Here is a 57,671-nt window from a genome sequence, read left to right as displayed (position 1 = left end):
ATACTTAATGGTGTTATAGATTAACAATCAATAATAGCAAGATTAAAGGAACCTATATGTCGATACTCAGTATGGCAGATTTGACCCTCGCAGATAAACGAGTGTTAATACGCGAAGATCTCAACGTGCCAGTCAAAGATGGCAAAGTGACATCAGATGCGAGAATTAAAGCAGCCTTACCAACGATTAAACTAGCGCTTGAAAAAGGTGCCAAGGTAATGGTGATGTCGCACCTAGGCAGACCCACCGAAGGCGAGTTTGACGCTCAGTACTCCATGCAACCTGTCGTCAACTATTTGAATGATCACCTCGATTGTCCGGTTAGTTTAGCCTCTGATTATCTTGATGGTGTGGAAGTGGCAACAGGTGAAGTTGTCGTTTTAGAAAACGTACGTTTCAATGTAGGTGAGAAAAAAGACGACGAAGGGCTTGCAAAGCAGTATGCTGGCTTATGTGATGTGTATGTAATGGATGCTTTTGGCACCGCGCACAGAGCGCAGGCTTCCACCCATGGTGTGGGTAAGTTTGCTCCAATAGCTTGTGCGGGACCTTTGTTAGTCAATGAATTAGATGCACTTGGTAAAGCTTTAGACAATCCAGCCCGACCTTTGTTGGCTATTGTGGGTGGTTCTAAAGTTTCTACTAAATTAACCGTTTTAGAGTCACTTTCTAGTAAAGTTGATCAATTAATCGTTGGTGGCGGGATTGCCAATACATTTATTGCTGCACAAGGGCATAATGTGGGCAAATCTTTATATGAAGCAGATTTGATTCCTGAAGCAAAACGATTAATGCAGACGGCAAGTGACAACGGTGGCAATATTCCAGTACCCGTGGATGTGGTGACTGGCACTGAGTTTTCAGAAACCGCATCAGCCAGTTTGAAGGCTGTTACACAAGTCGCAGACGAAGATATGATTTTTGATGTTGGACCACAAACATCAAATCAACTTGCCGCGTTAATTCGACAGGCGGGAACTATCGTATGGAACGGGCCAGTAGGGGTTTTTGAATTCGATCAATTTGGTGAAGGAACCAAAGCAATTTCGTTGGCAATTGCACAAAGCAGTGCTTTTTCAATTGCTGGTGGTGGTGATACTTTGGCAGCAGTAGACAAATATGGTATATCTGACAAAGTTTCGTATATATCAACAGGTGGTGGTGCTTTCTTGGAGTTCTTAGAAGGCAAAACGTTACCTGCTGTAGCAATGTTGGAAGCAAGGGCAAAAGAGTGACAGTCGTCAGATTGATTACTCCAAGAAGAAGAAGTGTAGTGAAACACTCAAGTTAAGTTTTGTATTCTACTCAAATAAAAAGGAGTGTTGCGGATGGCATCACAAGCACAACTAGACATGCTTAAAAAAATAGAGTCCGATAATGGATTTATCGCGGCCTTGGATCAAAGTGGTGGTAGTACCCCAAAAGCATTAAAACTGTATGGCGTGACCGAAGATGAATATAACGGTGACGAAGAGATGTTCGGTAAAGTGCACGAAATGCGCACTCGAATCATCACCAACAAAGCGTTTAATGGTAAGCGAGTACTAGGCGCTATTTTGTTTGAAAATACCTTAGATAGGGATATTGAAGGTAAAGCCAGTTCTCACTATTTGTGGCAAGAAAAGCAAGTTGTCCCATTTCTTAAAGTGGATAAAGGGTTAGAAGCAGAAGAGAATGGCGTTCAGCTAATGAAAGCAATGCCTGGCTTAGATGACGTTCTTGATAAAGCCAATGCGAAAGATGTATTTGGTACCAAGATGCGCTCAGTGGTGAAATCTGCCAATCCGGCTGGCATTAAAGCCGTAATTGAACAGCAGTTTTTAGTAGGGCAGCAAATATTGGCTAAGGGACTAGTTCCTATTATAGAACCAGAAGTTGATATTCATGCGCCTGATAAAGAAGCCGCTGAAGCAATTCTTAAAGCTGAAATTTTAGCTCAATTGGATGCATTACCAGACACCCAGCAAGTGATGTTAAAACTGACTTTGCCTGAAGTGAATGGTTTTTATTCTGAGCTAATTGAGCACCCTCGTGTACTCAAAGTGGTTGCTTTGTCTGGTGGTTATTCAAGAGAAGAAGCCAACAACCGTTTAAAGGCAAATAAAGGTATTATTGCAAGTTTCTCGCGAGCTCTATCAGAAGGGTTATTTGCGCAACTTTCTGATAAAGAATTTGAAGAAACCCTAGATGCTTCTATTGAAAGTATCTATCAAGCTTCAATTACCTAGTAATAGTGTAAACGACTAAACAGCCGGACTTTTGTCCGGCTTTTTTGTTTTCTGCTGTTAGGTTTAACATTTTTTGATTATCACGACTAAAATATAACGGCTGACTGAGCACTGAAAAATTCCGGTTACCGATATTAGGATAATTATGAAATTCGAATTGCCATTGCCGTTGTATAAAAAGCTTACGGTAACATTCCGAGTTGAGCCCGGATGTCTAGGGCCAGAGGGCGCAGCCCACATAAAGGGGTTTTGTAAACACGCAAAAAAAATGGTGGTGGGTTTAGATTCCGATTTTATTCGTTGGGTGATTATCCCAAGGTATGATAAATCTTTGCCAGAAACCGAATATAAAACGAATGGGAAGCGTTTAAATCAGCAGCAAGCTGCATTGTATCTTAGTGCCTTTAATAAAAACCTAGACGATTTTGAAGCTCATCTTGATGAGCAATTAACCCATTTAATTGATAGTTATCTAGGCCGTTAAGTCAACTCGCAGTGGATCTCAATGAATGCTCTATTTGCTGTTTAACAACGGTTAAGCGTAAGACAGTTTATAATCTAAAACACCTAAGTATTCGGCTTCTCTAGCCAAATCTGCACTGATAATCGGCTTGTGCATTAACCACTGTTCAGGGAAGGTGATTTGTAATGATTTATCTTCTATTACAATCTTAAACTCAGGCAAAAAGTCATCTTGCCGTTTGATATTAAGTAGTACACCTAAGCGTAAAATTATAATCAGTTTTTTTACCGCCTCTGAATCAAATTGCCAAAATTCCGGAAGTTCGTCAGGACGTATTTTTTTGCGGTGAAATCGAGCTAAAATCGAAAGTAATATTTGTTGTTCTTGGTTAAAACCGTGCAAGTCCACATTATGCAAAATGTATCCTGAGTGGCGCTGCACGCCACGGGAGTTTATTTGCAGTCCAACCTCATGTAACAGCGCCGCCCAACTCAATAAGTTACGATATTCTTGACCGCCGATTTTCCACACTTTCTTACACTGGTTATATACCTCTAGAGTCGTCACATGAACGCGTTTTGCTTGGTCTACATCGACATCATAGCGGGTCGCCAGACTTTGTGCTGTGCGTTCACGAATATCGTGATGCGCCAGGTGTTCTTCCATTTCGTATATCACACCTTCCCGTAAAGCTGCGGCAGAATATTCTACTGAATCTATTTTGAGGCTTTTAAAGATTCCAATTAAGATTGAAATACCAGCAGCTAAGACTGGAATTCGGTCTTCTGTGACGGCTAACTTTAAGTCTTTGATATGGCCTGCGGATATACACTTGTCGCGCAACGTTTTTAGGTTGTCCAGTGATACGAAACCCTCTGGATTAGCATCATCTAATGATTGGGCTAACAGCACTATTGCCTTGATGGTGCCAGAGGTGCCGATACAGTGTCGCCAACCTAGTTTTAGGTATTTAGCGTCTATCAATTCAAGTTCTTGTTGGGCTGCGGTAATCGCCTTTTTAAAGGCGCCAGCCGTGAGAGCCCCCTCCGCAAAAAAACGCTTTGTATAACTCACACAGCCCATTTGTAAGCTGCGCATTATTTTACTATCAAAACCTTCGCCAATGATAAATTCAGTTGAACCTCCACCAATATCGACTACTAGCCTTTGGCCATTATTTTGAACTGTGTGGGCGACCCCTGAGTAGATTAAACGAGCTTCTTCAATACCGGATATTACTTCGATAGGGTAAGGTAAAATTTGCTTAGCCGCTTGAATAAAATCTTTTGCGTTTTTGGCTTTACGCAGCGTGTAAGTAGCCACAATTCTTACCGTGTCAGGTTCAAAGCCTTTGAGACTCTCAGCAATTATTTGTAGGGTATCTAAGCCTCTTTGCATGGCTTCGTCGGATAAGCGATGATGTTTATCTAAACCATCAGCTAAACGAACCTTCTGCTTAACACGGTGCAGGATTTGCACACTACCGGCAACAATTCGCGCGATCACTAGATGAAAGCTATTCGAGCCGATATCAAGCGCCGCAACTTGAGTTGTGGGTCTAGCTTCAATATTACTGAAGGCTTCACTGAATTGTGACATTTATGACATCATTCCTTAAGGCGGCTTACATCTCGATATAGTGTATTATTCTAGTGATTTTAGATAGTGATAAATTTCCACTTGAGAACGTAGTTTTTTACGATTTCCACGCTTCACATATTTATTGGTTTGTTCCGCATCAATGATTCGTGCTTTGATGGTGTCTTTCAATTGCAGTTCCAGAATATGAATAATGCGTTTTTTTAAGTCTTCATCATAAATAGGACAACCCACTTCAATGCGATTATCCATATTTCTTCCCATCCAATCGGCCGAAGAAATAAACACTTTAGGATTTCCCGCATTTGTAAAAGACATCACTCTTGGGTGTTCTAAAAAGCGATCTACAATACTAATAATAGTGATGTTTTCACTTACTCCGGGAATATTCGGTATAAGTGAACACATGCCACGGACTATGGCTCTTACTTTGACACCAGCCTGACCGGCTCGATATAAATCGTCAATTAATTGTTGGTCAACTAGGTTATTCACTTTTAAAGTGATGCCTGATGGTAAGCCTTCATTGGCATTTTGGATTTCTTGGCGCACTAAAATCTGAATTTTGGTGCGCGCATTTAGTGGCGATACTTGCAGATGTTGAAATTTATTGCGACGGTAAGGCAATTGAATCAAATCAAATACCCAAATTGCTTCTTGAGCTAATTCTTGGTTACGGGTAAACAGGCTAAAGTCAGTATAAATTTTAGCTGTTTTTTCATTGAAGTTACCCGTACCGAAATGAGAATAATGTACTAGCTCCCCTTTTTCTTCACGACTGACCACGCATAATTTACTATGGATTTTGAATGAAGGAGAACCTAACACAACTCGGATCCCGGCATCGGTCATGGTTTTTGACCATTCAATGTTGGCTTCTTCATCAAAACGCGCACGCAGTTCGACCACTACGGTTACTGTTTTACCATTGTCTACGGCGTCGATAAGTGAATTGACGATTCGCGATTTATTCGCTACGCGATAAATATTCAGACGGATATGTTTGACGCTGGGGTCAAATGCCGCTTGGCGCACAAACTCGGTAAAATGTAAAAATCGATGATAGGGATAATAAAGTAAAATATCTTTATGTTTAATAGCATCAAATACCGTGTCGAAATCAGTAAATAAGTGCGTATTTATTGCTGGTAGAGGTGGATTTTCTAAATAACTTCTGCCGACATTTGGGAAACCAATAAAGTCTTTGAAGTTTCGATAGGCACCGCCCGCTATCAAACTATCAAAAGAACTGATTTTTAAACGTTTCTTGAGATTTTTTAACATTTCTTCTGGCATATCAGCATCATAGATAACCCTTACAGGCTCAGCTATCAAACGTTGCTTCATGCTTTCAGACATTTTTTCTACGAAACTTTCATCAATCTCATCATTGATAGAATATTCTGAATCTCTGGTCACTTTAAATGAGTAAGCTTCCATTTCATCAAATTCAATAAAGCCTTTAAACACAATGCTTAAGCAAAGTTGAATAACGTCATCAATTAATATGATGTGTTTCTTTTTACGGCTTTTTTCAGGCGGAATTTGAATAAAACGCGACATGGCTTCGGTGGGCAACTCAATCGTTGCGTATTTAGTCGCTCGGTCTTTTTTATAAATAGCCACATATAAATAGGTGCCAAAGTCATTCAGGCGATCGACAAGGTTGACTTTTTTATGCAGTAATATAGGTGCAATATGGCGTAATATTTTGTTTTTAAAATAGTTTGTTAACCATTCTTGTTGATACGGGGATAGTTGGTTTTTGTCTACTATGTAGATGTTGTAGCGCTTCAGTCCGGCGATAACATCATCGTAAACTTTTTCAAAGTTATCCGTTAGAACCACCACTTTGTGTTGAATTTTTTCCATCAACAACTTGGTGTTTTCTGCTGCTTGCTCGTTACCTTCTTCTAAGTGAATATAAATTAAGCGTTTTACTTCCGCCACTCTGACTCGGTAAAACTCATCCATATTGCTGGAAAAAATGCCTAAAAATCGAATTCTTTCAACGATTGGATTGTGTTTATCCGCTGCTTCTTGCAATACACGTTCATTAAAAGAAAGCCAGCTTAGTTCTTTTGGATAATAGATTTGTTCTGGATACATTAGTTACCTGATTTTTCCCGAGCTTTTTCAATAGGATGGAATGTTCCATTGTTTGTATGACAGTTTTGTTAAATTCGATGATTTCAACCTAAATAACTACCTTAAATCTACATCGACAATCAAATCGTTGGCAATATCTTCTAGTGCGTCGGAAAGTTCATCAAGTTGGAAACCTTCGGGGATAGCAACAACCGCATGGGCTTTAAACAATAAACTGCCCCAATTCGGCGCGCTTTGGCAACTAGATTCAAATTTAATAATGTTTATATTAAAACGACTCAAGGTAGTTGTGAGTTCTTGCACAATACCTGGTTTGTCGTTGCCCGTAATATCAATTTCTACGATATCGGATTTGTTATTTGAGTCGTTATCAGCGCTCACCGAGTGGATAGTTAAGTTGGGATGCTTTTGCAAAAATTCGATTAGGGTGTCATGGTTTTCGACAGGAATATCAACTTCGACAAACCCAGCGAAATGACCCGCCATGTAGGAAAAGTTACTTGCTAACCAGTTGCCTCCTAAGGAATAAACTTTTTGCGCAAGTGACTCTACGAGTCCAGGTTTATCTTTTCCGATTAAAGTTAATATTATTGGTTTCATTGAAACACCCCTCAACTTAACTATTTTAAAGTTATACCTATCGAGTCGTGCTGGATAGATAAGATTGATTGACTAATTAGTATCATAGCCTAATCATATGATAATTCGTAAATTAATCATTGTTTTGATTTGCGTCATTATATATGCCGATTCATCAATATGAGATGAGGTGACCGAAAAGATTGTCACTTGCCAGTTTGTCTATATCCATTACACTAGGCACAATTTCAAAATCAGGGTTAGTTTTGTGGGTCAGTCATCAATTGATGAATCATCGTCTAGCAATACCCAAACGGTGAAAGTCGCGCGTTTAAGGAAAGTAAAAAACCGTCTAGTTGCAGCAGCCATTGCAACATCAGGATGGTTAGTTTTGCTGACCCTGGGATTATTACTCTGGCAATTGGTCATCCAAGTTTTGCCCTTGGCTCGTGATGTGAGTATTTCACCAAAATATCAGTTTGCTATCACCCCAAATGAATCAATTTTATATCTTGGCGATGTTATCAATTCGGTGCCACTTGTTACTATGGATAAAGATTGTCGGGTGAATTTTTACTCTCAATCGGCAAGTAAGTCCAATTCAAGTTTAGTAAAAAGTAAAATTATCCCTGCGCTTTGCACCGACCAAGTAAAAGTTAAAGCCTATGATGGTCAACTGTACTTGGCGATATTGAGTCATTCAGGGATATTACGCATTGAAAAACTAAATCAAGTTGATAAACATTTATTTCCTGAGCTAGAAATGACACTGGCGGTAACCGACGTCGAACCTGTGATAAAAACGGATAAGTTTGACTTCCAACTGTCTGCAAACACGATCATGCTATCGGTGCAACAAGGTCAAATGTGGAAAGTATATAGCATTGACCGGCGCAGTAAAAATGAAATCGATGTTGTTGAGGTGAACAACCCTGAACATCTATTACTACTGCCGAGAATTGGACAATTTGTGTATGTTGCTGATAGCAAACTTACTACACATGACATCACCTTTGGCAGGTTAAACCACATTGCTTTTGATCAAGCCATCAGCACATTGAATGTCTTTCCAAGTCAACGCTCCCTGTTCATAGGTTTGCAGGATAAAACGCTGCAAAAATGGAGTATCGTGAATGCCCAAGGGCAATTAGTCTTTCAACCCATGTATTCAATGGTTACAGAGTATCAACCGAAAAATATTCTTATTCACCAATCTGAAAATGCAGCATTTATAACTGACCAAAAAAATCAGCTTAAGATCATTAATTATGTGACCGGAGAGCAAGTAAGCGACAGTTTCACTGAGCATATAAGTAATCAAATATTATTGAGCCAGAACCTTTTATACACAGTCACGAATAACACTTTGAATGTTTTCGATGTGAACTCGATCTCCGCTGTGAATTCGATTCAATCTTTGTGGGGAAAAAATAGTTATGAAGGTTACCCGCAAGCAGATTACGTTTGGCAAACTACGTCAGCTGCTGATTATCACGAAACCAAATTTAGTTTAGTTCCTCTGGTTATAGGTAGTTTAAAAGCATCCTTTTTAGCGCTTTTAATTGCGGTTCCGCTAGCTGTGTGCGCTGCAATTTATACTGGATTTTTCGCGCCAGAGCGATTGCGCAATTGGATTAAACCAAGCATCGAAGTGCTCGAAGCAATACCCTCTGTGGTGTTAGGTTTCATTGCGGCTATTTGGTTAGCTCCGTTAGCCGAGCAATTTATCTTGTCATTATTATTATTTGTCTTGCTGCTGCCTCTGGTTTTATTTTTGTTTGCGCTTTTACATCATCCTTTGGTGCAACGCTTACCCCAACGTTTTAAACAGGGATGGGAATTACCCCTTGCAAGCATTTTACTGATTGGCTTGGGCATTTTTGTGTATTCCATTACCGATGTTATGTCGTTGGCAAGCGCCAATCTTCAAGGGCACTGGTTGTTGCCCATAGATACACTGGAAAACATTAATAAAAATACCCTTGTAGTAGCCTTGGCGCTAGGAATAGCTATTGTACCGAGTATTTATTCTCTGGCTGAAGATGCAATTTATGAAGTGCCAAATACCCTAAAACAAGCTTCTTCGGCACTGGGCGCAACTCGTTTGCAAACGCTGCGAAAAGTGGTGTTGATTTTAGCCTATCCAGGTATTTTAAGTGCCATTGCCTTAGGGCTAGGCAGAGCTTTTGGGGAAACAATGATTGTGTTAATGGTGACCGGCAATACACCAGTGGCGGATTGGAATTTATTGTCAGGCTTACGCACGCTAACTGCTAACTTAGCCATAGAAATGCCGGAAGCAGAAGTTGGTAGTAGCCATTATCAAATCCTGTTCTTAACGGGGCTTGTGCTATTTTTGTTTACGTTTGTGCTAAATACTTTTGCTGAGTTACTACGTCAGTGGCTAAGGAAAAACTATCAACATGGCTAATTGGAAGTTTAATCTCGAACAAAAGCAATCCATGGCGACCAGTTTGACCGCGGCAGTGGCGGGTTTTTTAGTGTTGGTATTGATTGCTCTTTCGTTATTTATTTTCGTTCGTGGTGGCACCTTTTTTTGGCCGCAAAGCATCCAGGCTATTGTGTATCAGGAACAAGACGGCACTTATCAGAGCCACTTTGTGAAGCTAGACGCAAAAACTATGCGTGTCGGTGAAGAAATCTTACATTACCGCTTTTCATCGGCAGAACAACTCTTTAGTGGTCAGATAACGCTCAGAAAATCCAGTTTAATCAGCTCTGAAACGATTCCTGATCTAGCTGTTATTGAGTTGAAAAATGGCGGGATGGTAATCGCTAAAGTCGAGTCAATACGCGACTCCGATGGCAATACATTAGGTATGCAAGAGTTTGAATTAATTCAAGGCCGAATTAACCAGCTAGTAGCCTCCACTGAGTTTATTCGTAAAGGAGAGCTTGCTGAAATTCACCGTGCACTTGCTAGTTTGGATCGCAGAGGGGTTAAAGCAGATGCACCAGCTCGGGTTAAACTGTCAAAACGTTTTTATGAGTTACAGGATGCGCTGGCGGATGTCGAACAAACTCTGCAAGGCTTTGTATTGACGGTTGCATTTGCAAATGGCACAACCTATCCCATAAATATGCAAGAAATTAGTAATGTTAGCTTTCCAAATTCAATGAATCTGGGTGACAAACTCATCTCTGCAATATCTTCTTTTGCGTCATTTATTAGCGACTCACCGAAATTAAACAATACCTCGGGAGGGGTTTTTCCTGCGTTGTTTGGGACTATTGTGATGGTGTTATTAATGACCATTTTAGTCACCCCATTTGGCGTATTGGCAGCGGTTTATTTGTATGAATATGCTCCGCAAAACAAGATGACTGCATTAATTCGAATTTCGGTGAATAACTTGGCTGGTGTTCCCTCGGTTGTATACGGTGTTTTTGGACTTGGCTTTTTTGTGTATGTAGTAGGAGCAAGTATTGATGAAGTTCTATTCTCCGATGATCTTCCTGCTGCCACATTTGGCGCGCCCGGTATTTTTTGGGCTTCATTAACCATGGCAATTTTGACCCTGCCGGTTGTCATTGTCGCGACAGAAGAAGGCTTGCGACGAGTACCCCAATCTCTCCGAGATGGTAGTTACGCGCTAGGAGCTACACAAGCCGAAACTATCTTTAAAATGATTTTACCCATTGCTAGCCCAGGTATTATGACAGGTGTAATATTAGCTATTGCTAGGGGAGCAGGGGAAGTTGCGCCTTTAATGTTAGTGGGGGCAGTGAAATTTGCGCCAGCGTTGCCTGTAGACGGTGAATTCCCATTCGTTCATTTACAGCGTCAGTTTATGCATCTTGGTGTACTAATTTATGATGGTGCATTCCATAGTCAAAATATTGGTAATGGCTCTTCATTTATCTTTGCTTGTTGTCTGTTGCTGCTGTTGATTGTGTTGAGCTTAAACTTAATCGCTATTTTTATCCGTAATCGACTTCGCAAACAATATGCACAAAATTAGGGTATGAGAATTCATGTTAAAACTGTTTGAACATGACAAATTAGATGTCAATAATTTAAAACCAGAGCAAATTGCGGTTGAAGTGAAACAGCTTAATTTGCGCTTCGGTGAGAAAAAAGTACTTGAAGACATCAATATGCAGATCCCTAAAAATCAGGTTACGGCATTGATCGGTCAAAGTGGTTGCGGTAAATCCAGTTTAATTAGCTGCTTTAATCGCATGAATGATTTAATTCATGGATGTGAAGTTACAGGGCAGGTGATTATTTCTGGTAGTGATATCTATCATCGTAAACAAAACGTAGCGACTTTGCGCACTCGTGTGGGGATGGTTTTTCAAAAACCTAATCCATTCCCCATGTCAGTTTTCGAGAACGTGTCTTATGGATTGAAATTACAAGGTGTCCATGAGAGACGAAAGCTTGATGATGCGGTAGAGCAGGCGTTACGTGAAACCGGACTTTGGAAAGAAGTCAGAGACCGTTTATTCGATTCAGCGTTAACCCTATCAGGGGGCCAGCAACAACGGATGGTAATTGCTCGCGCTTTGGCGCTAAAACCAGAGATACTATTGCTTGACGAACCTACATCAGCATTAGACCCTTTGGCTACGTTGCATATCGAAGAACTGCTGAATCAACTGAAAAAGCAGCACACTGTCATCATAGTTACTCATAATATGCAGCAAGCTGCTCGTGTATCAGATTACACTGCCTTTATTCATCAAGGTAAGCTTATAGAATATTCTGATAGTGATAGTGTGTTTACAATGCCTAAACAAAAGCAGACCGAAGCGTATATAACTGGACGGTACGGGTAGGAACAGAAAATCTATGGCTTACATTGAAATCAACACCCACATCTCCGTCGGTTTTAACAAAGAATTAGAAGATCTCAAAAATTCAGTGTTGACCATGGGAGGCTTGTTAGAGCAGCAGCTCAACGATACCTTGCAGGCATTGAAAACCAATAATGCGGGTTTAGCTGAAAAAGTGGTAATTAATGATAAAGAAATTAATTCCATGGAGATTCAGATTGATGAAGAGTGCATGCGGATCATTGCTCGACGTCATCCAACAGCTAGTGATCTTCGTTTAATCATGACAATCGCCAAAGCGACAGCCGATATCGAGCGCATGGGAGATGAAATAGAACGAGTAGCAAAACTCATTTCTCATTCCAATGTTCCAGATTCCGATTCCCTTAAGTCTAGTATGTTGGTAATAGGTGAACATGTTTTGGAGATGCTCAAAGATACTTTAGATGCATTTGCTAGACTTGATTTAGAGGCGGCTGAGAAAACCTATCAAAATGATGAATCAATCGATGCTCATTATAAGGATTTGTTGAGTATTACTATTTTAGAGATGCAGCAGCATTCTGATGAGTTAGAAAATTGGTTAGAAGTACTCTGGGCATTACGCTCATTCGAACGTATTGGTGACCGATGTAAGAATGTTTGTGAGTACGTCATATTTTTAGTTAACGGTTCTGACAACCGTGAAATTTAACCCAGCATTTGTTAGGCTGATTTTTTATTCTAATTTGTGCTTTTTTAAAGCACTTTGGGTTTTATGATTTTTCGCTAGACCCCTTTTGTTTAAAGGGTTTCAGGTGTGTCATAAAAATGTCATATAAACAGGCTAGTCTTTCGCGTATGATTCAGGCTTCTGGATTGGCTAATCGATTATTTTAGAGATATATAATGTCAACAAATTCATTTCTTGGTGTATTTGCAAAATCACCGCTGAAGCCGATTGAAGATCATATTGATCTGGTCGATCAGTGTACTCAATTACTTGCTGTATTTTTCCAACATGTTTACCAATGTGATTGGATTAGTGCAGAGGCTGTACAACAACAAATATCTCAACTGGAAAAACAGGCAGATAAGGTTAAACGTGAATTAAGGACTAACTTACCAACAGGTTTGTTTATGCCTATTCAACGTCAAGACATACTTGCCCTGATTACACAGCAAGATAAGTTGGCCAACAAAGCGAAAGATATTTCTGGTCGTATTATTGGTCGTCAGTTACAGATTCCCGAATCATTGCAGGAGTCATTCAATACCTATTTGCTTAGGTGTCTTGATGCCTCAACCCAAGCTAAAAACGTCATCAATGAATTGGATGAATTGTTAGAAGCTGGTTTTAAAGGCAGAGAAGTTGATCTAGTTGAAAGAATGATAGCTCAACTTGATGAAATAGAAGATGAAACAGATAGCCTGCAAATAATTATGCGCAGCTCCTTAATGAAAATGGAATCTGGAATGAATCCTGTAGATGTTATGTTTTTATACAACATCATTGAATTAGTCGGCGGTTTAGCCGACACGGCAGAGCGAATAGGTGCTCGACTTGAATTGATGTTAGCGGGATAAAAGGCGTACCTCTATGGAAATTATTAATGACTACGGGTTTATCCTGATTGTTGTTGCAGCTGTTGTTGGGTTTTTAATGGCTTGGGGGGTTGGCGCTAATGATGTGGCTAATGCGATGGGTACATCCGTTGGGTCTAAAGCGTTAACCATTAAACAAGCTGTATTTATTGCAATGGTGTTTGAATTTGCCGGTGCTTATCTGGCTGGTGGCGAGGTTACCTCAACAATAAGAAAAGGCATTATAGATACAGCCTATTTTATTGATACTCCCGAGCTACTCGTGTTCGGAATGATAGCCGCGTTGTTCTCAGCTGGTATATGGCTAGCTGTTGCTTCCTATTTGGGGTGGCCAGTTTCCACCACTCACTCCATTATTGGTGCCATTGTTGGATTCGCCGCCGTAGGCATAGGCTCTGAAGCCGTCGAGTGGGCCAAAGTTGGTGGCATTGTTGGTAGTTGGGTTGTGACACCCGCAATTTCAGGCTTTATTGCGTTTCTCATCTTTATGAGCGCTCAACGTCTCATCTTCGATACTGATAATCCGTTTAGAAATGCCAAACGTTATGTGCCTTTTTACATGGCGTTCGCTGGCTTTGTGATGTCTTTGGTGACCATCACTAAAGGTTTGAAGCACGTAGGGTTACACTTTACGTATGTTGAAGCTTGTGTGTTTTCAGTCATTATCGCGATACTTGTTTCAATTGTCGGACGTTTATATATAAATCGAATCAAATTTGACGAGAGTCTAGACAGATCGATGCATTTTGCTAACGTTGAGAAAGTCTTTGCTATTTTAATGATTGTTACCGCTTGTTGTATGGCGTTTGCTCACGGTTCAAATGATGTGGCGAATGCGATTGGGCCATTGGCTGCAGTGGTGTCCGTGGTCAATAATCATGGTGAAATTACCGCAAAAGCAACTTTGGATTGGTGGATATTGCCACTTGGTGCTTTGGGTATTGTTTCTGGCCTAGCGTTATTCGGTCATCGCGTTATTCGAACTATTGGTAACGGTATTACCCATTTGACACCAAGTCGGGGTTTTGCCGCAGAACTTGCTGCCGCTTCTACAGTGGTGATTGCTTCTGGTACTGGGTTGCCAATATCTACAACACAAACTCTCGTGGGAGCTGTGTTAGGAGTAGGTATGGCCCGTGGTATCGCGGCATTAAATCTAGGTGTAGTACGTAATATTGTTATCTCTTGGGTTGTCACCTTGCCAGCTGGCGCAGCATTATCTATTGTTTTCTTCTTTATGCTTAAAGGTATTTTTGCACCTTAATCTAAATTCCCAAAAGCGATTTTTATTTTTTCTCAAAGCGGCACCTTTTGGTGCCGTTTTTATTTGATTTGAATATTTAAAAATCTGATTTAAACTAGCTTATGTAATCAGTTTTTTAGAAGATAAATAATGAAATGGCCTAATTTAAAGCATCTGCATTACCTCGTTGTTCTCCATGAAGTACAGCATTTTAATAAAGCTGCTCAGCTATGTTGTGTGAGTCAATCTACCCTCAGTACCGCGATTCAAAATCTCGAAGAACAATTTGCTTGTCAACTCTTGGAGCGGGATCATAAAACCTTTGTTTTTACGCCGTTTGGACTGGAGTTAGTTGAACGCAGTAAAAAATTGTTAAACGATGCGACTGAATTGGTCGATTTTGCGCAGTCTGCGGGAAATTGGTTGGCGGGTAATTTAAAGCTAGGCGTCATTCCTACTATCGCTCCTTTTATCTTTGAAGGCGTGTTGGGAGTGGTCAAATCGAACTTCCCTGAGTTGCAGTTAAAACTGCAAGAAGACACCACGGAAAACCTTTTACGACAATTAAATGATGGTATTTTAGATCTTCTGATTTTAGCTTTACCTATGGAAACCCCAGGTTGCAAACAATTGGTGATTGGCCATGATCCCTTCCATTTAATTGCCCATAGCGACTTAGTTAGTTCCCTACCTGAGCCAATGGATATGTCTGCACTGCCAAAAGAGAGCGTATTCTTGCTACAGCGAGAGCATTGCATGACAGGCCATGCAGTTAGCGCTTGTCGACTTCAGCACTCCGAGCAAGTTAGTTCACTGGCTGCATCGAGCTTGCATACTCTAGTTGAACTGGCGAATAGCAAACTTGGCTTTACATTTATGCCTGAGCTCGCTATTGAACATCATATATTGAGTACCTCGCAATTAGTATCTATGCCTGCTGAAGATAATGCTTATCGAGAGATTGGTTTAGTCTGGCGTTCGGGGACCACCCGAGTGCGGTTATTCCGATTATTAGCAGAACTTCTGTCACCATTGATGCCCATTCCTACATTGAAAAAATAATTTTACAAGTTTCAAACTATTTGAAACCTGGTCTCGACTATATTCACAAGCAGACTAATGGAACCATCTAAGTGTTTGAAAAAAGCGAAGAACAGTTAATAGCCAAAGCGTTGAATGGAAACAAACGAGCTTGGCTGAATCTGATAAAACGCTATGAAACTCAAGTGTATAACTATGGTATTCGGATGACAGGCACTCGCGAAGATGCCTTAGATCTGATGCAAGAAGTGTTTATTTCAGTCTTCCGTAATTTAAGTAATTACCGCGGAGATGGCAGCTTTAGGGGCTGGCTTTTTAAAATTGCTCACTATAGATGCATTGAGTTTTATCGGCGCAAAAAACCAAATCAAGCCCTTGATGATAGTCCTGAGATAGAAAGCGCTGAGCCATGCCTGGAAGCGTCAATGGTTTCTTCACAAGATGCTAATCAACTGGTTAGTGCAATGCAACAGTTACCGCTATCTCAAAAAGCCGTTATTGAACTGAAATTTTTCGGACAATTTACATTTGAAGAAATAGCTGAACAACTGGGTATTTCAGCCAATACCGCGAAATCCCGAATGTACAGTGCGCTATCTAAGTTAAAAATTTTATTGGAGGTTGAATATGCCTGATTTAAATGAATCTGAGTTACTCGCAGCTTGGATGCAAGGGGAGTTGAGCCCGCAACAACAAAAACAGTTTGAGAAATTGTGCACTGAAAATGAGCGCTTTTCTGAGCAGGTTGAAATGGCAAACCAAGCTTCCTTGCTAGCGCAAGATTATCGCTCAGAAATAGTGCCTAAGTGGAACAAGGCGAATAGTTTTGACTATCAGCAACCACCTAAATGGTGGCAATGGCAAGGTTTACCGGTATTTTCGAGCGCGCTTTCGATTGTTGCTATTGTTTTGGTTTTTAGTGGTTTTGAAGCAAGTGTCGAAAATGGCAAGGTGACATTCGGGTTTGCTGATTCTAACCAGAGTATCGAGCAAAAAGTCGCCCAACAATTAAATGAATTTAAAGTACAACAAAATGAAGCTTTAAATAGTTATGTTATGTCGTTACGTGAACAGCAATTAGATGCAAGCACCCAATTGACTCAGTACTTACTAGCCTCTAGTAGGCAAGAACGTAAAGAGGATTTCGGAGAACTCATAAAGTTCATCAATGAACAGCGAAACGACGACCAATTGTTTTACGCTCGGCAGTTAAATCAGCTCGAAAAAGCGATTTACGACAGTCCAAGTGGTAATCCTTAGAACCAGAAATATTGTGTATCTAATTTGCAAGAATAAAGAGGTAAAAATGAAAACCTATCAAAAATTTAAGAAATTATCATTGGCAACTACCACAGTAGCAGTGATGTTTGGACTCGCTTCAAGTGCAGTTTGGGCAAAAACCAACCTGTCAGAATTGCGCAGTGAACTGCAGATAATGAGTGGTATTATGAAAACTGCCATGGCGCAAGGGGAAAACAAAAACGGTATTCGCTTACGGGGATTGGAAGTTACATATTTATCGGCTCAAGGGGTGGTATTTGAATTAAACAGCAGTGCTCATAATAGACACTTTTCATTTTCTTTTGATACCAACAATGAGTTTGTACTAGCTCCAGAACTACCGCCTATTCCTCCATTGCCTGTCGTTGGAGACGAAGAGCATGAGGTATTCATCGAATTTGATGATGAACACTGGAGTGAAGAAGTTGAAGAGTCTTTACGATTGGCGAGCGGGGCGATGAATAAAGCAAGAGAAAAACTACGGGAATTAAATCAACAAGAGCGTGAAATAGCTTGGGAGCAGCGCGAATATAAGCGTCGCTTGCGGGATATAGAGTTTGAAATGCGCACTGCTGATAGCCAGCGCAAGGCCAATTTACAAGAGCAAAAAGCAGAGTTAGATGCTGAGTTAGCTGAGTTGAAAAAACGTCAATCCAGTGTTGACAAATATGCCGAACAATTGGAAGCAGATCAAAAACAACAAGCTGAACAACGACTTATGCAAAGGAAGCAGCAATACTCGGCATTTTTAACTCGGTTTGAAGATAATGTCACCTCTACTTTGTGTAAATATGGAAACGGCTTTAAGGCATTGCCAAGCGATGAAAACGTAACTTTCGTTTTGTCGAATTTGGGTTCAGCTGTGAAGAGCGGATCTGAAGACCGTATCTATGTGTTTAAAAACAAAGATATTCAATCTTGTGTAAAAGATAAAATAACGCCTAAGCAGTTACTATCTAATGCTGATGCCTATCTATTCTAATCTGCTATTAAACAATATTAACCCTTTGAAAATACCGTGCACCCCACGGTATTTTTAGTTAACTTAGCAATACAATTAAATTGCTTTTGCATGTTCCATGACTTTTGACTGTGAAAACGCTAAGCTTAGGCAGTTTAATTTTTGCAGTGACAAGTGATTGGATTTTAATACATGACTAAACAGATTGTGATCAGTGGTTCGGGATTATGGACACCACCAAATAGTATTTCTAACAGTGAATTGGTTGATAGCTATAATGCTTATGCAGAAAAGTTTAACCAAGAAAACGCCGAAGCAATAGCGGCTGATGAAGTTAAAGCTAAGCCATTATCTAGTGCTGAATTTGTAGAAAAAGCGTCTGGTATTAAAAGTCGTTATGTGTACTGCAAAGACGGTATTTTAGACATCGACCGTATGCGCCCTGATATTCCAGAGCGAAGTGATGATGAAATATCTCATCAAGCTGAAGTTGCTCTAGATGCAGCGAAAAAGGCGCTAAAAGCGGCGAATAAAACCGCGGCAGATATTGATGCTGTAATTGTTTCTTGTGCATACACGCAACGCTCATACCCGGCTATAGCGATTGAAGTTCAAGGTGCGTTGGGAATTAAAGGTTTTGCATTTGACATGTTGGTTGCATGTTCAGCAGCTACATTTGGTGTGCATAGAGCCTACGAGATGGTTGCCGCTGAAACGGCTAAATGTGTACTAGTCATTAATCCTGAATTGGTTTCACCGCAAATTAATTATAAGGATCGCGATAGTCATTTTATTTTTGGTGACGTGGCTACGGCGATGGTTATCGAACATCAAGATACTGCAACCAGTGAACACCAATTTGAGATTCTCAGTACCAAAGCGGTCACTGATTTTTCCAACAATATTCGTTCTAACTTTGGCTACTTGAGTCGAGTATTTGATACCGAACCATATGGGCCTGATAAGTTATTTCATCAAGAAGGACGTAAAGTTTTCAAAGAAGTCTGTCCTATGGCTGCTGCTCATATTGTCGATCATTTGGCAAAGCACAGTTTGACTTCAGCTGATGTTAAGCGCTGGTGGTTGCATCAAGCGAATATTAATATGAATACTTTAATTACCAAAAAATTACTTGGTCGAGTGGCGGAAGGTGACGAAGCACCTATTGTTTTAGATCGTTATGCAAATACTGCTTCGGCGGGCTCCATCATTGCATTTCATTTACATCATCAAGATTTACAATCGGGAGATTTTGGTCTGATTTGTTCCTTTGGTGCTGGGTATTCTATTGGTAGCTTGGTGTTGAAAAAGAAGTAAAATTGAAGCTATGAATTACAACACGTAGAGTTAAGTCTTTACCGATAATTGAAGTGCTACAGGGTGCATACAAAAGTTAGTTTCGTTCAAGGAAGTCAATAAATCATGGTAGCCGATCTTGGGTTTGGATTAGGTGTAGTGAGTTACAGCCTATTGCTATTATTGCTGTTCACGGTCAGAAAGGCTGGATTAGTCAAGTACTTATTGATTTTGGCCACTGCAGGGACTGCTGTCTGGTGTTTGCTCCACATTAACTTTTTATTTGGTCCTGTAGAAATTGAAAACCTGTTTCTATGGGATGCAGCTAAACAAAGTATCTGGCTGGTGTTTTTGCTGGCTTGCATTAAAGATGACTTTCGCAATTTAAAGGACGTATTAGTGCGTCCTTTTTCGATTGTGATGTTATCTGTACCTGTGGCTTCGATATTATTACCTTATTTTTTCAGCATCGACGTTAGCTGGCGTTTTCTCGCACAAACCATAATATCCTTAGAAGTTTTGGTCATTTTAGAACTGCTCTACAGGCAAGCAGGGGAAAATAAGTGGGCTTACAAACCATTAGTGTTATACCTGGGCGCTACTAACTTATTTGAATTTGTTACCTTCGCCAATGCCACTATGGTTGGTGGTCTTGAAGTCCACTATATTGCTGCTAGAGGGTATGTATATACCGGATTATTGCCATTTTTAGTGTTGGCGATTCGTCGTATCAAACATTGGGGAGTGGATATATTCATTTCCCGAGATATAGTGTTACACAGCTCGTTATTGATGGTTGCAGGTATTTATCTGTTTATCATGGCGATGTTAGGCTATTTCGTGAAATACGTAGGCGGAGAGTGGGGAGGAACAATACAGATATTGCTCATCGTTTTGTCTACGGCACTGTTGATGACATTGTTTCTGTCAAATAGCTTACGGGTTAAAATTCGCGTCTTTATCACAAAACACTTTTTTGTTAATCAATTTGACTATCGAATTGAATGGTTAAAATTAACCGATGCGTTATCTTCCAATGAATCGAATATTTCCCAAGTGTATGAAAATGCCCTCAATAGCTGGATTCAAGCAATTGAATATGATTCCGGCGTTTTATTAAAAAAAGAAGGGCATAGCCTCAACCCAAAAGCACAGATAAACCATCCAGATCTAACTTCTCGAGAATGTCAGCTACTCAATGAATTGGCAATTTACTGTCAACAAAAAGATTGGGTCATCGACATCGAAGAGTTGCGTTACCAACCCTTTATTTACGAAGGTTTAAAAATAAATCATGCATTATTAAACGAATGTTCATTTCAAATTGTGCTACCCATCTATAAAGCGGAAGCGTTGTGGGGCTTAGCCATTATGAATGGTGATCGTTCAGTGCGTAAGCTGAATTGGGAGTTACGGGATTACCTGACTGCGGTTACCGCACAAATATCGAGTTATGTGTTTCATCATGAAGCGGGTAAAGAAGTCGCGGAAAATGCGCAATTTGCGGCCTTCAATCGTATGTCAGCTTTTGTACTACATGATTTAAAGAATGTTTTGGCACAAATAGATTTGATTTTGGCAAATGCGGAGCAACATAAAGACAACCCCGAGTTTATTGACGATACTTTCGAAACACTGACGCATACAAAAGCTCGTATGGACAAAATGTTACGTCAGCTTACAGATAAAAAAGAAGCGCAAAGAAGCAGTGTAAAACTATGTAATGTTTCCGAAAGTATTCGCTCAGTGATCGCTAAAAAATGCGCAGGAAATTTACCCAATCCTAGTTTAATTGTAATAGATGAAAAACAACTGGTGATAGATGAAGAAAAATTCTGTAATGTTATGTATCACCTCATCAGTAATGCACAACAAGCTACTGATGATAATGGAACAGTGGAAATTAGCATTGATATGAGCGTTGACCAACGTTTTCTTGTGGTTACCATCAAAGATTCTGGTGAAGGGATGAGTCAAGATTTTATTGAAAATCGCCTATTTAAACCATTCGATACCACAAAAGGTAACGCCGGAATGGGAATTGGCGCTTACGATGCCAAAAATTTCGTTGAAAGGTTGGGCGGCAGTATCAAAGTCCAAAGTGAAGAACAAAAAGGATCAGTGTTCACACTGAGTTTTCCTGCAGAATAATAATCTTTATAGAGGGACCCGGAAGAAGTGGATAGAATATTAGTAGTTGATGATGATCTAGGTATCCAAAAACAACTTAAATGGAGTTTGAGTGATTACGAAGTTGTTTTCGCAGAAGATCGTCAGTCTGCGATCAACCAATTACGTCGATATGAACCTAAAGTTGTTACACTAGATTTAGGTTTACCTCCTGACCCTGCTAATGCTTCTGAGGGACTGGCTGCATTAGAGGAAATTTTGGCTTTATCACCACAAACAAAAGTTATTGTGGTAACGGGTAACAATGATAAAGAAAATGCGCTTAAAGCCGTTGCCTTAGGTGCCTACGATTTTTATCAAAAGCCCATAGATTCTGACACGATTCAGATTTTGATTAATCGCGCAGCCAACCTATATAACCTCGAACTTGAAAATCGACAACTAGCCAAAACTTCACCATCAATGAGCAAAATTATTGGTAATAGTGAATGTATTCAGATGGTTAGTCGTAAAGCTGAAAAAATTGCTCAGACTGATATTAGCACCTTGTTGTTAGGGGAAAGTGGTACTGGTAAAGAGGTGTTTGCCCGCAGTATTCACGACCACAGTCTGCGTAAAGACAATCCTTTTGTCGCGATTAACTGTGCATCCATACCTGAAAACCTGTTAGAAAGTGAACTTTTTGGTTACGAAAAAGGCGCATTTACTGGCGCGAATAAAACCACTTTAGGAAAAATTGAAACCGCCCAAGGTGGAACCGTATTTTTAGATGAAATTGGTGACATGCCGTTAGGTTTACAAGCCAAAATGCTGCGCTTCTTACAAGAACGAGTGATTGAGCGAGTAGGTGGCCGAAGTGAAATCCCTGTGGATATTCGAGTTATCTGTGCAACCCACAGAAATTTGCAAGACATGGTCGCTGAACAGACGTTTCGTGAAGATCTTTTCTACCGTGTTGGCGAAATTATTATCAGCATTCCGCCGCTAAGAGAGCGTGAGAATGACGTTATTTTATTAGCTAAGACCTTCTTGAACCAATACAACGAAGAATTTGGAACAAAGGTTAAAGGTCTCAGCGATGGTGCCGTGAAAGCGATGCTACAACACAAGTGGAACGGTAATATTCGGGAATTACAAAATAAACTAAAATCAGCAGTTATTTTGGCCGAAGGCAGTACCATTCAAGCCGATGATCTTGGGTTAGTTGTGCGTGAAGATGGTGACGATGCCGTTGATAGTCTTAATCTACGAGAAGTCAGAGAATTAGCCGAGAGTCGGGCAATACGTCGAGCTTATCACCAGTCTGAGAAAAATATGTCGAGAACTGCTGAATTGCTAGGTGTGACACGACCAACATTATACTCATTAATTGATAAGTACCATTTGGATGATATAAAGACCGGTGCATAATAGGTTTAATTGGCTGTGAATTAAAAAATCCCTCAGGATATAAATACTGAGGGATTTTTTTTAGTGAATTGGTTTTAGCATTTCAATTCACTTTTTATTACCAAACCAACTGCGTAAAATGCTTGCGACACATTGATTCGTATGTGTCGTTACCCCCAACTTGCACCTGAGCTCCATGTTTTACTGGGTTACCATTCTCATCCCAGCGCACCACGAAGTTGGCTTTTTTACCACAATGACAGACTGTTTTTAATTCAATCATTTTATCGGCCCATGCCAACAGATAGTGACTTCCCTCAAAGGTCTCACCGAGGAAATCAGTTCGCAATCCGTAAGCCAATACGGGAATTTTTAGTTGATCGACAATCCCGGTTAACTGTTTCACTTGCTGTTTACTTAAAAATTGCGCTTCATCGATAAATATACAGTCAATTTTTCCTTTTTCATGTAAGCCTTGGATACTTTCAAATAAATCACTTTCTCGATTAAAAAGGTGTGCATCCGCTTTTAAGCCAATTCGCGATGCGACTTTGCCAATGCCGTAACGATCATCTAGCGCAGCGGTAAAAATTTCCGCTCGCATTCCACGTTCTTGATAATTGTATGCTGATTGTAGTAGTGAAGTGGATTTACCTGCATTCATTGCAGAATAATAAAAATATAGTTGGGCCATAAAGCTGCTCTAATGACTATGCAATGAAACACAGTGGTTTTTAAAAGTTAAAATAGTGATCTAGTTTAAGTTCGAATTAATGGTTCTATAAACTAGGTTTCGATATTCTCCACCCATCGGCGTAAATCATCGTTTACCATAGGTTTAGCAAATAAGAAACCTTGTAAATAATCGACGCCCATTTCTGAAAGTGTGAGAGCTTCTTGTTCTGTCTCAATGCCTTCAGCGACGGTTTTACAACCAAATTGTTTGGCTATAAATAGAGTTGCTCTGATTATTGCTTCTCCGCCTTGATGCATGTTTAGCACAAAAGAACGATCAATTTTTATGGTGTCAAAATTGAGTGTTTGTAATTGACTCAAGGAAGAATAGCCAGTGCCAAAATCGTCAATTGAAACCTGTACATTTCTTGCCTTAATTGCATTGAGTTTGGCTTTCACTTTGACTTTGTTATCGGCGAACATAGACTCAGTTATTTCCAAGTGAAGTCGCTCTGGTTGTAATTTACTGGTTTTCAGTGCTCTGTCTAATATATCGATAAAATCAGAGTCTAATAATTGAATTATTGATACATTTACTGAAACAGAGGCGTTTGGACTATGCTGCCATTGGCTTGCATCAATACAGGCTCTATTGAGTACCCAAGCTCCAATTTCATGGATTAGACCTGATTGTTCTGCAAGGGGGATAAAGGTGTCTGGTCCAACTAAGTTGCCATTAAAATTCCAGCGTAATAATGCCTCAAACGACCATGGTTGTTTGGTTTTACATTTCACTATAGGTTGGTAACAAAGGTACATCTGTTTATTGTTAATGGCTTCTTGCAGTCCATCTCGCAGGTTTTCAATTTGCTTAAGATTCTCAAATAAATCTTGTGAAAACATTCTTGGTGCAGACAAATGCAATTTCTTTTGTTCGAACATGGCAAAATCAGCCAATTGTATTAATTCTGTCTCACTAGAGGTATGTTCAGGCAACATCGCAATACCTATGGTGGCACTTAAGTACAATTGATTAGACATAACATCTAAAGGCTGTGAAATACGGGCTAACAACGCATTAGCTACAGAAATAGCCGTTTCATGGTCGGCATACGGCAGTAGCATCAAGAATTCGTCACCGCCCCAACGTCCAGCTTGGTAATCGTTAGCAAACGCGCCTATTCGACCGGCAACTTCGACTAAAACAGCATCACCAACCTTGTGACCCAAGGTGTCATTAATCTTTTTAAAACCGTTTAAATCGATGAATAACAAGGCTACCGAATGCCCACTTTTTATGCTTTTAGCTGCTGTTTCAGATAATTGCTGGATGAAGGCTGAGCGGTTATAAAGTTGGGTTAACGGATCCAAACTAGATAGCACTCTAATTTCGTCGGTACGTCGCTCCACTTCTTTTTCTAACGACTCGTTGGTAACGTTGAGTTGCTTATATGCTTCAGAAAGCTTGCCATTGACTTCATCTACTTGGGCTGCTTCTTTATGCAGTTTTTCTAAGATATACGCATTTTCATTGCGAATTTTAACCGATTCTTCGGTTAAATCTGCCGCTCGTGCTGCGGAAAAGGCGACCGAAAGGTTGTACAAAATGCCCAAGCATCCTAAATAGAAATGAATACTGATACCGGAAAATAATGCCATGCAAGAAACTGGCGTTAGAAGTAAGACTGTGTAAAGTATCGCGGCTCTTTTATGTCCAGAAAGTGCTGAATTAGCGCCACTTGAAAGTGTACAAAGCATGGCAAACGTCAATGCTAATTCGGTTAGGTCCATACTGTCATAAAACACCACAGCATAGATACACCACATCAAAGCCAATGATATAACACCAAGCACTACTCGATTTCTTGCGCGGGATGGCTCGTATTTCTTGCGTCGTAATTTGATAAACCAATACAGCCAATCGGCGAACCTTAGACTTGTAATGATAGCTACAATAACGAGCCAAATAACTTTTAGACTGTGGGTGTTAGGGGTGTCTAGAGCAAAAACCAGAAAAAAAGCAGCAACTAAACTACCGATCAAACCGAAAAGAACGTTTTCGTATATACCGTTAGTTTTGTCCCGCAAATTTGCCCGAGCAATTTCAAAAACGTTGTTAATGGCAGAACCCCTTATAAAACCAGCCAAATTGCTCAAACAGCGCACATTATATATTTCGACATCATACAACTTTTAGGTTACTTAAAAAACAAACAACTACGATGGTCCTGAGTACCTAGCGTACAGATTGATTCAGGTTAAGAGCTAAATTATTATTTTAAAACAATTTATGTCTCTCATTATCGTATTTTATTTCTTTTTCTTAGGCCGCTTAATTTTCTTTTTCTCAGATTTAGGTTTCTTCTTTTTGACTGGCGCTTTGGCTTCTTTATTTTTAGGTCGCAATTCTTCAATAACACGACGTTTAAAACGTTGTTGAGTATAGCGTTCGATTTTTGCAATGATTCCCATTTCGTGGGCTTCAGCAATCGATATCGCAGTCCCTTTTTTGCCAGCTCTGCCTGTCCTACCAATTCGATGTACATAAATATCAGCGGTTCTGGGTAAATCGTAATTAATCACATGGCTTATGTTATCTACATCAATACCTCGTGAAGCAACGTCGGTGGCTAGCAATATGTTTATCTCACCGTCTTTGAAACGTTGTAATGCGCTATTGCGTTTGTCCTGTGGCATCTCACCTTGTAACCAAGAGATTGTAAATCCATCTCTTTCGAGCATTTGTTTAAGCTGGTTGAGTCTATCTCGAGTTTTTACAAATACCACCGCAGACTGAATTTGGTTAGCAAGAATACTTTTAAGCAGGTTATATTTATGCGCGGGATCGTCTGCTAAATGAATCCATTGCAGGATCTTTGCGTGTTCCTTGCGACTTGGCGTGGCTTCTAGCGATACTGGGTTGGTTAACAGATCTTTGGCGAATCGTTCAATTCCAGCGCCTTCAAGGGTTGCCGAAAACAACATTGATTGCTTGCGCCAGCGGGCCTCAGATGCAATCTGATTCACTATCGCAGAAAAGCCCATATCTAACATGCGATCTGCTTCATCTAACACTAAGCTTTCAATATCTCGACAATCGAAGCTTTCTTTTTCAATATGTTCGAACAATCGACCTGGTGTCGCCACTAAAATGTCTAGGTTTTTCTCTAGGGTTTCACGATCTGTTCCATAATTAATACCACCCGTAATCACCCCACACTCTAAATCCGTATATTTTGTGATTTGCAGCGCTTGCTCATAAACTTGCAACGCCAGCTCACGGGTAGGAGTCAATATTAGAATTCGGCATGAGCCTGGTTGTTGGCGCGGAAAGTCCAGTAGGAACTGACATGCGGGCAACAAAAATGCTGCTGTCTTACCTGTACCTGTTGGTGCATTGGCTAAAATGTCTTGTCCTTCCATGGCGGGAGGTATCACCAAAGATTGAATACTGGTTGGGGATGTGTACCCCATATCGGCAACTGCTTGACATAATTTTTCGTCAAGATCTAATTCTTCAAACATATTTTTCCGTGGAGGTTAGTACCATTTACATAATTGTCGCAATTATAGAGGACTTATCCAGTTTAGGGCAGCCTTAATTAGATTCTGTCGTTTTCATCAGGAATAATTCGACCCTAATCCGGCTGATATGCTTGTTTAAACTCGCGAATTGCGTTTATTCGCTTCTCATCTAGCCGTAATTTAATGTTTTTACCGGTTGCGCCGGCCTCTATAATCGATTTTACTTCAACTTTCATCGCCGCTTGATAAGCATTCCAGATGAATTCAGCCTGTGGGTAATCTCTGTCTTCAAGCCCGGTACGTCCCTTTGCATCGGCAATACATGTTGTCAGTAAATTGTTGAAACGCTCCGGCTTACGCCAAGCATCACAATGGTTTAATACTTTTAATATAGTGGCAGGTCGAAGCTCCAATGCACGATGAATGTGAGTGTGATACTCACTGGTCATAATCGCTAATTCTTTACATTCATTTGGTACTTTCAAACGTTCACTTAATGCGCGTATTGGTGCGACACCTAACTCTTCATGTTCTCGGTGCGAGGGCCACTGAGCCGGATCGGTGAGACCTTTACCAAGGTCATGAACTAAAGCAGCGTAGCGGATCGCCAAATTATCGCTAAGTTTAGCCGCTTGTTGAATCACCATCATCGTATGAATACCGGTATCCACTTCTGGGTGCCATTGCACTGGGTTTGGAATTCCCCACAAAACATCCAATTCAGGAAACCATACTTTAAGGGCACCGCATGCTCTGAGAACTTCAAAAAAAATGTCAGGGTCTTTTTCCAATAAAGCTCGAGAAGTTTCTTTCCAGACCCGTTCAGGTATCAAATGATCTAACTCACCTTGATCCACCATTTGCTTCATCAAGGATGCCGTTTCAGGCGCAATTTCAAAGCCGTATTGATGATAACGTGCGGCGAATCTAGCAACGCGTAGTACGCGTAACGGATCTTCAACAAAAGCAGGTGACACATGTCGTAACAGGCGGTTATGCAAATCATTTTGACCATTAAAGGGGTCGATCAATTGCTGATTTTTATCTAACGCCATGGCATTGATGGTTAAGTCTCTGCGTTTTAGATCTTCTTCAAGGGTAACGCTACGTAAACTGTTTACTTCAAAGCCTGTATAGCCTTTCCCGCTTTTTCGTTCAGTACGCGCTAAGGCATATTCTTCTTTGGTTTTGGGATGCAAAAATACTGGGAAATCACTGCCGACCTGCTCATATCCAGCCGCTAACATTGAATCTACTGTTTCTCCCACTACTACCCAATCTCGGTCGCTTACTTTGCGGTCGAGTAATTTATCGCGTACAGCGCCACCTACTAAAAAACAATTCATCAGTTAACAACTCACTTTATCGTCGGACTATAAATCCTATAGTAAGCAGTCTTTGAGTTAACCTCAAATAGTGTTACCTTATTCGTCGCAAATTTGGATTGGTTTTTATAAGCACATATGTACCTGAATTATTTTGGATTATCCGATAACCCTTTTTCAATAGCGCCTAACCCTGATTATCTTTATATGAGTCCTCGCCATAAAGAAGCGCTCGCTCATTTAATTTTTGGTTTACGTGAAAGTGGCGGCTTTGTGATGCTCACCGGTGAGGTAGGTACGGGGAAAACCACTGTCTCGCGAAAATTATTGCAACAATTACCCGACAATACCCAAGTGGCAATGATTCTCAATCCAACGCTCTCTGCAATCGAGTTATTGGCAAGTATTTGTGATGAATTAAAAATTCGTTACCTTAAAAAGCAAGCAAGCCTTAAATACTTCACCGATAAAATACTAACTAAACTCACAACAAATCATTCACACGGCATTAATACAGTGCTTATTGTTGATGAGGCGCAACATCTTTTACCTGAAGTATTAGAGCAACTGCGGCTGTTAACCAATTTAGAAACAAATCGGGAAAAACTTTTAAAAGTGGTATTGATAGGTCAACCTGAATTACAGCAATTATTAAAACGTAATGAACTGAGACAGTTAGCACAACGTATAACGGCCAGATACCATTTACTGCCTTTATCCTCAATAGAAGTCAAAAATTACATTTCCCATCGTCTGTCTGTGGCTGGCGGACACGAACGTATTTTCAGCAAACCCACTTTGCAAGCCATTTATCAGATAACCGGCGGCATTCCACGGGTGATTAACTTGCTTTGCGACCGCGCTTTAACGTTGTCTTTTACAAAACAACATGCAATTGTTCGTCGCCATATTTTTATTGCAGCAGCGAGACAAATACTTGGCGATGATGTGGTAAAACAGCGGCAAGGAAAACAATGGACCTTGATATTGGCCGCATGCTTCCTTGCCGCTGCGTCTGTCGGCTATATGGTAGGAGGCTAACATGACCCAAAAGATCAGTGTAGACCAACTCAAAGCCGGTATGGTAATCATCAAAGTTACCGCCCAAAACGGACCAGTTAAGATAAAAAAATCAGGGCTTGTGAGCAGCTCTGATATGGTAAAGGCGCTAGCTGAAATGGGCGTGCAGGAAGTTGAAATTGATCCTGACATGACAGTGGAGGTTAAAAAACCGAAAATTGCCAAATCAAAAACCCAGCAATTGGTTGAAGATACCAGCACGGTTACCCAGAATATTGACCAAGGCATATCAGAGCAGTTTAATCGCAGTTTATTTTTGCCTTCAGTGCAAGAGTTACCAGAAGCATGGCAATACTATGGTAAAAAATCGTTAATCGCATCAGTGGTAGTAGCAGGCGGATTTTGCGTGGGTTTAGTGTTAGCAAATTTGACGACAGTTACGCAGTTAATTCATCAGTCGACTGACACCGTGCAAACGGCAGCACCGCTTCCTAACAGTAGCATCACCGAAGACGAACTTGAAGAGCAACAAGACTCACAAGTTACTGAAAAACAAACCAATATTGAACCAAGTGATATGGTTGACGTTAAACCGGAACAGCCTATTATCGAGCAGCCTAAAACACCACCGTCAAATCAAAAGCAAGATAGCAATGAAAATGTCTCGGTTGACGAAACGGCGCAATTATTAGCAGAGCAACAAGCTGAACAAGAACAAACAAACGCAGACGAACAAAATAATATTCCACCAGAATTATTACAGCGCTTCCGAAATGCGTTGGCTTCCATTGGCGATGAAACACCGGTTGATCCAACGGATGATGCACAACCGATAAGAGATGTTCCGGCAGTCAATGAACTTCCTGCGTGGGTACTAACAGAACTGCCCAGTATGGCATTCTCTGCTCACATGTATGTTTCTGCCCCAGAAGAACGATGGGTTAGGGTGAACGGCAAAAGGGTAGTAGAAGGGCAGGAAATTGAGGATGGGCTGGTTTTAATAGGAATCGAGCCACAACACGTGATTATGACGTTTAAAGGACAAGAGTTTAGTATGGATGCGCTGTCTGACTGGTAATCATTGTTGCTTTGCAATGGGCATTCAAATTTAAGCTTAAATGCCCTATATGTCTTTCTAAAGTGCGGTGATTAAAATTTCTTTTAAAAACTTGGTCAAATTTAGTCCAAACTCTTCGGGGCGAACGGCACTGATAATTTTTACATTCACTTGACTTAAATCGAGTTTTTTTACTTCTGAATAGCTAGCTGTTTTTAAGTTATAAAAAGCCGCGACTATAGGCTTCATTGGGGTTTCTTTATTGCCCCGCATTATTATTGCCAATCTATCATTGTCGAGTTTTACAAGTGAGCCTACAGGGTGTACGCCCAAACACTTAATGAATTGAGCAACCAATACTTGATCGTAGCTTTCATCGCTTAGCAGTTTAACCAGTGCTCTGGAAGGGGTTACCGCTTTTCTGAACGGCCGATCATTAATCATTGCGTCGTAGCTATCAACAATCCCCGCCATTCTGGCATATTCGCTGACATCATGATCAGTTTGTGCATCGGGATAGCCGGAACCATCAATTCGTTCGTGATGGTTAAAGATAATATCTTGTACTGATGCTGCAACATCACCACAGCGGTCCACTAAGTCGAGACCAATGTCTACATGAGTCGTAATAATTTCTTTTTGTTGCGGTGTGAGCTTTCCAGCAGATTGTGTAATGTCTTTTGGCATATTTGTCATACCAACGTCCATTAACAAACCGGCTAAACTTAACTCTTCAATTGCTTGCCGACCCATATCTCTGTACTTTGCGAACATTGTCAACAAAATCGAACAATTCAAAGAATGTTCCAGCAAGTATTTTCCTGACTTATTCAGCAAAGTTAAACAACTCAGGCCGTTTGGCATGTTGAATACTGACTCAATTATATTTGCACTTAAATCTTTTACATCAGAAAGTGAGGGAGTATCGTTGGCGGCTAAACGTTTAAAGAAACGGCTTTGGATCGTCAACGCTTCGTCATATAGTTTAGTCGCAGCTTCAAGTTGTTCACTATCGCTAAAAGATGTCTTCTTAGGACTTACTGGGGAATTATTTTCTTGTGTTGTGCTTTCTTTGGGTTCCGGATTTACCGGTGGAGGAGGAAGGTTGCTGCGCGAAATATCAATTTCGACTTTGGTTACACCTTTGGACTTTAAGATATCAATTGATTTGACTGATTTAACAAGGCCTTTGGTTTTTATTCTAAGTTTGCCGTTTTGTTCGATAACATCATTAACAAACATGCCTGGCTTTAAATCTTCGATTTTGATCGCTTCAAGCATTACTACCCAGCACTCCCAACACACTTTTTTAGTATTTAAAATTGACGGGCATTTTAGCCCAATAATAATTTCAAATCTCTATTTAAATGGAGGTTTACTGCTTAAAACATACATCCAGGCAAGGATTTTACTCCATTGAACCTGGATGCTGTTTTGATTGGAGAATTATCTTAACCAAGCAAATGCGTTGTTTTCGTAATCCAATATTTTGTCATCTAATTCCAGCGTTTGACCAATCGCATCAAGCCCTTTAATCAAGTTGTTTTTATGATGCTCAGGTATATCAAAGTGATACTCCTGTTCAGCAACTTTTACAGTTTGATTGGGTAAATCAATGAAAATTTGTGTCTCAGGGTTATCTTTTACAATGCTGAACAAATTATCCATTTCTGAGCTACTAAGGGTGATTGGTAATAGTTGATTATTAATACAGTTGCCATAAAAAATATCTGCAAAACTGGTGGCAATAATTACGCTATAACCAAAATCGGCAAGTGCCCAAGGTGCATGTTCGCGACTTGAACCGCAGCCAAAGTTTTCACGAGCTAAAAGAATGCTAGCACCCTGATACTCAGGTTTAGTGAGAGCAAAGTCAGGGTTAACTTCTTGTTCGTGCAAATCTAAATAGCGCCAATCGTGGAATAGGTGTTTACCGTAACCTGTGCGAGTCACTCCGGTTAAGAATTGCTTTGGAATGATCTGGTCTGTATCCACATTGGCTTGGTCAAGTGGTGCTGCTGTACCCAAATGGGTTGTGAATCCTGTCATCATCTGCTCCTACAAATCTCGTACATCAATGAAGTGGCCAGTGATCGCAGCCGCTGCTGCCATTGCTGGAGAAACTAGGTGGGTTCTGGCACCTCGGCCTTGGCGACCTTCGAAATTTCGATTACTCGTTGATGCACATCTATCACCGGCTTTCAGAATATCGTCATTCATACCCAAACACATTGAACAACCTGGTAACCGCCATTCAAAACCAGCATCAATGAAAATCTGATCGAGTTTTTCTTCTTCAGCTTGCTGTTTTACGGTCACTGAACCAGGCACCACAATGGCTGTAACACCGTCTACTACCTTACCTTTTTGAGCAATTGCCGCCGCAGCTCTTAAATCTTCGATTCGGCTATTAGTACAAGAGCCAATAAAGACATTATTAACCGAAACATCAGTTAGTTTTGTACCTGCTTTTAAGTCCATATAAGCAAGTGCTTTAATGGCTGATTCACGCTCAATAGGATCGCTGAAATCTTGCGGTGTTGGAATCGTGTTGGTTACACCCGTTACTTGGCCAGGGTTCGTTCCCCAAGTAATTTGTGGTGCAATGTCTTTGGCTTGCAATTCAACTACTTTATCAAAATGCGCACCATCATCAGAATGCAGGGTTTTCCAATATGCGACGGCATTATCCCAAGCTTCACCAGATGGCGCATATTCGCGACCTTTAATATATTCAAAGGTGGTTTCATCAGGCGCAATAAAGCCTGCTTTTGCACCCGCTTCAATGGTCATGTTACATACTGTCATGCGCTCTTCCATGGTCAAACCACGAATTGCTTCACCTGCATATTCAATAACGTAACCGGTTGCGCCTGCATGACTAATAGTACCAATAATCGCTAAGATGATATCTTTTGCTGTGATGCCAAGGGGAAGTTTGCCATCAACATTAATTAACATACTTTTAGCTTTGGTTTGTTTTAATGTTTGGGTTGCAAATACGTGTTCAACTTGCGAGGTACCAATACCAAAAGCAAGGGCCCCGAAAGCGCCATGAGTTGCAGTATGTGAATCACCACAAACCACCGTCATTCCGGGTAGAATTAAGCCAAGCTCAGGTCCAATAACATGGACTATACCTTGTTTTTGATGGCCTACAGGGAATAATTCAATGCCATGTTCTTTACAGTTATTGGCTAAGGTTTGTAGCTGTAATTGATTTTCTGGTCCACAAGCATCAATGGCTAATGAGCGAGTAGAAATACTGTGATCCATAGTCGCGAAGGTTTTATGGGGACATCTAACTTTACGTCCCTTGTCATTTAATCCTGCAAATGCCTGAGGTGAGGTCACTTCATGGATTAAGTGACGATCGATATAAATAAGAGTATCGTCACCCAATTGGTCGACAACATGGGATTCCCAGATTTTGTCGTATAATGATTTTGCCATTTTTAATTCCTAAATTTAAATCTGAGCCTACTGGCTAATTCTAGTTAATTTGTACGGAAGATAATATGTGCTGACAAATTACATCACCCACTTGCGACGTAGAGTTAGCAAGATGACGTTTTTCTGGTGGAAGTAGTTCCCCAGTCAATACACCTTCAGCTAATGCTTTACGTACCGCATCATCAATTTGGTCTGCTGCTTTTGTTTGATTTAAACTGTAACGTAGCATCATTGAAGCAGATAATATTTGGGCAATTGGATTGGCGATGCCTTTGCCCGCTATATCCGGCGCTGAGCCCCCGGCTGGTTCGAACATACCAAATCCGCTTTCATTCACACTTGCCGATGGTAATAAACCCATAGAGCCCGTAATCATTGCGCATTCATCAGATATAATGTCGCCAAACAAGTTAGAGCAAAGCATTACGTCGAACTCGTTGGGGTAACGCAGCAACTGCATAGTCGCGTTATCGATATATATATGTTCTAAGGTTACTTCTGGATAATCTTTTGCGACTTCCTCAGTAACTTCACGCCATAATCGTGAGCACACTAATACATTTGCTTTATCAACTGAGGTGACTTTTTTACCGCGTTTCATTGCAGCTTCAAAGGCGCTTTTGGCAATACGACGAATTTCTCGTTTTGAATAACGCATGGTGTCGTACGCAAACTGTTCTTCACCTTCGCCTTCTAAGCCTTTAGGTTGGCCAAAATAAATGCCACTAGTAAGTTCTCTGATAACTAAAACATCAAAGCCGCTTGCCGCAATATCAGCGCGAAGTGGAGATAAGGCTTCTAAACCAGGGTAAATTTTTGCAGGTCGTAAATTACTAAATAAATCAAAATGACCACGTAACGCCAGCAGCGCGGCTCTTTCTGGGCGTTGCTCTAGAGGTAAACTGTCCCACTTAGGGCCACCAATCGAACCAAACAAAATAGCATCTGCTTGTTCGCATCCTTTTAGCGTGTATTCTGGTAGCGCCTGCCCGTGATTATCGATGGCTAAGCCACCTACATCATATTCGTTCAGAGTGAATGACAACCCACAGGTTTTTTCAACTGCACTGAGTACTTTTCTAGCCTCAGCCATTATTTCCGGACCTATACCGTCTCCTGGTAATACGGCAATTTCATAATTAGACATGTACTTATTAAACCCCTGCAATTTTTATTTGTTGTTTCTTCTGTTGATCAATTTGGTCGGCTAAATGTGTATTGTTTAACACGTAAATCAGTGCCTTTACACCGGACTCTACGATGTCAGTGGCTAGGCCAATACCGTTAAAGCGGCGGCCATTATATTCAGCAATCAAGCTTACTTGAGCTAATGCATCGGCGCCTTCACCTTTAGAGTCGAGTTTGAAGTCAACCACATCTACGCGGCTGTGCCCAATGGCTTTCGTAATGGCGTTAAATGCTGCGTCTACAGGGCCATTACCAACCGCTGACTCAGTGATTTCAATTTCACCGATACGCATTTTGACGGTGGCACTAGGAATGATTTCTCGCCCCGAGTTTGCCTGTAAATAAAGCAATTCGAAATGAGCTTGCTCTTGTTTTTGTTGATCAAAAAACAACAGTGCTTCTAAATCGTAATCAAACACCTGACCTTTTTTGTCGGCCAATTTCAAAAATGCAGCGTAGATTGCTTCTAAATCGTAATCACTCTCTTTGTAACCTAATTCGGTTAATCGATGTTTAATAACGTGGCGACCTGAACGTGATGTAAGATTCAAGTTGTTTTTGTTTATGCCCACGCTTTCCGGTGTCATGATTTCGTAGGTATTTTGCGCTTTCAATACGCCATCTTGGTGAATACCGGAAGAGTGACTAAACGCATTAGTACCGACAATGGCTTTATTGGCCTGAACTGGCATATTACACAGCTGACTTACTAATTTAGAAGTGCGTGAAATTTCGTGGGAGTTGATGTTGGTTTGTAATCCCAACATGGCTTGACGGGTTTGCAAAATCATTGCAATTTCTTCTAAAGAGCAGTTACCTGCTCGCTCACCAATACCATTAATTGTTGCTTCAACTTGTCGAGCGCCGTTTTCAACCGCCGCCAATGAGTTGGCAACAGCCAAACCTAAATCATTGTGACAGTGTACAGAAATTGTTGCTTTGTCGATGTTTGGAACGCGGTTAAATAGGTTTTTGATGATGCCGCCAAATTCTGTTGGCGTCGTGTAGCCCACAGTATCAGGGATATTCACTGTTGTTGCGCCAGCGGTTATGGCAGCTTCAACCATACGACACAAATAATCGATATGCGTACGTCCAGCATCTTCACAGGAAAATTCCACATCATCGGTATAGCGGCGCGCATGTTTTATGGCATGCACTGCCATTTCAACAATTTCATGTTGGGATTTTTTAAGCTTTGCACCAACATGAATATCAGAGGTGGCAATAAAAGTATGGATACGAAATTGATCTGCGACCTTTAACGCTTCACCGCAGGCATCAATATCTTTTTCTAGGGCTCTAGATAATCCACATACAGTGGCGTTTTTGATTTCTCTTGCAATACTTTGTACAGAAGCGAAATCACCCGGTGACGAAACTGGAAATCCTGCTTCTATAATGTCTACGCCTAATCTTTCAATGGCAAATGCTATTTGCAGTTTTTCTTTAACAGTGAGACTTGCTGGCAGCGCTTGTTCGCCATCACGCAAGGTTGTATCAAATATTTTCACTTGATTAGACATATTTTTTCTCCTGTTAAGTATATTGCCCATATAAAAAAACCCGTGCGTTGCACGGGTTTTAAAATCAGTTGTGACATTTACAACCTACCCGTGCAGTCTCGCTGCCAGAAGTAGTAGGATGTTGAGTAAAGTTGCTTTACGTAATGTCACATTGCTCTCAATTAATCAAATTTTGAGTAAATTCTCTAGTGGTGTATTTGTATCCTTTATCGGCCTATGCGTCAACCTTAGATAATAAATCCTTATATATCGCTTTGGAATAACTAACCTGTTCTCGGGATAAGCAGTACTTTATTGGTCTCATTTTTGCAGCCACTTTGCTTAACAAAAAGGTATATCCTTGAACTATCTTTGAGGATTCATTTATTTGCTGTTCGGTTATTAACTACTTGTAGGTTTTCCAGTTAATTGTGGTGGATAAAAGTAATTCTCTAAGGCTGAGTGTTCTGGGAATGGTTTTGCCTTTGTGGTTCCAACTATGGCCGCAACAAGCAGCTGTAATATTGCCTTTATTTGGAATCAATAAGGTTTTACTTTGCAATGAATGGTCATACTCACCAAGAAATGTTCCGTTGAAATCAAACCAGCCGTGTTTGTTGAAATGTAATTTATGGTTTTCTTTGTCTATTCTATCAACAGAGTCTAATTCTACTGTTTCTATGCCCATATCACTGATGCAAATAGGCGATGGCAAACCCATACGAACATGGCTTTGAAACCATGCCAATGATTTTTGCGGATCGTATTTGGCGCTCACACATTTAGCCGCTTGTTTAGCTTGCCAACTGCCGTTGTGGACGTCTACTTTGATGGGGTAACTTTGAGCTAGTAAGTATTCAGCTGCATTTTTAATATGATAAGGCAATCCTGACAACCTACGCTGCAATAACCGTATATTGTTGACAGTGCTCTTGCTTAATGACAGCAATTCTCTTTCATACAGGGCATTGCACAGCTCGGCAAAATGGCGCTGTCTTTGATCGGAGGCGAATATATCAACTTGTTGTTGATGATTGGTATCGGACATTATCTGACTTATATCAGACAATTAGGGTAGTTGTAAGCATGTACCAGATAAAACTTAGGCTGGTACATGCTCATTAGGCTTTATTGACCTTTAATTTCAGCGCGACCGCCGTAACTAACTGAGTCACCTAAAGCTTCTTCAATGCGAAGCAATTGGTTGTACTTAGCCACACGATCAGAGCGGCATAGTGAACCCGTTTTGATTTGACCAGCAGCTGTACCCACCGCTAAATCAGCGATAGTTGCATCTTCAGTCTCGCCACTACGGTGAGAGATAACAGCAGTGAAACCTGCATCTTTTGCCATCTTAATTGCATCTAACGTCTCGGAAAGTGAACCAATTTGGTTAAACTTAATGAGGATAGAGTTACCTACACCATTGTCGATACCGCGTTTTAAAATTTTAGTATTGGTTACGAACAAGTCATCACCAACTAGTTGAATTTTATCGCCAATTTTACCGGTTAGGTAAGCCCAACCATCCCAATCGCTTTCATCCAAACCATCTTCAATTGAGATAATTGGATATTTAGCTGATAGGTCCGCTAGGTAATCACTGAACTCTTCTGAGTTAAAGATTTTACCTTCACCTTTCATATTGTACTGACCATCTACGTAAAACTCAGATGATGCACAATCAAGGGCAAGAGTAACGTCCTTATCCATCACATAACCAGCACTTTCAACGGCTTGAATGATAACTTTAAGAGCTTCTTCATTAGAGCTCAAATTCGGAGCAAAGCCACCTTCGTCGCCAACTGCAGTACTTAAACCTTTTGCAGACAATACTTTTTTCAAGCTGTGGAAGATTTCAGCACCCATGCGTAGCGCTTCACGGAAGTTAGGTGCGCCTACAGGCTGAACCATAAATTCTTGAATATCGACGTTGTTATCAGCATGTTCACCACCGTTGATGATATTCATCATTGGAACCGGCATTGAATATTGTCCTGGTGTACCGTTAAGTTCTGAAATATGTTGATATAACGGTATTTTCTTCTCCATAGCCGCAGCTTTTGCCACTGCTAGAGAAACCGCCAAAATGGCGTTAGCACCAAATTGTTCTTTATTTTCGGTGCCGTCTAAATCGATCATGATTTGATCAACTGCACGTTGGTCTAGCGCATCTTTGCCTAGCAAAGATGTTTGAATATCACCGTTTACTGCTGCTACGGCTTTTAAAACGCCTTTTCCTAGATATCTAGATTTGTCACCATCGCGCAATTCCAAAGCTTCGCGAGAACCAGTAGATGCACCAGATGGCGCGCACGCTCTGCCCCAGGCACCACTTTCTAAATATACGTCTGCCTCTACAGTTGGGTTACCACGCGAGTCCATTACCTCACGGCCAATAATCTTGCTGATTTTTGCCATTTTTGTTGCCTTATAAAAATGTTTAATTTACGTTCTAAGCACACGCACAATATAACCCCAAATGGGGCTATATTTTATGATTATGCGAATAGGCGCTTGATTTTTCTTTAATTATTATTTTTATGGTATTCACCAGCGGCGTGCACAAACCCAGTAAATAATGGGTGGCCGTCACGGGGTGTAGAGTTAAATTCAGGGTGAAATTGGCCAGCTATAAACCACGGGTGGTCAGGCAATTCAATTACCTCCACCAAACGTTTATCAGTTGATAAACCAGATACAACCAATCCTGACGCTTCGATTTCGCTACGTAGGTTGTTGTTCACTTCATAACGGTGTCTATGGCGCTCATAAATTTCTGTATTACCATAGGTCTGCTGAACCTTTGTATCTGGAATCAAATGACACAATTGACTACCCAGACGCATTGTACCACCAAGATCAGAACTTTCATCTCTGACCTCTGTGCTACCGTCAGTTTCCTGCCACTCAGTGATCAAACCCACCACTGGGAAAGGCGTTTCTGGATTAAATTCGGTGCTGTTAGCATCGGCCATACCAGTCACATTTCTAGCATATTCGATTAACGCCACCTGCATACCTAAACATATGCCTAAATAAGGTATTTTGTTTTCGCGAGCATATTTCGCCGCGGCAATTTTACCTTCAATTCCTCGTTCACCAAACCCGCCAGGGACCAGAATAGCGTCAAGATCTTGTAACACAGCTTCGCCCTTGCTTTCAATGTCTTGGGAGTCGATATAACGGATATTAACTGATAAGCGGTTTTTAAGGCCGGCATGTTTTAACGCTTCGTTAACTGATTTATAAGCATCGGGTAATTCTACGTATTTACCAATCATCCCAATGTTTACTTCGCCAGTTGGATTTGATTCTGCGTATAAAACCTGTTCCCATTCAGTTAAATCAGCTTCAGGGCAGTCCAAACCAAAACGTTTAACCACTAACTCATCCATTCCTTGGGCTTTTAATCCCGCTGGAATTCGATAAATACTATCAACATCTTTAAGGCCAATAACTGCTTTATCGGGGACGTTCGTGAACAATGCGATCTTTTGGCGTTCATTTGAGGGAAGGGCGCTTTCTGAGCGGCAAACCAGAATATCCGGTTGGATACCGATTGAACGTAATTCTTTAACTGAATGCTGAGTGGGTTTCGTTTTCACCTCTCCAGAAGCAGCCATATAAGGAACTAGTGTTAGGTGCATGTACATTGCACGCTCGCGACCAAGTTCTGCTCCCAATTGACGAATTGCTTCGAGAAACGGTTGTGATTCAATATCACCAACAGTGCCACCAATTTCAACAATCGCGACATCTACCCCTTCGGCACCTTCGATTACGCGGCGCTTTATTTCATTAGTAATATGTGGAATAACCTGAATAGTTGCACCAAGATAATCACCGCGTCTTTCACGTTTTAACACTTCTTCGTAAACGCGACCAGTGGTGAAGTTATTACGCTTGGTCATGCGGGTGCGAATAAAGCGCTCGTAATGACCTAAATCTAAATCTGTTTCTGCACCGTCATCGGTAACAAATACTTCGCCGTGTTGAATGGGGCTCATGGTGCCCGGATCCACGTTAATATATGGGTCCAATTTGAGCATCGTAACTTTCAATCCTCTAGCTTCGAGGATTGCAGCTAACGAAGCTGCGGCAATACCTTTTCCAAGTGATGAAACGACACCACCTGTGACGAAAATATAATGTGTCATGTGTAACCTAAGACGTTTGGAGTTGAATAAGAATACTTGACCAAGGGACCGATAAATTTTCGGCGTATGGACGGCTCAACAGTATACGGAAAGCTGCCTGTCCATACAACGAACTTTTTCATTTAAGCGCGACAAATTTTGATATGAAATAATCTAAATCTATAAGCCGCGAATAACTATCAAATACTTAGGATTGGTTACTGATTTCTTTCAATGAATAAAGTAGTGCCAATGCTTCTTTAGGCGTCAATTCATCGGGGTCAATTTGCTTTAATTTAATCCGTAACTCATCTACAGAATCCAATAAGTCTAATTGCTGTGAGTGATTACTTACTGTTAGTTCATCAACTTCTATATTTGGTTGTTTCTCCAAAATTGCGAGTTTCGCTTTGGCTGAGCGAATAACACTTTTGGGCACACCTGCTAATTGCGCTACTTGCAAACCGTAACTGCGGTTGGCAGGTCCTTCTTGTACTGCATGCATAAAACGAATTTCGTCGTTGTGTTCAACAGCATCAAGATGCACATTGGCCAGGGAATCGAGTTCTGCAGCTAACTTTGTTAACTCAAAGTAATGGGTGGCAAAAAGTGTGTAGGCGTTAATTTGTGAGGCGAGGTATTCGGCGCATGCCCACGCTAACGACAGGCCATCATAAGTGCTGGTACCGCGACCAATTTCGTCCATCAACACTAAACTGTTAGCCGTTGCATTGTTTAAAATATTAGCGGTTTCGGTCATCTCAACCATGAAGGTCGAACGGCCGGAAGCGAGATCATCTGAAGCACCAATACGGGTGAAAATTCTATCTATCGGGCCGATTACTGCTTGCTGTGCCGGTACAAATGAGCCTATATATGCCATAAGCACTATTAAAGCTGTTTGCCTCATATAGGTTGATTTACCACCCATATTAGGCCCCGTAATAATTAACATCCGTCTTGTTGGTGTCATGGCTAACGGGTTGGCGATAAAAGGGGTTTTCATAACATTTTCTACTACAGGGTGGCGACCTTGTTCGTAAAATATTCCCGTCTCTTCACTCATTTCAGGACAATGTAAGTCTAAGGCATCAGCTCTTTGTGCTAAATTACAAATTACGTCGAGTTCAGCTAATCCCATAGCGCATGCCATGAGTTCATTGAGTTGCGGTAGCAATAAATCAAACAACTGTTCATACAATTGTTTTTCTAAGGCTAATGCGCGTCCTTGACTGGTAAGGACTTTATCTTCGTGTTCCTTGAGCTCAGGAATGATATAACGCTCATTATTCTTGAGGGTTTGGCGGCGCACATAATCTGCAGGTACTTGATCCGCGTAACTGCGACTGACTTCAATATAGTATCCATGAACCTTGTTATAATTGACTTTTAGCGAGTGAATGCCGGTGCGTTCTTTTTCTCTGATTTCCAATTGCTCAAGGTAGTCTGTTGCACCTTTTGCTAAGTTTCGTAAATCATCTAACTCTTCATTGTAACCAGGAGCGATTACACCTCCATCACGGATTAATACCGGAGGATTAGCAATAATGGCTTTATTCAATAAGTCACTAAATTCAGGGAAGTTGTTGATATTTGTACTCAACGTCTGAAAATTTGAACCTAAATCGGCTAACTTGTTTTGAATTTCTGGCAGCATGTCAAATGCGTTGCTCAACCGAGAGAAATCTCTTGGTCGCGCTGAACGTAACGCCAACCTTGCTAAGCAGCGTTCCATATCGCCAACCGACTTCAGCATGTCGCGTAAGTCTTCGTATTCGCTTTGGTGTAAGGCTTGTATTTGTTGTTGACGGCTATTTATTACCTGCAAGTCGCGAATCGGGGTTTGAATCCAGCGTTTCAACAAACGACTACCCATTGGCGTGACAGTAAAATCTAAGATGCTTGCTAAAGTATGCTCAACGCCGCCAGACAAATTCAAGGTTAATTCTAGATTGCGACGAGTGGCAGCATCCATCAACACGGTATCGTTATGGTTTTGTAATTGTATTTTGCGTATGTGGGGCAGGGCAGAACGTTGCGTATCTTTAACATATTGAACAATACAACCTGCAGCGCATATGGCAATTTTTGCGTCTTGAATTCCAAAGCCATTTAGTTCAGTGGTACCAAATTGCTGATTCAGTTGATTGCTGGCGGTTTGAAAATCAAATTCCCAAACTGGACGGCGACGCAGTCCAGCTCGGTTGTCAATTAAGTGCAGGTGACTAAACCCTTCAGGGTAAAGTAATTCTGCCGGGTTACAGCGCTGTAATTCGGCTAAAAGCGCTTCTTCTCCAGACAATTCAGAGATACTAAAACGGCCACTTGTTATATCTAGAATAGCCACACCAAACACCTCTTTACGGGCAAAAACGGCGGCTAGTAAATTGTCTTGTTTATCTTCTAACAAGGCTTCATCAGTCACGGTTCCAGGGGTCACAATACGCTGTACTTGTCTTTCCACTGGGCCTTTGCTGGTCGCCGGATCTCCAACTTGTTCAACAATGGCGACTGACTGTCCCATTTTTACTAAACGGGCTAGGTAATTTTCAACTGCATGATAAGGCACGCCAGCCATAGGAATAGCATTACCACCAGATTTGCCTCTGGCAGTAAGAGAAATATCCAATAACTCGGATGCTTTTTTAGCGTCGTCAAAAAACAGCTCATAAAAATCCCCCATTCGATAAAACAAAAGAATGTCTGGATGCTCCGCCTTTATTGTTAAATATTGACGCATCATAGGGGTGTGACTATCTAGATCAGACTGTTTAACGCTATTACTCATTGAGGTTGCGATCTCTTTGCAGGTTGAGGTTATGTTCGGAATAAATAACTTAATCGAATTAAGGCAATTAAAAACAATTGGGCATTATAAGAAGTATGGGTTTTTTTTCTAGCAGTTGTTAGTACAATCTGCCAGATAAACATTGAAATGGAGCATATTTGCATTATGTTAACCGAATCTATAGAGCGGGTTTCCCAACAACTTGGACAACAGCTAAAAAGCAAAGGTTGGACGATTAGTAGCGCAGAGTCTTGTACAGGGGGCGGTGTCGCCTTTGCAATCACCAGTGTTGCGGGAAGCTCTGAGTGGTTTAAACAGTCTTTTGTTACCTATTCTAATGAAGCTAAACAATCTTTATTAGGAGTGAGACAAGAAGTCTTGATGTCATTTGGCGCAGTGTCTCAACAAACGGTTGAGCAGATGGCCTCTGGATGCGCACTAAAATCGCAAGCAGAAATTGGGGTTTCTATTAGTGGAATTGCAGGACCGGATGGGGGAACTGAAGATAAACCCGTTGGTTTAGTTTGGTTTGGTTTTTTTATCAACGGTGATATTTCTACTGAAAAGCAGATTTTTTCTGGGGATCGGCATCAAGTAAGACTTCAGGCCATTGAATTTGCATTGCAACAGACTAGCCAACGAATTAGCTAAGTCTAAACATGTATTTAGATAGTTACGCTGAATAACTTTGGATAGTATTTTTAACTTTCAAAAGCAGAAATTCGTAAAAAAAGTAAAACTGTACTTGTAACTGTATAATCATACAGTATACTTCTGGGCATAAACTTAACGTCAAGTTACTAATAAGTAAGTTCGTTGAACCCTTGTTTAATTTATCACGCTATTTTCGAAGGACATTCCGATGGACGATAATAAATCTCGCGCATTATCAGCTGCTCTAGGGCAGATTGAAAAACAATTTGGTAAAGGTGCAATTATGCGCCTCGGAGACAACCAAGCTTTAGATATTGAAGCTATTTCAACAGGTTCTTTGACGATTGATATCGCGTTGGGAATAGGCGGTCTTCCTTGTGGACGAGTCGTTGAGATATATGGTCCTGAATCATCAGGTAAAACAACGCTAACTTTGCAAGCTATTGCTGAAGCGCAAAAAATGGGTAAAACCTGTGCGTTTGTTGATGCAGAGCATGCCTTGGATCCTGTCTATGCAGGAAAGTTAGGGGTAAACATCGATGATCTTTTGGTTTCGCAGCCAGATACCGGTGAACAAGCATTGGAAATCTGCGATATGTTAGTTCGTTCTGGCGCAGTAGATGTTGTAGTCGTTGACTCAGTGGCAGCGTTAACGCCTAAAGCTGAGATCGAAGGTGATATGGGTGATTCTCATGTTGGTTTACAAGCACGTCTGATGTCACAAGCGCTACGTAAATTAACGGGTAACATTAAACGTTCAAATACTTTGGTAATCTTCATTAACCAAATTCGTATGAAAATTGGCGTTATGTTTGGTTCGCCTGAAACCACAACTGGTGGTAATGCACTTAAGTTCTATGCCTCTGTAAGACTAGATATTAGACGTATCGGCGCGATTAAAGACGGTGATGAAGTGGTTGGTAATGAAACCCGTGTGAAAGTTGTTAAAAACAAAGTCGCACCTCCATTTAAACAGGCTGAATTCCAAATTCTATATGGCCAAGGTATTTGTAAAGAAGCCGAACTTATTGATTTGGGTGTTAAGCAAAAGTTTGTTGAGAAGGCTGGAGCTTGGTATAGCTACAATGGCGAGCGTATCGGTCAAGGAAAAGCCAACGTGGTTAAGTATTTGAAAGAGCATACTGATATGGCTGACGATATCGAGAAGCGTCTGAGAGCAGAGTTGTTGCTGTCTAAAACAGTCAAACCAGAAGATCCTGTGGCTTCTGAGGATGTGTTGTAACCCTAACCTTATACACATCCCCTAAGCGTGAGTTCCCCGCTAATTTATTTAGCGGGGTTTTTTAATTTTCCTCCCTTTCAATATCCCAACAATGTAATCTTTCCAATTTTCGAGTAAATTTTTTACATTAGTAAAATAAAGCCTATTTAATTTTTATATTTCTGGCTTCTTGTCTCAATCATTTTGTTTTTTATTATTTTTATATCTATTTGATATTTATTAATAAAATTGATTTTTTATGGTGCTGTTTTAACTTCTACTAACTGTTTTTAAGAAATGGTGTGGTTTCTGCATTTACCTTAATGCGTAACTCAACAACCAATGATTAACTTTGGTTATTTCTTTAAGTCATTAATAGGAGATTTTTATGAGTAATGAAGTAAAACAAGTGAACAAAGTAGCAGACGTGATTGAAGTGCTAAAAGCAGGCGCAGATTTTTATGAAGAAAGTATTGATAAAGCAACCCATGAGTCTGTAAAGCAAGTGTTTGCGAGAATGATGTTTGAGAAAAAAGCCGCAATCGAAGCACTTCAGCCTTTTGCGATTGCAGAGCAAGGTGAGAAAGAAACTGGTGAGTCCATCGCCGTCAATGTACGCAACATGTACACAAAATTGGTAGGTTTTTTATCTTTTGATAAAGAGCATACCTATATTAGTCAACTTGAAGAGGTTGAGGACAAGACACTCGAAGTAATCGACGAGGCACTTGCAGAAAAGCAGCCTGATACATGTACGTTAGCCCTTAGAGAAATTCGAGGCACTATGCAAGCTTGTCATGACGAGATGAAAGCCCTGCAGGAACTCACTGCTTAACCGATAACTTAATGATAGCTAGCCGCTCATTGAGCGGCTTCTAATATTATTATCAACTAACAACAAATGAATCAAGAGGTAAATTATGGATATCATTAGGCTAATATTGGCTATTCTTTTACCCCCAGTTGGGGTGTTTTTACAGGTGGGCTTTAGTGGCGCATTTTTCTTAAATATATTGCTTACAATCCTCGGCTATTTGCCAGGCATAATTCACGCTGTTTGGATTATCGCTAAACGATAGATTGAATCTGCAATAGAGTTAAGTCCGTGTTGCAAAACCTAATCTTGCTAGCGGACTGCTCCTATTCCTCTCCCAGAATTCCCCCAATGTGTTAATCCCATTTATCTTTTATCACTAACTCTGTATAGAGAGGGAAATGATCAGAATCAATCGATGGCAGCCTTTTAATGTCAGCCAACATAAAATGTTGAGAATGAAAGAGGTGATCTAATGGCCATCTGATTATCGGGTAATCTGCATGAAAAGTGTTAAAGAAGCCGCGACCAATCCTTGGATCTTTTAATCCACTTAGTTTCCGAAAAGCTCTTGTGGTAGGTGACCAAGCTACGTCATTTAGATCTCCGGTGACTATTATTGGTTGTTTGGACGGCTCGACTTTATTGGCTATTAAAATGAGCTCTTTATCTCTGGGTTTTGCAGTGTCATTTTCAGTAGGTGAAGGCGGCGCTGGATGTAAAAAATGGAATTTAACTTTGACGCTTTCGGTAAATTTAATATGGCAATGAACAGAGGGAATATCTTTTTCAATTAATTCCAGTACCTCTAAATCCGATATTTCGTGTTTGCTGTAAACGTGCATTCCGTAGAGGTTATCTAATGGTTTATTTACTCTGAAGGGAAAGTCGGCATGAATGGGTTCCATTGCGTCTTGCCACCATTTGTTGGTCTCTAACGTAACAACAATATCTGGCTCGTATTGACGGATTAAATCAATTAGTTTTTGTGCCGATCTGTTGGGCATTAAAACGTTTGCAGTAATGACTTTAATAGATACCTTGGATTCAGTTGATGAGCTATCAGCGTGCTCCACTTCTTTTGGATATAAAAATGTGTAAGGCAGAATCCAAATTGACTGATAAATTAAGCTCGCTAAATTAACTATCAGCAGAGTGTACATTAGGTAGTCTTCGGTTAAGGATAAAACCATTAGTACGTTGATGATTATCAAGCAAACGATCTGAACCCTAGGAAATTCCCAGCTGCGACATAACCAATGATTACTCGGCAACAAGGGTAGTAAGGTTATCGCTACTAAAAAGCAGCTTGAACAGATAAGACCTATTTCCAAGATAGTGCTCTCAAAGATGGATGTAATTGTTGCAAAGGATATCAGAACTATTTACAAGGTTAACCCTATTTTTCAATAGAGCATGTTAGATGCTTATTCTAACTATCTGTTTTTTAATGACTTAGTTCTTTAATTCTCGATGGCATAGTCGTTGCACTTTTAAAAGTACTATACGCCATTTATGGGGCGATAGCATTCTAACTTTAAAAGGAGAACAAGATGACGAACCAAACGCAATCGGCAGCAAAGATGGCTAACGAAACAACTGCTAAGTCGGAGACTCCAATCGCAGATAAAATGACTGATGCGCTTCATCATTCAGTTGATTCCTTAGCAAAACAAGCTGCTAAAACTGAAGAAAAAGTGAGACACTCAGCAAGCGCCTCAGCTGAAACTCTATCGGAAAAACAGCAACAAGCGCAGGATTACTGGAATTCATCTGCAGTGGGCAAATTCACTAAAGAAAATCCACTTGCCACCGCCGGTATTGCATTTGCCGCAGGTATGGCTCTCACTGCATTTTTGAAAAGAAAGTAAACTGACGATGGTTGATGGTAACGCTCACCATAATGAAGAGTCTACAGCGCCTAAAGATGACGCTGTAGATTTTTCGGACCTGCAGGCCTATTGGTCTAGAGTATGGGATGCGCAAAAAGAGCAATTTAGCAAAGCCAAGTCGTTGGCTGTTCAGGAGTTAACGCTATCAGGTAAAGCACTATTGCTTAGCGCAGTTTGTGTTTTGTTGCTGGTGGGGATCAGTTTAATCATTTGGACGACACTGCTACTGACACTTGGATATGGAGCACATGCCTTTGGCGTGCATTGGCTGATAGTTGCCTTGTCGTTAATTGTCATCAATGTATTAATGTTCTGGGTCATACATCGAATTTTCAAAAATGCGATTCGTTCAATTGGTTTATCAACCACTATCAAGACTTTATTTGAGCCTAGAAGTGAAAATTCATCCGCGCAAAACTATCCACTAAGACGAGAAAAATAAGGCGATTAACATGTTAGATTTATTAGCTAATCAAAAAGCCATCGTTGAAAACAAAGCTGAGCTGTATAAAGTGTCGAAAGACATCAAACGTCACGCTTTAGATAAGGCACAGGATCAATCTAAACAGTGGATTAGCTCACCTCGAGGTCTGATGGCATCTTTTGTGGCTGGTTCTATTTATGAATTGCAATCCAGTTCAGACTCAAACTCCACTAGAACTATAATCAGTCTATTGCTACGAGCTATTTAGCCTTTCGCTTTTTTTACTATTAATTTAGCTCGTCAACCCCCGCATTTAAAATCTAAGTATAAATTACAAGCCAATAAGCAATTTTTTCTTATCTACGCGAACGCAATTTTATCAGGTGTTGTTTAAATCTGTTTTAATTGACTTAAGTTGTTGTTTGTATTGATAATATCTGTTTTCTGAAATCTATTAATTGTCCTTTCATTTTGGTATCAAAACTGCAAAACAGTCTATAAGTTAAAAGTGCAGAGAATAGGATATCGCAATGAAAAAGTTAACGTTATTTTCGGTAATTATTGTGGCAATTTTAAGTTCGGCAATGGTGATTGGGCAAACCGAACCTGTACCTGAAACTAAACCTGATCCTGTGATTCATTTATTGAAAAATTTTGAGCAAAGGTTACAGAGGGTGGATAAAACGAAACAAGACCGCAATAGTCGACTGCGTCTCCAGCGTGCTGAGTATTATTATTACTCTTCAAAACGCTTTCATCAATCAAATTGGCAAGCCCAGGCTTTGGATCATGCGCAAAGAGGCCTACGATTATTAGATTTAAGAGAAGGTAATATTCAAACTTCTTCAACTGGTTCAGCTTTGCTTAGCTCTGGATCATTCACACCGCAATCAGAAGCTGCATCAGCCAAAATATAGGTAAAAAGGTTACCAGGTTAGATAGTGGCGGCGCTTAGCGTTGATAGACTATTTACGGGCGTTGCAGATGCCATTGCTAATCGACCTCGCCAATGAGCTAAGGATTGTTCGCTTGCTGTTACGGCTTTAATCACATTCAACATTTGTATCGAGGCATCAGAGATACGCATACCCTTATTGGTAGTTGCTAGTACCAGACGCGTCATCTCCGGTTGTTCAATTTTTAACGTTTTGACTACCTTGCTTTCTTCTAAATGGTACATTGCTGAGGAAGGTAAAATCATTAAACCTTCACCTTGAATTACTTGCCTTAAACCTGTCATCAGTTGCCCTGAATAGGCTTTATTATGTTTTAAGGCAACGCCTGTGGTGAGTTCATAAGTGTTTATTAATTGTCCCAGTGCGTCTTTTAAACCAGGGGTTAATAGTTCAAATTGGCTCAACTCCCAAAAATTCACTGTATCTCGGTTAAGCAATTGTTGATAATTGGCAGCACTGTCATTACTGCCCACAACAAGATACATATATTCTTCAATAAGAGGATAGGTGGTCATGAAATTCTGATCAATTTCTTGCTCATAGGTTAAAGCAATATCGAGTTGATTGGTTTTGAGCCATTCTTTTACAGCGTATGAGGGCCCCGTGCTGATTTCTAATTTTATATGCGGATGGAAACGATTAATTTCAGCGATCAGCGGCATGGACAACACGTTACCGATAGAGGGTAGCATGCCCACCCGAACTGTACCTGAGCGATTACTTATTAACTGTTGTAGTTCAATTTTGGCGTCATTGATTGTTTTTGTGATGGTTTGAGCATGATTAACAAATATTTGCCCGGCTTGCGTTAGGGTTACTCCTCGAAAGCTGCGTTCAAGCAAAGCGGCGCCCATTTCTCTTTCCAAGTTTGCTAATTGCTGACTGATAGCTGGTTGAGCAATGTCTAATTCTCTGGCTGCTGCGGCAATACTACCTTTTTGCACGGTTATTAAAAAATACTCCAACTGTTTAGTATTCATTCAGCACATTGCTCCTAACACTATTACTCAATTGATTGAATTTCTTATTCTCCATTGCACTAATTTAGTTACATTCCATTTCGAAACTCATCTTTTGCACTATCTACTGTAATTGCTTGTAAATTAAGCATTTTTTATACCATTCTTATAATCATTAAAGCTTGAAATTGTAAATAATATGTTTTTTTGAACTTTTTGGAATATTTTTTTACGCACAAATGAATTCGTATCTTATTGATACTTATATGTAAATGTAGAGGCTCAATATTTTCCCTATAACCCTCAATAATCTTTTTTCTTCCGCGTCGCCAGTGCTTTTCTTAGTCTCTTGTGGGTTAGTTGATACGGCTAACAGGATAAACAAAATACTCTCTTGCCTGCAGTTGGTGCTTAGTTGATCACTTTAAGGGCAAACCCTTAGGTAATAACAAGTTTAGGTATTTTTTATCAAAACAAAAATAAAAACATAAAAACACGGACAACAAGTCACGGACGTAATACTGAGAACACATAATAATAAGGGAACACTCAATGAAATTAACCAAAATCAATACTGCCATATTAGCTGGTTTATCTGGTTGCGCTATTTCTCTGCTGAGTGCACCTTTAGCATTTGCGCAAGAAGCCGCAGCAGAAGACGATAATCTTGAGAAAATTGCGATAGTAGGTGCTCGAGGAGCGCCAAGAACTGTGACTAGTTCTCCAGTACCAGTGGATGTATTAAGTGCAGATGACTTAAATGCAGTAGCATTTTCGGATATGAATGATGTACTAAAAACCTTAGTGCCATCCTATTCGGTCTCTCGCCAACCTATTTCAGATGGTGGAACCTTTATCCGCCCAGCTCAATTGCGTGGTTTGCCTACCGACAAAACCTTAGTACTGGTGAATTCTAAACGACGCCACCGTGCTTCTTTAGTCTCTATTGGTGGTTCAGGTACGCAAGGGCCGGATTTGGCTACTATTCCAACTGCAGCCATTGCCAGTGTAGAGGTACTCCGTGATGGTGCTGCTGCGCAATACGGTTCTGACGCCATCGCTGGTGTAATCAATTTTCAGCTAAAAAATAATACCGAAGGTGGGATGTTTTCAGCCGAAATAGGACAATATTTTGAAGGTGATGGCGATCAATTAGTTATCGCTGGTAACAAAGGTTTTGCTCTTGGTGATGACGGTTTTCTAAGTATCTCTGCTGAGTACTCCGATTCAGAAGCTACTTTTAGAGGAACACAATATTGCGAATCTTGGTTCTGTGTAGACGATCAATCTGCCGAGTATATTGCCGCTGCAGAATTGCAAGGTCAAACAGTCCATGGTTCATCTCAAGTACAGCCTTGGGGACAACCCAACTCAAGTGGTACTCGAATATTTGTAAACACCGGCTTTTCTCTTTCTGATGATGTTGAACTTTACGGATTCGGAAATTATTCCGAAAGTGAGGGGGACGGTTCTTTCTTCTATCGTTATCCAGGTAATGGCACCATCGAAGATCTTCGTTTGGAAGACGGTTCTATTTGGAGTCCTATCGAGATATTTCCTGGTGGATTCACACCACGTTTCTTTGGTGACGTAACCGATTACTCTGTTGTTGGCGGAATTAAAGGCATGAGCGGTGCTTTTGGTTATGATGTAAGTGCCCGATACGGTTACAACGAAATTTCATATACCTTAAGTAATACCATTAACCCGTCAATGGGAAATTTATCACCTACGTCATTCAAACCAGGCGATCTAAGTAATGAAGAGACGCAAATTCAAGCAGACTTTACCTATGACATGGATGAATATATTTTTGCGTTTGGTTTGAGTTATATGGATGAATCTTATGAAATTTCTGGTGGAGAAGAGGATTCGTACTTTGCTGGTCCATATGCTTCTGCTGATCCATGGGATTTTTGTACCGATGCTTATATGCCTACCGAGGCGGGTGAAGCAGTTATTGCCAACGGTTCAACTTTGGATTGCGCTAACTATACGACAAATGATGTCGATGGTGATGGCTTTGAAGATGATGGGATTGAAGGGCTTGATCCGGTTTACCGTGTAGTTGGTGTGGGTTCTAATGGTTTCCCTGGATATTCACCTGAATTCTCGGGTAAGTATTCACGTGATTCTTATGCCGCATACGTGGATGTGTCCGGTGATATCACTGATAAACTATTTGCTCAAGGTGCGCTGCGTTATGAAGATTATTCAGATTTCGGTTCAGAGCTAGTTTATAAAGTCGCGGCAATTTATCAATTTACCGATGAATTTGCTGTAAGAAGTTCATATGGGACTGGATTCCGCGCGCCAACTCCTGGTCAACAAGGTACAACTAACGTATCTACTCGTTTGCCTAATGGATTTCCTGTTGCAACAGGACTGTTTCCTGCAGGAGGTTCTGTCGCACAAGCACTCGGCGCTGAGGAGCTTCGACCTGAGTTATCAACTAACTTTACACTGGGTTTTACCGCATCAATTAGTGATTTCAGCTTAACTGTGGATTATTACCATATTTTATTGGAAGACAGAGTGTATGCTGTTTCAACGATGGATGTATCTACTGATCCATCAACCGGAGACGATTACACCAACTATTTAAACCTTGCTGAAGCTGGTGTGGTTGGTGCTGAATCGATAGGTGGGGTTTTCTTCTTCCAGAATGCATTTGATACGGTAACGGAAGGCCTTGATATTGTAGGCACCTATGCTTTGAAATCTGATTATGGTGAAACTATGTTTACCGCTTCGATCAATTATAACTCTCAAGAGTTTGATTCAGATCCTAGCGACTACCTGAACGCAGAAGACCAGTTTGATTTTGAAAACGGTGTACCTGAAATGCGCGGTGTGTTCACGATTAATCATAGCTACGAAGATTGGATGTTGACGACTCGCTTTAATTATTACGGTGAGTATGAAAACGCCAACGATAGCTCTGCAGATACAGACATTCAAACCTTCGGTTCGGAGTTAATGGTTGATTTAGAAGGTACCTATCATATCAATGATATGTATACCGTTTCGGTAGGCGTTCGTAACATATTCGATAACTACCCGGATGTCGCCACTATGGGAGATTCGTGTTGTGGCCGAGTATACCGTTCAGATTCAGTTGTGGATTGGCAAGGTGGTTATTACTACGCCAAATTTATCGCTAACTTTTAAATCATTAAAGGGTTAGTAAATAACAATAATAGCAGAAGGGGTGTAAGCCCCCTGCTTGTTTCAAGAGATTATTATTTTATTAAGTTGAGTACCTATTTTGATGAAAACTTTTAGTGGAGCGATGTTGTGATGGAGATAGAGTTACTCTGGTTCGTTCTAACCTTATGTTGTGCTGGCGCTGTGGCAGGTATTACTGCCGGCTTATTTGGCAATGGTGGTGGATTTGTAGTGGTCCCCGCTTTATTAGCGGTTTTCCCGTTTTTTACTCCCAATTCTGAAGAGTTAGTCAAGGTCGCTATCGGTACGTCGTTAGCTTCTATTGTTGTCTCTAGCGCTCGTTCAGTGATGGCACACCGTCGAAGAGGCGCCGTTGATTTTGAAGTGCTTAAGTCATGGTCAATATGGATTGTATTGGGTGTGCTAGGAGGTTTAGCTATTGCTAACCACACAAGCAGCGTTGGATTAACCATCGTTTTCGCTGCGGGTGTTTTGTTGTATTCAATTTATTTTCTGTTCCCTGATTTTGTAGTTCGTCCAGGTGTTTCGTTTTCCATGCCTTCAGGTATGGGCAAAGCCACTCTGGCATTCGTGTTGGGAGGATTTTCAGCGCTTTTAGGAATTGGTGGTGGAACACCTACTGTTATCACTATGGTGATGTGTAAACGCACTATTCAACAAGCAGTGGCGACCGCTGCAGGTGTGGGATGTTTAATTGGGTTGCCTGGGGCCATCGGATTTTTATTTATGGAAAACACAAGCCCTGAAAGTATGCCAATTGGAACCGTAGGTTATATCAATTTGCCTGCGCTTATTGCCATCAGTGTCGGTTCTATTCTAACCGCACCATTTGGTGCTTCATTGGCTCATAGCTTTAGTGAGAAAAAACTCAAACGTCTGTTCGGTATTTATTTAGTAATTGTATCAACAGCCATGTTTATTAAAGTTTTGTCCTAGACACATTTTAAGAATAAAAGGAAAATAATAATGACTTATAATCCATCTAGACGCTTATTTTTAGGAGGCAGCATTGCAGCCTCTGCCGCTGGAGCCTCTGGCTTAATTGTGCCTGCAGGCTTGGCATCTGCTGCTACAAATCCTGCACCAAAGGTTAGTTACGGGCCTGCTGCAGGTATTGCTAAATTGAATGCGAATGAAAATCCCTATGGCCCTAGTCCTGAAGCGCTAAAAGCTATTTCTCAGGCGAGTAGTCAAGGCGGCGCTTATTATGCCTATAATGCAGGTATGTATCTGCGAGATATGATTGCAGAAAACTACAGCTTAAAGCCGGGTAATATTTCGATTACGGCAGGCTCGTCTCTGATTTTGGCTTTCGCTGCTTTAGCAGCAACAACTAAAGGGGTTATTTTGGGTCCTGATTTATTTTGGGATACCACCTCTAAAGCACCGATCAGCCAGGGCGGGCCGGAAATTCGCCGAGTAGCCAATACTGCGGATTTAGAAATTGACCTTGATGCACTTTATGATGCCATTGATGATGACGTAGCTATGGTACATGTTTGTAATCCAAACAACCCCACTGGGCGAATTCTTGATCCGATGAAGCTCAAAGAGTTTTGTATTAAAGCATCTAAGAAAACCTTGGTGTTAGTTGATGAAGCCTATAATGAACTCATTGAAGATGGTCCTAAACATTCGATGATTCCACTTATTAACCAAGGCCACAATATTATTGTCGCCCGTACTTTTTCTAAAATTTACGGACTTGCAGGTATGCGCGTTGGTTACATGTTAGGTTCAGAAGAGAACATTGAATTTATCAATAGATATGGATTGGGTGGCTACTCTATCAATCAGGCTGGTTTAGCCGCAGCCATTGCCAGTTATCATGATGAAGGCTTCAAAACATTTTCCAGAGATAAAGTGATGGAAGCTAAAGGTATTATCCAGTCAGCGGTAAAAGCCAATGGTCTAACAGCTTTACCCTCAAGTACAAACTTCGTATTTGTTAACTTGGGTGAAAATGGCGATGCGAATGCATTTCGCAAAGCGATGGAAAAACAGAACGTGTTAATTCGAGGTCAATACCGTACCTATAAGCCTTGGTCGCGAGTCAGCACTGGCATTATCAAAGACGTACAAATGTATGCTGATGCTATGCCTAAAGCATTAGATGAAATGTATAAAATGATGAAATCTTAATCTCAGATAAACTGTTTTCAGTTAATCAAAAAGTTGCGGGTTTAAAGTAACCCCATTATTTGGATAACACCAATAATGGGGTTTTTTAATGTGTTAATGCGGCTAAACATTATAGCTAGCGTTAGATGAGCATTGCTCTAGCCGACTGAAAACTCGTTGGGCTAGAGCTTGAAACGTCACCGAATTAATATGAGTTAAGACTCTTAATGTTTTACGGTGTTGAGTGTCTGTGTTCAAACTTTGATTATGCTAAAACTAGTTTCAAGGCGTCAACACAAGCATCTGTCTCTGCAGGTGTTCCGATACTGATACGAGACCAAGTGTCATAACCAGGCCATGTTCTACCAACCACTTTTATACCGGCAGCCTTCATTTTTTCTGAAAACTGATCATGGGGCATACCTGTATCCATATAGATGAAATTCCCTTGGGGATTTTTAGCATATGGACGTCCTAGTTCTTGTGCGGCAGCTGTTAGCTTAGCGCGTTCTGTTTGAACACGTTTTCGCATGGTATTTAAATTTGTGTGGTCATCCATACTCGCCATACCGGCAACAAGTCCGAGATAGTTCACGCCGCCCATTCTTAACATGCGGCCAATTACTTTAGCTTGTTCCGCAGGCATGATGGCGTAACCTAAACGTTGACCGGCCATCGCATGTATTTTTGAGAATGTGCGACAAATAACCACGTTGTATCCGTCTGCTGCTAACTTTGATTGAACGTTTGCTGGATATGCATCCGACATTTCAATGTAGGCTTCATCGATGAAAACCTGAGCCTTTTGTGACACACGTTTTGCGAATTCGGTAAGCTTAACAGAATCTACGACACACCCAGTTGGGTTATTTGGGTTGCAGATATAAACCGCTGTGGTGTCATCAGTGACTGCTGCTTCAATTGCGTCTAAATCGAAATTCATATCAGAGTCTAACGGCACGTAAGTAACCTCTGCGCCCATAAACTCTGCGCCACGAGGCACACCTTCATATGTCGCCATGGAAGTAACTAACTTGTTCCCGTTTTTGGTGATCCAGTCTGCGTATCCAAATAGGATAGGGGATGAGCCATTGGTAACAACGATCTGTTCTTCGGATACACCCTCTTGGGCTGCAATCTTCTTTTTCAGGACGTCGACTGTCGCATCAGCGTATCTGCCTAGATTGAACAACTCAGATTGCATGGCTTCCACTGCTTTAGCTGAAGGTCCAAATGCGTTTTCATTTGAGGATAATCTAATTAGGCCATCACTCACATTAGGCGTTGCGGATGGAAAGTGATCCGTTTTCATGCCTGCTGCATTTAGTTCTTTTACGCTTGAATCTACACACGCAGAAAGTGCTACCGCTCCCGTACCTAATCCAACGGATTTTAGCCATTTGCGGCGTGAAGAATCAATTATATTATTGTTTGTTATACCTTGTTTCATTTGCCACTCTGTCTAAAAGTTACTGGGATTTTAGATTAAATCCTACTGTTCTTTTTTGCAATGGTTAATGTTGGTTAAGTAGATGAAATTGATGAGGTTTTTTATCTTTTTAATGGTATGTTTTTTTGCTGTAAATTAAGTTAATTTAATGTTTCCTTCTTTACAAAATAACAACTTGGATAGGCATAAAAACAACTTGGACAGGCAGGCATAAAAACAACTTGGACAGGCATATGTTAGTTTCAGAAATAGTTGTAGCTGTATTTTTAATCAAGCTACGTGAGTTATACAACTATTCGGAGGTTCAATCGCGTTAAATATAAGTGGAGATTAAGTTTCAAGTTAAAAAGTAGATATAGCGGAAAGTTGGATTAACCCATTACTATCGTGGGTTCTCAAAACATGAATTTAGGTTTACTTAAGCCGGTTTTAAATTTAACAACCTAACTAATACTTGCTTGTCGACGTCGGCGTTTATATTTGTTGAGGGTATTGATTTGACCTGCGGCCACACTAAACGATGTTTCAAAACTTGAGAATAAACATTGCCAGGATTTTTCATCCAAACCAAGTCGTTGTAAAATGGGGGATTCATCAATATCTATTGAGCCG

48 protein-coding genes are annotated in these 57,671 nt (G+C 40.7%); 29 read left to right on the top strand and 19 right to left on the bottom strand.

Translation table 11 applies throughout. The features are described 5' to 3' along the window. The first annotated feature begins 56 nt into the window (after positions 1-56). The 3 genes from ABWV72_RS03355 to ABWV72_RS03345 all read left to right on the top strand — a co-directional run bounded on the left by ABWV72_RS03355 (position 57) and on the right by ABWV72_RS03345 (position 2,712). On the top strand, positions 57-1,235 hold the full coding sequence (locus ABWV72_RS03355) for a phosphoglycerate kinase (protein ID WP_216046860.1): 1,179 nt from the start codon (positions 57-59) through the stop codon (positions 1,233-1,235). Positions 1,236-1,328: 93 nt separating this feature from the next. Then, entirely contained in the window at positions 1,329-2,228 is a 900-nt protein-coding gene (locus tag ABWV72_RS03350; protein WP_216046859.1) for a fructose bisphosphate aldolase, read from the top strand. Between the two features lie 145 nt (positions 2,229-2,373). Next, positions 2,374-2,712 carry a hypothetical protein gene (locus ABWV72_RS03345; protein WP_303500543.1) on the top strand — a complete coding sequence of 113 codons (339 nt, stop codon included), beginning with the start codon at positions 2,374-2,376 and terminating at the stop codon, positions 2,710-2,712. 51 nt (positions 2,713-2,763) lie between these two features. Here the strand turns inward: ABWV72_RS03345 and ppx are convergent, their stop codons facing one another. The 3 genes from ppx to ABWV72_RS03330 form a co-directional block, all read right to left on the bottom strand. Continuing rightward, entirely contained in the window at positions 2,764-4,290 is a 1,527-nt protein-coding gene (gene ppx / locus ABWV72_RS03340) for an exopolyphosphatase (RefSeq protein WP_342807032.1), read from the bottom strand. A 45-nt stretch (positions 4,291-4,335) separates the two neighbouring features. Continuing rightward, complete coding sequence (ppk1, locus tag ABWV72_RS03335) at positions 4,336-6,399, bottom strand: polyphosphate kinase 1 (RefSeq protein WP_216046856.1); 2,064 nt, start codon at positions 6,397-6,399, stop codon at positions 4,336-4,338. A 96-nt stretch (positions 6,400-6,495) separates the two neighbouring features. Next, complete coding sequence (locus tag ABWV72_RS03330; protein WP_216046855.1) at positions 6,496-6,999, bottom strand: glycine cleavage system transcriptional repressor; 504 nt, start codon at positions 6,997-6,999, stop codon at positions 6,496-6,498. A 247-nt stretch (positions 7,000-7,246) separates the two neighbouring features. Between ABWV72_RS03330 and ABWV72_RS03325 the strand changes: the two genes are divergently transcribed. The 13 genes from ABWV72_RS03325 to prsR all read left to right on the top strand — a co-directional run bounded on the left by ABWV72_RS03325 (position 7,247) and on the right by prsR (position 22,724). Continuing rightward, positions 7,247-9,409, top strand: coding sequence for an ABC transporter permease subunit (locus ABWV72_RS03325; protein WP_353368711.1), 2,163 nt, complete (start codon positions 7,247-7,249; stop codon positions 9,407-9,409). Beyond that, a complete protein-coding gene (gene pstA, locus ABWV72_RS03320; protein WP_353368709.1) occupies positions 9,402-10,961 on the top strand; it encodes a phosphate ABC transporter permease PstA in 1,560 nt (519 codons plus the stop codon). The genes ABWV72_RS03325 and pstA overlap by 8 nt, the downstream gene beginning before the upstream one ends. A 13-nt stretch (positions 10,962-10,974) precedes the next feature. Beyond that, the gene (gene pstB / locus ABWV72_RS03315; RefSeq protein WP_216046852.1) at positions 10,975-11,781 is read left to right on the top strand and encodes a phosphate ABC transporter ATP-binding protein PstB; all 807 of its coding nucleotides are present in this window, start codon (positions 10,975-10,977) and stop codon (positions 11,779-11,781) included. Positions 11,782-11,794: 13 nt separating this feature from the next. Next, positions 11,795-12,472, top strand: coding sequence for a phosphate signaling complex protein PhoU (gene phoU / locus ABWV72_RS03310; protein WP_353368706.1), 678 nt, complete (start codon positions 11,795-11,797; stop codon positions 12,470-12,472). Between the two features lie 194 nt (positions 12,473-12,666). Beyond that, positions 12,667-13,344: a TIGR00153 family protein gene (locus tag ABWV72_RS03305; RefSeq protein WP_216046850.1), complete on the top strand. Its 678-nt coding sequence runs from the start codon at positions 12,667-12,669 to the stop codon at positions 13,342-13,344. 13 nt (positions 13,345-13,357) lie between these two features. Then, entirely contained in the window at positions 13,358-14,626 is a 1,269-nt protein-coding gene (locus tag ABWV72_RS03300; protein ID WP_216046849.1) for an inorganic phosphate transporter, read from the top strand. A 129-nt stretch (positions 14,627-14,755) separates the two neighbouring features. Then, positions 14,756-15,667, top strand: a complete 912-nt coding sequence (locus tag ABWV72_RS03295; protein ID WP_216046848.1) for a hydrogen peroxide-inducible genes activator — start codon at positions 14,756-14,758, stop codon at positions 15,665-15,667. A 71-nt stretch (positions 15,668-15,738) separates the two neighbouring features. Next, complete coding sequence (locus ABWV72_RS03290; RefSeq protein ID WP_216046847.1) at positions 15,739-16,281, top strand: RNA polymerase sigma factor; 543 nt, start codon at positions 15,739-15,741, stop codon at positions 16,279-16,281. Further along, complete coding sequence (locus tag ABWV72_RS03285; RefSeq protein WP_216046846.1) at positions 16,274-16,906, top strand: hypothetical protein; 633 nt, start codon at positions 16,274-16,276, stop codon at positions 16,904-16,906. The genes ABWV72_RS03290 and ABWV72_RS03285 overlap by 8 nt, the downstream gene beginning before the upstream one ends. Before the next feature lie 46 nt (positions 16,907-16,952). Next, the gene (locus ABWV72_RS03280; RefSeq protein WP_216046845.1) at positions 16,953-17,909 is read left to right on the top strand and encodes a hypothetical protein; all 957 of its coding nucleotides are present in this window, start codon (positions 16,953-16,955) and stop codon (positions 17,907-17,909) included. 171 nt (positions 17,910-18,080) lie between these two features. Then, positions 18,081-19,205 (top strand): beta-ketoacyl-ACP synthase III, encoded by a 1,125-nt coding sequence (locus ABWV72_RS03275; protein WP_216046844.1) that lies wholly within the window; start codon positions 18,081-18,083, stop codon positions 19,203-19,205. Between the two features lie 105 nt (positions 19,206-19,310). After that, positions 19,311-21,335 carry an XrtA/PEP-CTERM system histidine kinase PrsK gene (prsK, locus tag ABWV72_RS03270; RefSeq protein WP_342807041.1) on the top strand — a complete coding sequence of 675 codons (2,025 nt, stop codon included), beginning with the start codon at positions 19,311-19,313 and terminating at the stop codon, positions 21,333-21,335. A 27-nt stretch (positions 21,336-21,362) separates the two neighbouring features. After that, on the top strand, positions 21,363-22,724 hold the full coding sequence (gene prsR / locus ABWV72_RS03265) for a PEP-CTERM-box response regulator transcription factor (protein WP_216046842.1): 1,362 nt from the start codon (positions 21,363-21,365) through the stop codon (positions 22,722-22,724). A gap of 97 nt (positions 22,725-22,821) precedes the next feature. On the opposite strand, the gene ABWV72_RS03260 is transcribed toward prsR, so the two are convergent. The 4 genes from ABWV72_RS03260 to ABWV72_RS03245 all read right to left on the bottom strand — a co-directional run bounded on the left by ABWV72_RS03260 (position 22,822) and on the right by ABWV72_RS03245 (position 28,249). Continuing rightward, positions 22,822-23,397, bottom strand: a complete 576-nt coding sequence (locus ABWV72_RS03260) for a thymidine kinase (RefSeq protein WP_342807043.1) — start codon at positions 23,395-23,397, stop codon at positions 22,822-22,824. A 92-nt stretch (positions 23,398-23,489) separates the two neighbouring features. Next, positions 23,490-25,535, bottom strand: coding sequence for a putative bifunctional diguanylate cyclase/phosphodiesterase (locus ABWV72_RS03255; RefSeq protein WP_353368701.1), 2,046 nt, complete (start codon positions 25,533-25,535; stop codon positions 23,490-23,492). Positions 25,536-25,688: 153 nt separating this feature from the next. Further along, positions 25,689-26,903: an ATP-dependent RNA helicase SrmB gene (gene srmB / locus ABWV72_RS03250; protein WP_216046840.1), complete on the bottom strand. Its 1,215-nt coding sequence runs from the start codon at positions 26,901-26,903 to the stop codon at positions 25,689-25,691. A gap of 113 nt (positions 26,904-27,016) precedes the next feature. After that, on the bottom strand, positions 27,017-28,249 hold the full coding sequence (locus ABWV72_RS03245) for a multifunctional CCA addition/repair protein (RefSeq protein WP_353368698.1): 1,233 nt from the start codon (positions 28,247-28,249) through the stop codon (positions 27,017-27,019). A 117-nt stretch (positions 28,250-28,366) separates the two neighbouring features. Between ABWV72_RS03245 and ABWV72_RS03240 the strand changes: the two genes are divergently transcribed. Both ABWV72_RS03240 and ABWV72_RS03235 read left to right on the top strand, forming a co-directional pair. Then, positions 28,367-29,269, top strand: a complete 903-nt coding sequence (locus tag ABWV72_RS03240; RefSeq protein ID WP_216046838.1) for an ExeA family protein — start codon at positions 28,367-28,369, stop codon at positions 29,267-29,269. 1 nt (position 29,270) lies between these two features. After that, positions 29,271-30,326, top strand: a complete 1,056-nt coding sequence (locus ABWV72_RS03235; protein ID WP_353368696.1) for a general secretion pathway protein GspB — start codon at positions 29,271-29,273, stop codon at positions 30,324-30,326. Positions 30,327-30,383: 57 nt separating this feature from the next. On the opposite strand, the gene ABWV72_RS03230 is transcribed toward ABWV72_RS03235, so the two are convergent. From ABWV72_RS03230 to mutS, 9 genes are all read right to left on the bottom strand, one after another. Further along, positions 30,384-31,586, bottom strand: a complete 1,203-nt coding sequence (locus tag ABWV72_RS03230; RefSeq protein WP_353368694.1) for a cyclic di-GMP phosphodiesterase — start codon at positions 31,584-31,586, stop codon at positions 30,384-30,386. Positions 31,587-31,751: 165 nt separating this feature from the next. Continuing rightward, the gene (gene leuD, locus ABWV72_RS03225) at positions 31,752-32,354 is read right to left on the bottom strand and encodes a 3-isopropylmalate dehydratase small subunit (RefSeq protein WP_216046835.1); all 603 of its coding nucleotides are present in this window, start codon (positions 32,352-32,354) and stop codon (positions 31,752-31,754) included. A gap of 9 nt (positions 32,355-32,363) precedes the next feature. Then, a complete protein-coding gene (leuC, locus tag ABWV72_RS03220) occupies positions 32,364-33,758 on the bottom strand; it encodes a 3-isopropylmalate dehydratase large subunit (RefSeq protein WP_216046834.1) in 1,395 nt (464 codons plus the stop codon). Between the two features lie 40 nt (positions 33,759-33,798). Beyond that, positions 33,799-34,905 carry a 3-isopropylmalate dehydrogenase gene (gene leuB / locus ABWV72_RS03215; RefSeq protein ID WP_353368691.1) on the bottom strand — a complete coding sequence of 369 codons (1,107 nt, stop codon included), beginning with the start codon at positions 34,903-34,905 and terminating at the stop codon, positions 33,799-33,801. A 7-nt stretch (positions 34,906-34,912) separates the two neighbouring features. Beyond that, positions 34,913-36,472, bottom strand: coding sequence for a 2-isopropylmalate synthase (gene leuA, locus ABWV72_RS03210; protein WP_216046832.1), 1,560 nt, complete (start codon positions 36,470-36,472; stop codon positions 34,913-34,915). A 385-nt stretch (positions 36,473-36,857) separates the two neighbouring features. Then, entirely contained in the window at positions 36,858-37,499 is a 642-nt protein-coding gene (locus tag ABWV72_RS03205) for a hypothetical protein (protein WP_342807059.1), read from the bottom strand. Between the two features lie 80 nt (positions 37,500-37,579). Further along, positions 37,580-38,872 carry a phosphopyruvate hydratase gene (gene eno, locus ABWV72_RS03200; RefSeq protein WP_216046830.1) on the bottom strand — a complete coding sequence of 431 codons (1,293 nt, stop codon included), beginning with the start codon at positions 38,870-38,872 and terminating at the stop codon, positions 37,580-37,582. 107 nt (positions 38,873-38,979) lie between these two features. Beyond that, a complete protein-coding gene (gene pyrG / locus ABWV72_RS03195; RefSeq protein ID WP_353368688.1) occupies positions 38,980-40,611 on the bottom strand; it encodes a CTP synthase in 1,632 nt (543 codons plus the stop codon). A 187-nt stretch (positions 40,612-40,798) separates the two neighbouring features. Then, positions 40,799-43,378: a DNA mismatch repair protein MutS gene (gene mutS, locus ABWV72_RS03190; RefSeq protein ID WP_353368686.1), complete on the bottom strand. Its 2,580-nt coding sequence runs from the start codon at positions 43,376-43,378 to the stop codon at positions 40,799-40,801. 165 nt (positions 43,379-43,543) lie between these two features. Between mutS and pncC the strand changes: the two genes are divergently transcribed. The 4 genes from pncC (at position 43,544) to ABWV72_RS03170 (ending at position 46,333) form a co-directional block, all read left to right on the top strand. After that, the gene (pncC, locus tag ABWV72_RS03185; RefSeq protein ID WP_342807065.1) at positions 43,544-44,029 is read left to right on the top strand and encodes a nicotinamide-nucleotide amidase; all 486 of its coding nucleotides are present in this window, start codon (positions 43,544-43,546) and stop codon (positions 44,027-44,029) included. 211 nt (positions 44,030-44,240) lie between these two features. After that, on the top strand, positions 44,241-45,275 hold the full coding sequence (gene recA / locus ABWV72_RS03180; protein ID WP_216046826.1) for a recombinase RecA: 1,035 nt from the start codon (positions 44,241-44,243) through the stop codon (positions 45,273-45,275). 367 nt (positions 45,276-45,642) lie between these two features. After that, on the top strand, positions 45,643-46,089 hold the full coding sequence (locus tag ABWV72_RS03175) for a PA2169 family four-helix-bundle protein (protein WP_216046825.1): 447 nt from the start codon (positions 45,643-45,645) through the stop codon (positions 46,087-46,089). A gap of 85 nt (positions 46,090-46,174) precedes the next feature. Further along, entirely contained in the window at positions 46,175-46,333 is a 159-nt protein-coding gene (locus ABWV72_RS03170; protein ID WP_216046824.1) for a YqaE/Pmp3 family membrane protein, read from the top strand. A 91-nt stretch (positions 46,334-46,424) separates the two neighbouring features. Here ABWV72_RS03170 and ABWV72_RS03165 read toward each other — a convergent pair whose 3' ends face one another. Continuing rightward, complete coding sequence (locus ABWV72_RS03165) at positions 46,425-47,231, bottom strand: endonuclease/exonuclease/phosphatase family protein (protein ID WP_342807069.1); 807 nt, start codon at positions 47,229-47,231, stop codon at positions 46,425-46,427. Positions 47,232-47,621: 390 nt separating this feature from the next. Between ABWV72_RS03165 and ABWV72_RS03160 the strand changes: the two genes are divergently transcribed. The 4 genes from ABWV72_RS03160 to ABWV72_RS03145 all read left to right on the top strand — a co-directional run bounded on the left by ABWV72_RS03160 (position 47,622) and on the right by ABWV72_RS03145 (position 49,301). Next, a complete protein-coding gene (locus tag ABWV72_RS03160) occupies positions 47,622-47,939 on the top strand; it encodes a DUF883 domain-containing protein (protein WP_216046822.1) in 318 nt (105 codons plus the stop codon). A 7-nt stretch (positions 47,940-47,946) separates the two neighbouring features. Further along, positions 47,947-48,402, top strand: a complete 456-nt coding sequence (locus tag ABWV72_RS03155; RefSeq protein WP_353368681.1) for a hypothetical protein — start codon at positions 47,947-47,949, stop codon at positions 48,400-48,402. 10 nt (positions 48,403-48,412) lie between these two features. Beyond that, on the top strand, positions 48,413-48,652 hold the full coding sequence (locus ABWV72_RS03150) for a hypothetical protein (protein ID WP_353368680.1): 240 nt from the start codon (positions 48,413-48,415) through the stop codon (positions 48,650-48,652). Positions 48,653-48,914: 262 nt separating this feature from the next. Beyond that, the gene (locus ABWV72_RS03145) at positions 48,915-49,301 is read left to right on the top strand and encodes a hypothetical protein (RefSeq protein WP_216046819.1); all 387 of its coding nucleotides are present in this window, start codon (positions 48,915-48,917) and stop codon (positions 49,299-49,301) included. 17 nt (positions 49,302-49,318) lie between these two features. On the opposite strand, the gene ABWV72_RS03140 is transcribed toward ABWV72_RS03145, so the two are convergent. Then, positions 49,319-50,320: a LysR family transcriptional regulator gene (locus ABWV72_RS03140; RefSeq protein WP_353368677.1), complete on the bottom strand. Its 1,002-nt coding sequence runs from the start codon at positions 50,318-50,320 to the stop codon at positions 49,319-49,321. Positions 50,321-50,851: 531 nt separating this feature from the next. Here ABWV72_RS03140 and ABWV72_RS03135 point away from each other — a divergent pair. The 3 genes from ABWV72_RS03135 to ABWV72_RS03125 all read left to right on the top strand — a co-directional run bounded on the left by ABWV72_RS03135 (position 50,852) and on the right by ABWV72_RS03125 (position 55,630). Further along, entirely contained in the window at positions 50,852-53,470 is a 2,619-nt protein-coding gene (locus ABWV72_RS03135) for a TonB-dependent receptor plug domain-containing protein (RefSeq protein WP_353368675.1), read from the top strand. Between the two features lie 129 nt (positions 53,471-53,599). After that, complete coding sequence (locus tag ABWV72_RS03130; RefSeq protein WP_353368941.1) at positions 53,600-54,424, top strand: sulfite exporter TauE/SafE family protein; 825 nt, start codon at positions 53,600-53,602, stop codon at positions 54,422-54,424. 30 nt (positions 54,425-54,454) lie between these two features. Then, entirely contained in the window at positions 54,455-55,630 is a 1,176-nt protein-coding gene (locus ABWV72_RS03125) for a pyridoxal phosphate-dependent aminotransferase (protein WP_353368673.1), read from the top strand. Positions 55,631-55,874: 244 nt separating this feature from the next. On the opposite strand, the gene ABWV72_RS03120 is transcribed toward ABWV72_RS03125, so the two are convergent. Further along, positions 55,875-57,059 carry a pyridoxal phosphate-dependent aminotransferase gene (locus tag ABWV72_RS03120; protein WP_353368671.1) on the bottom strand — a complete coding sequence of 395 codons (1,185 nt, stop codon included), beginning with the start codon at positions 57,057-57,059 and terminating at the stop codon, positions 55,875-55,877. Positions 57,060-57,671 lie beyond the last annotated feature (612 nt).

The sequence above is a fragment of the Aliiglaciecola sp. NS0011-25 genome (assembly GCF_040370605.1).
Lineage (GTDB): Bacteria > Pseudomonadota > Gammaproteobacteria > Enterobacterales > Alteromonadaceae > Aliiglaciecola > Aliiglaciecola lipolytica_A.
This window is presented reverse-complemented; position numbering and strand designations above follow the sequence as displayed.

Coding starts and splice junctions, on each gene's coding strand:
- ABWV72_RS03355 (WP_216046860.1), top strand. CDS start 57: ATGTCGATACTCAGTATGGCAGATTTGACCCTCGCAGATAAACGAGTG.
- ABWV72_RS03350 (WP_216046859.1), top strand. CDS start 1,329: ATGGCATCACAAGCACAACTAGACATGCTTAAAAAAATAGAGTCCGAT.
- ABWV72_RS03345 (WP_303500543.1), top strand. CDS start 2,374: ATGAAATTCGAATTGCCATTGCCGTTGTATAAAAAGCTTACGGTAACA.
- ppx (WP_342807032.1), bottom strand. CDS start 4,290: ATGTCACAATTCAGTGAAGCCTTCAGTAATATTGAAGCTAGACCCACA.
- ppk1 (WP_216046856.1), bottom strand. CDS start 6,399: ATGTATCCAGAACAAATCTATTATCCAAAAGAACTAAGCTGGCTTTCT.
- ABWV72_RS03330 (WP_216046855.1), bottom strand. CDS start 6,999: ATGAAACCAATAATATTAACTTTAATCGGAAAAGATAAACCTGGACTC.
- pstA (WP_353368709.1), top strand. CDS start 9,402: ATGGCTAATTGGAAGTTTAATCTCGAACAAAAGCAATCCATGGCGACC.
- pstB (WP_216046852.1), top strand. CDS start 10,975: ATGTTAAAACTGTTTGAACATGACAAATTAGATGTCAATAATTTAAAA.
- phoU (WP_353368706.1), top strand. CDS start 11,795: ATGGCTTACATTGAAATCAACACCCACATCTCCGTCGGTTTTAACAAA.
- ABWV72_RS03305 (WP_216046850.1), top strand. CDS start 12,667: ATGTCAACAAATTCATTTCTTGGTGTATTTGCAAAATCACCGCTGAAG.
- ABWV72_RS03300 (WP_216046849.1), top strand. CDS start 13,358: ATGGAAATTATTAATGACTACGGGTTTATCCTGATTGTTGTTGCAGCT.
- ABWV72_RS03295 (WP_216046848.1), top strand. CDS start 14,756: ATGAAATGGCCTAATTTAAAGCATCTGCATTACCTCGTTGTTCTCCAT.
- ABWV72_RS03285 (WP_216046846.1), top strand. CDS start 16,274: ATGCCTGATTTAAATGAATCTGAGTTACTCGCAGCTTGGATGCAAGGG.
- ABWV72_RS03280 (WP_216046845.1), top strand. CDS start 16,953: ATGAAAACCTATCAAAAATTTAAGAAATTATCATTGGCAACTACCACA.
- ABWV72_RS03275 (WP_216046844.1), top strand. CDS start 18,081: ATGACTAAACAGATTGTGATCAGTGGTTCGGGATTATGGACACCACCA.
- prsK (WP_342807041.1), top strand. CDS start 19,311: ATGGTAGCCGATCTTGGGTTTGGATTAGGTGTAGTGAGTTACAGCCTA.
- ABWV72_RS03260 (WP_342807043.1), bottom strand. CDS start 23,397: ATGGCCCAACTATATTTTTATTATTCTGCAATGAATGCAGGTAAATCC.
- srmB (WP_216046840.1), bottom strand. CDS start 26,903: ATGTTTGAAGAATTAGATCTTGACGAAAAATTATGTCAAGCAGTTGCC.
- ABWV72_RS03245 (WP_353368698.1), bottom strand. CDS start 28,249: ATGAATTGTTTTTTAGTAGGTGGCGCTGTACGCGATAAATTACTCGAC.
- ABWV72_RS03240 (WP_216046838.1), top strand. CDS start 28,367: ATGTACCTGAATTATTTTGGATTATCCGATAACCCTTTTTCAATAGCG.
- ABWV72_RS03235 (WP_353368696.1), top strand. CDS start 29,271: ATGACCCAAAAGATCAGTGTAGACCAACTCAAAGCCGGTATGGTAATC.
- ABWV72_RS03230 (WP_353368694.1), bottom strand. CDS start 31,586: ATGCTTGAAGCGATCAAAATCGAAGATTTAAAGCCAGGCATGTTTGTT.
- leuD (WP_216046835.1), bottom strand. CDS start 32,354: ATGACAGGATTCACAACCCATTTGGGTACAGCAGCACCACTTGACCAA.
- leuC (WP_216046834.1), bottom strand. CDS start 33,758: ATGGCAAAATCATTATACGACAAAATCTGGGAATCCCATGTTGTCGAC.
- leuB (WP_353368691.1), bottom strand. CDS start 34,905: ATGTCTAATTATGAAATTGCCGTATTACCAGGAGACGGTATAGGTCCG.
- leuA (WP_216046832.1), bottom strand. CDS start 36,472: ATGTCTAATCAAGTGAAAATATTTGATACAACCTTGCGTGATGGCGAA.
- ABWV72_RS03205 (WP_342807059.1), bottom strand. CDS start 37,499: ATGTCCGATACCAATCATCAACAACAAGTTGATATATTCGCCTCCGAT.
- eno (WP_216046830.1), bottom strand. CDS start 38,872: ATGGCAAAAATCAGCAAGATTATTGGCCGTGAGGTAATGGACTCGCGT.
- pyrG (WP_353368688.1), bottom strand. CDS start 40,611: ATGACACATTATATTTTCGTCACAGGTGGTGTCGTTTCATCACTTGGA.
- mutS (WP_353368686.1), bottom strand. CDS start 43,378: ATGAGTAATAGCGTTAAACAGTCTGATCTAGATAGTCACACCCCTATG.
- pncC (WP_342807065.1), top strand. CDS start 43,544: ATGTTAACCGAATCTATAGAGCGGGTTTCCCAACAACTTGGACAACAG.
- recA (WP_216046826.1), top strand. CDS start 44,241: ATGGACGATAATAAATCTCGCGCATTATCAGCTGCTCTAGGGCAGATT.
- ABWV72_RS03175 (WP_216046825.1), top strand. CDS start 45,643: ATGAGTAATGAAGTAAAACAAGTGAACAAAGTAGCAGACGTGATTGAA.
- ABWV72_RS03170 (WP_216046824.1), top strand. CDS start 46,175: ATGGATATCATTAGGCTAATATTGGCTATTCTTTTACCCCCAGTTGGG.
- ABWV72_RS03165 (WP_342807069.1), bottom strand. CDS start 47,231: ATGTACACTCTGCTGATAGTTAATTTAGCGAGCTTAATTTATCAGTCA.
- ABWV72_RS03160 (WP_216046822.1), top strand. CDS start 47,622: ATGACGAACCAAACGCAATCGGCAGCAAAGATGGCTAACGAAACAACT.
- ABWV72_RS03155 (WP_353368681.1), top strand. CDS start 47,947: ATGGTTGATGGTAACGCTCACCATAATGAAGAGTCTACAGCGCCTAAA.
- ABWV72_RS03150 (WP_353368680.1), top strand. CDS start 48,413: ATGTTAGATTTATTAGCTAATCAAAAAGCCATCGTTGAAAACAAAGCT.
- ABWV72_RS03145 (WP_216046819.1), top strand. CDS start 48,915: ATGAAAAAGTTAACGTTATTTTCGGTAATTATTGTGGCAATTTTAAGT.
- ABWV72_RS03140 (WP_353368677.1), bottom strand. CDS start 50,320: ATGAATACTAAACAGTTGGAGTATTTTTTAATAACCGTGCAAAAAGGT.
- ABWV72_RS03135 (WP_353368675.1), top strand. CDS start 50,852: ATGAAATTAACCAAAATCAATACTGCCATATTAGCTGGTTTATCTGGT.
- ABWV72_RS03130 (WP_353368941.1), top strand. CDS start 53,600: ATGGAGATAGAGTTACTCTGGTTCGTTCTAACCTTATGTTGTGCTGGC.
- ABWV72_RS03125 (WP_353368673.1), top strand. CDS start 54,455: ATGACTTATAATCCATCTAGACGCTTATTTTTAGGAGGCAGCATTGCA.
- ABWV72_RS03120 (WP_353368671.1), bottom strand. CDS start 57,059: ATGAAACAAGGTATAACAAACAATAATATAATTGATTCTTCACGCCGC.